At 51.7% G+C, this 41896-nt stretch carries 40 protein-coding genes, 2 tRNA genes, 1 pseudogene, 1 riboswitch and 1 other annotated feature; of the genes and pseudogenes, 29 read left to right on the top strand and 14 right to left on the bottom strand.

The window, feature by feature from the left end; all coding sequences use genetic code 11:
* Window positions 1-113: pseudogene (locus tag NDI52_RS27215) on the bottom strand (photosystem II D2 protein (photosystem q(a) protein)); the annotation flags it as partial.
* 503 nt (window positions 114-616) lie between these two features.
* On the opposite strand from NDI52_RS27215, the gene NDI52_RS27220 reads away from it, so the two are divergent.
* The 6 genes from NDI52_RS27220 to NDI52_RS27245 all read left to right on the top strand — a co-directional run bounded on the left by NDI52_RS27220 (window position 617) and on the right by NDI52_RS27245 (window position 4800).
* Window positions 617-892 (top strand): hypothetical protein, encoded by a 276-nt coding sequence (locus NDI52_RS27220; RefSeq protein ID WP_190770443.1) that lies wholly within the window; start codon window positions 617-619, stop codon window positions 890-892.
* A gap of 10 nt (window positions 893-902) precedes the next feature.
* The gene (locus tag NDI52_RS27225) at window positions 903-1580 is read left to right on the top strand and encodes an ABC transporter ATP-binding protein (protein ID WP_190770479.1); all 678 of its coding nucleotides are present in this window, start codon (window positions 903-905) and stop codon (window positions 1578-1580) included.
* A gap of 274 nt (window positions 1581-1854) precedes the next feature.
* On the top strand, window positions 1855-2424 hold the full coding sequence (locus NDI52_RS27230) for an NYN domain-containing protein (protein ID WP_190770444.1): 570 nt from the start codon (window positions 1855-1857) through the stop codon (window positions 2422-2424).
* Between the two features lie 231 nt (window positions 2425-2655).
* A tRNA-Asn gene (locus tag NDI52_RS27235) sits at window positions 2656-2727 on the top strand.
* A gap of 88 nt (window positions 2728-2815) precedes the next feature.
* Window positions 2816-2887, top strand: a tRNA-Asn gene (locus NDI52_RS27240).
* Window positions 2888-3069: 182 nt separating this feature from the next.
* The gene (locus NDI52_RS27245; protein ID WP_190770445.1) at window positions 3070-4800 is read left to right on the top strand and encodes a glycosyltransferase; all 1731 of its coding nucleotides are present in this window, start codon (window positions 3070-3072) and stop codon (window positions 4798-4800) included.
* A gap of 215 nt (window positions 4801-5015) precedes the next feature.
* Here the strand turns inward: NDI52_RS27245 and NDI52_RS27250 are convergent, their stop codons facing one another.
* The 3 genes from NDI52_RS27250 to NDI52_RS27260 form a co-directional block, all read right to left on the bottom strand.
* Window positions 5016-5402, bottom strand: a complete 387-nt coding sequence (locus NDI52_RS27250) for a VOC family protein (protein ID WP_190770446.1) — start codon at window positions 5400-5402, stop codon at window positions 5016-5018.
* Window positions 5403-5992: 590 nt separating this feature from the next.
* Window positions 5993-6823, bottom strand: a complete 831-nt coding sequence (locus tag NDI52_RS27255) for a CAP domain-containing protein (protein ID WP_190770447.1) — start codon at window positions 6821-6823, stop codon at window positions 5993-5995.
* 545 nt (window positions 6824-7368) lie between these two features.
* Complete coding sequence (locus NDI52_RS27260; protein ID WP_190770448.1) at window positions 7369-9303, bottom strand: Calx-beta domain-containing protein; 1935 nt, start codon at window positions 9301-9303, stop codon at window positions 7369-7371.
* A gap of 491 nt (window positions 9304-9794) precedes the next feature.
* Between NDI52_RS27260 and NDI52_RS27265 the strand changes: the two genes are divergently transcribed.
* The 19 genes from NDI52_RS27265 (at window position 9795) to NDI52_RS27355 (ending at window position 27288) form a co-directional block, all read left to right on the top strand.
* Window positions 9795-10646, top strand: a complete 852-nt coding sequence (locus tag NDI52_RS27265; protein WP_190770449.1) for an Npun_R2479 family HD domain-containing metalloprotein — start codon at window positions 9795-9797, stop codon at window positions 10644-10646.
* A 211-nt stretch (window positions 10647-10857) separates the two neighbouring features.
* Window positions 10858-11565, top strand: a complete 708-nt coding sequence (deoC, locus tag NDI52_RS27270; protein ID WP_190770450.1) for a deoxyribose-phosphate aldolase — start codon at window positions 10858-10860, stop codon at window positions 11563-11565.
* 34 nt (window positions 11566-11599) lie between these two features.
* Entirely contained in the window at window positions 11600-12643 is a 1044-nt protein-coding gene (recO, locus tag NDI52_RS27275) for a DNA repair protein RecO (RefSeq protein WP_190770451.1), read from the top strand.
* Window positions 12640-14220 (top strand): MFS transporter, encoded by a 1581-nt coding sequence (locus NDI52_RS27280; protein WP_190770452.1) that lies wholly within the window; start codon window positions 12640-12642, stop codon window positions 14218-14220. The genes recO and NDI52_RS27280 overlap by 4 nt, the downstream gene beginning before the upstream one ends.
* 367 nt (window positions 14221-14587) lie before the next feature.
* Window positions 14588-15751, top strand: coding sequence for a glycosyltransferase family 4 protein (locus NDI52_RS27285; protein ID WP_190770453.1), 1164 nt, complete (start codon window positions 14588-14590; stop codon window positions 15749-15751).
* 549 nt (window positions 15752-16300) lie between these two features.
* On the top strand, window positions 16301-16477 hold the full coding sequence (gene secE / locus NDI52_RS27290; RefSeq protein WP_242035657.1) for a preprotein translocase subunit SecE: 177 nt from the start codon (window positions 16301-16303) through the stop codon (window positions 16475-16477).
* A gap of 3 nt (window positions 16478-16480) precedes the next feature.
* A complete protein-coding gene (gene nusG, locus NDI52_RS27295) occupies window positions 16481-17131 on the top strand; it encodes a transcription termination/antitermination protein NusG (protein WP_190770455.1) in 651 nt (216 codons plus the stop codon).
* Window positions 17132-17138: 7 nt separating this feature from the next.
* Complete coding sequence (rplK, locus tag NDI52_RS27300; protein WP_190770456.1) at window positions 17139-17564, top strand: 50S ribosomal protein L11; 426 nt, start codon at window positions 17139-17141, stop codon at window positions 17562-17564.
* Between the two features lie 76 nt (window positions 17565-17640).
* A complete protein-coding gene (gene rplA / locus NDI52_RS27305; RefSeq protein WP_190770457.1) occupies window positions 17641-18357 on the top strand; it encodes a 50S ribosomal protein L1 in 717 nt (238 codons plus the stop codon).
* 63 nt (window positions 18358-18420) lie between these two features.
* Window positions 18421-18570 (top strand) — a sequence feature (ribosomal protein L10 leader region).
* A 44-nt stretch (window positions 18571-18614) separates the two neighbouring features.
* Window positions 18615-19157 (top strand): 50S ribosomal protein L10, encoded by a 543-nt coding sequence (gene rplJ / locus NDI52_RS27310; protein ID WP_190770458.1) that lies wholly within the window; start codon window positions 18615-18617, stop codon window positions 19155-19157.
* An 87-nt stretch (window positions 19158-19244) separates the two neighbouring features.
* Complete coding sequence (rplL, locus tag NDI52_RS27315) at window positions 19245-19637, top strand: 50S ribosomal protein L7/L12 (RefSeq protein ID WP_190770459.1); 393 nt, start codon at window positions 19245-19247, stop codon at window positions 19635-19637.
* A 484-nt stretch (window positions 19638-20121) separates the two neighbouring features.
* Window positions 20122-20260, top strand: a riboswitch (guanidine-I (ykkC/yxkD leader).
* A gap of 111 nt (window positions 20261-20371) precedes the next feature.
* A complete protein-coding gene (locus NDI52_RS27320) occupies window positions 20372-21562 on the top strand; it encodes an agmatinase family protein (RefSeq protein ID WP_190770480.1) in 1191 nt (396 codons plus the stop codon).
* 66 nt (window positions 21563-21628) lie between these two features.
* Window positions 21629-22003 carry a hydrogenase maturation nickel metallochaperone HypA gene (gene hypA, locus NDI52_RS27325; protein WP_348256590.1) on the top strand — a complete coding sequence of 125 codons (375 nt, stop codon included), beginning with the start codon at window positions 21629-21631 and terminating at the stop codon, window positions 22001-22003.
* Window positions 22004-22046: 43 nt separating this feature from the next.
* Window positions 22047-22814 (top strand): hydrogenase nickel incorporation protein HypB, encoded by a 768-nt coding sequence (gene hypB, locus NDI52_RS27330; protein WP_190770461.1) that lies wholly within the window; start codon window positions 22047-22049, stop codon window positions 22812-22814.
* 83 nt (window positions 22815-22897) lie between these two features.
* Window positions 22898-23926: an ABC transporter substrate-binding protein gene (locus tag NDI52_RS27335; protein ID WP_190770462.1), complete on the top strand. Its 1029-nt coding sequence runs from the start codon at window positions 22898-22900 to the stop codon at window positions 23924-23926.
* Between the two features lie 162 nt (window positions 23927-24088).
* Complete coding sequence (locus NDI52_RS27340; protein ID WP_347280013.1) at window positions 24089-24886, top strand: ABC transporter permease; 798 nt, start codon at window positions 24089-24091, stop codon at window positions 24884-24886.
* Between the two features lie 117 nt (window positions 24887-25003).
* A complete protein-coding gene (locus tag NDI52_RS27345) occupies window positions 25004-25777 on the top strand; it encodes an ABC transporter ATP-binding protein (RefSeq protein WP_190770464.1) in 774 nt (257 codons plus the stop codon).
* A 131-nt stretch (window positions 25778-25908) separates the two neighbouring features.
* Window positions 25909-26715 (top strand): HAD family hydrolase, encoded by an 807-nt coding sequence (locus NDI52_RS27350; protein WP_190770465.1) that lies wholly within the window; start codon window positions 25909-25911, stop codon window positions 26713-26715.
* A gap of 210 nt (window positions 26716-26925) precedes the next feature.
* Window positions 26926-27288 carry a VOC family protein gene (locus NDI52_RS27355; RefSeq protein WP_190770466.1) on the top strand — a complete coding sequence of 121 codons (363 nt, stop codon included), beginning with the start codon at window positions 26926-26928 and terminating at the stop codon, window positions 27286-27288.
* Between the two features lie 127 nt (window positions 27289-27415).
* On the opposite strand, the gene nth is transcribed toward NDI52_RS27355, so the two are convergent.
* From nth to puuE, 3 genes are all read right to left on the bottom strand, one after another.
* Entirely contained in the window at window positions 27416-28114 is a 699-nt protein-coding gene (gene nth, locus NDI52_RS27360) for an endonuclease III (protein ID WP_190770467.1), read from the bottom strand.
* Between the two features lie 162 nt (window positions 28115-28276).
* Complete coding sequence (rseP, locus tag NDI52_RS27365; protein WP_190770468.1) at window positions 28277-29365, bottom strand: RIP metalloprotease RseP; 1089 nt, start codon at window positions 29363-29365, stop codon at window positions 28277-28279.
* Window positions 29366-29555: 190 nt separating this feature from the next.
* The gene (gene puuE / locus NDI52_RS27370) at window positions 29556-30479 is read right to left on the bottom strand and encodes an allantoinase PuuE (RefSeq protein WP_190770469.1); all 924 of its coding nucleotides are present in this window, start codon (window positions 30477-30479) and stop codon (window positions 29556-29558) included.
* A 683-nt stretch (window positions 30480-31162) separates the two neighbouring features.
* Between puuE and NDI52_RS27375 the strand changes: the two genes are divergently transcribed.
* A complete protein-coding gene (locus NDI52_RS27375; protein ID WP_190770470.1) occupies window positions 31163-31906 on the top strand; it encodes a DUF4231 domain-containing protein in 744 nt (247 codons plus the stop codon).
* 186 nt (window positions 31907-32092) lie between these two features.
* Window positions 32093-32845: a hypothetical protein gene (locus NDI52_RS27380; RefSeq protein WP_190770471.1), complete on the top strand. Its 753-nt coding sequence runs from the start codon at window positions 32093-32095 to the stop codon at window positions 32843-32845.
* A 143-nt stretch (window positions 32846-32988) separates the two neighbouring features.
* Here the strand turns inward: NDI52_RS27380 and NDI52_RS27385 are convergent, their stop codons facing one another.
* From NDI52_RS27385 to nuoH, 5 genes are all read right to left on the bottom strand, one after another.
* Window positions 32989-33909, bottom strand: a complete 921-nt coding sequence (locus NDI52_RS27385) for an NAD(+) kinase (RefSeq protein ID WP_190770472.1) — start codon at window positions 33907-33909, stop codon at window positions 32989-32991.
* A gap of 123 nt (window positions 33910-34032) precedes the next feature.
* Window positions 34033-34338 carry an NADH-quinone oxidoreductase subunit NuoK gene (gene nuoK / locus NDI52_RS27390; RefSeq protein ID WP_190770481.1) on the bottom strand — a complete coding sequence of 102 codons (306 nt, stop codon included), beginning with the start codon at window positions 34336-34338 and terminating at the stop codon, window positions 34033-34035.
* 73 nt (window positions 34339-34411) lie between these two features.
* On the bottom strand, window positions 34412-35002 hold the full coding sequence (locus NDI52_RS27395) for an NADH-quinone oxidoreductase subunit J (protein ID WP_190770473.1): 591 nt from the start codon (window positions 35000-35002) through the stop codon (window positions 34412-34414).
* A gap of 52 nt (window positions 35003-35054) precedes the next feature.
* Window positions 35055-35669, bottom strand: coding sequence for an NAD(P)H-quinone oxidoreductase subunit I (gene ndhI / locus NDI52_RS27400; protein WP_190770482.1), 615 nt, complete (start codon window positions 35667-35669; stop codon window positions 35055-35057).
* 57 nt (window positions 35670-35726) lie between these two features.
* The gene (gene nuoH / locus NDI52_RS27405) at window positions 35727-36845 is read right to left on the bottom strand and encodes an NADH-quinone oxidoreductase subunit NuoH (RefSeq protein ID WP_190770474.1); all 1119 of its coding nucleotides are present in this window, start codon (window positions 36843-36845) and stop codon (window positions 35727-35729) included.
* 313 nt (window positions 36846-37158) lie between these two features.
* On the opposite strand from nuoH, the gene NDI52_RS27410 reads away from it, so the two are divergent.
* A complete protein-coding gene (locus NDI52_RS27410; protein ID WP_190770475.1) occupies window positions 37159-37818 on the top strand; it encodes a sigma-70 family RNA polymerase sigma factor in 660 nt (219 codons plus the stop codon).
* A gap of 131 nt (window positions 37819-37949) precedes the next feature.
* On the opposite strand, the gene NDI52_RS27415 is transcribed toward NDI52_RS27410, so the two are convergent.
* Window positions 37950-39230: a HetZ-related protein gene (locus NDI52_RS27415; RefSeq protein WP_190770476.1), complete on the bottom strand. Its 1281-nt coding sequence runs from the start codon at window positions 39228-39230 to the stop codon at window positions 37950-37952.
* 300 nt (window positions 39231-39530) lie between these two features.
* Entirely contained in the window at window positions 39531-40184 is a 654-nt protein-coding gene (locus NDI52_RS27420; RefSeq protein ID WP_190770477.1) for an L-threonylcarbamoyladenylate synthase, read from the bottom strand.
* A 170-nt stretch (window positions 40185-40354) separates the two neighbouring features.
* On the opposite strand from NDI52_RS27420, the gene larC reads away from it, so the two are divergent.
* Entirely contained in the window at window positions 40355-41800 is a 1446-nt protein-coding gene (gene larC, locus NDI52_RS27425; RefSeq protein WP_190770478.1) for a nickel pincer cofactor biosynthesis protein LarC, read from the top strand.
* Window positions 41801-41896: the final 96 nt, after the last annotated feature.

Genomic DNA, 41896 nt, shown 5'->3' on the forward strand with positions numbered 1-41896 from the left:
AACAGCAGGATGCCAGACCAGCCGACGAAGACGAATCGGTCACGCTTGAGCCAGTCATCGAGGACGTCAAACCATCCCCGCTGCTCCTGCGCCCGTCCCATTGCTATGGTCATCGCGCAAATCTCCGAATTAAAAAAGTAGGTAATGGATAAGTTCGCTTCTTACAGAGCGTCGTCCTGCAAATGCAGAAGATAACGAAACCTGTAAGGAGTGTTTACTTTTCTTTACTGTTTTATCATTATACCGATCTCCCACAGGAAAGCTATATCTTAAGGAAGATCGATGAAATATTTGCTGGGTAAGCACTACAGGCTCTTTTGCCGATCTCTTCAAGAGGTTTTTCTTAACGAAATTCTCCTTCTTATGTGAGCTAACAAGTTGAGTTCGCCACATCCTAATGAGTATTTATGCGCAGCAAAAACCACTTCAAGAGACGGACAGTTTATTGAAATATCGATAGTTTTTTCCGCAAACTACAAGTATGACGGTCTGAACTTCTAAGAATCTGATAGAACTCTTCATAAAAGAAGAGAACTCAAGATTTCCCCCCGGTCTTCGAAACATTTGAGATACTGGGATCTGGATTCACGTTTTGCAGGGCTAGGTAATTAAACTCATGTTCATGATTGATGTCGTGCTGAAAAACACCCCTTCCATCCTGTCGGTGCAGCGGAAGGCTGCCGAAGATGCAGAAGCGGTTTACAAACAAATCACGGAGGCGATCGCCAACGGCAATCCTAAAGTTCTAGAACTCACCTGTGAAAAAGAAGCCAGCAAGCGGATCACAATGGTTGTAAGCGAAGTGATTGCAGTGCAAGTTTCTGACAAGGCCGGTGCCGGTAGCACCTCGGGCCGTGCCCCTGGCTTCTTTGCACTAACGGCGGGTGAGTAGTTCGTCCCCTATGACCGATTTGGCGATCGCAACCCACGACCTTTCCTTTAGCTGGTCGGATGATGCGCCCATTTTGCAATCTTGCACATTGTCTGTGCCCAAGGGCGAATTCTGGATGCTCCTGGGCACTAATGGCAGTGGAAAATCTACGCTGTTGAAATTATTGGGGGGGTTGCTCAAACCCCAGAGTGGAACTCTAGAAATTCAAAAACCCTTTGGGTTTGTCTTTCAGAATCCTGATCATCAACTAGTGATGCCCACCGTGGCAACGGATGTGGCCTTTAGCCTGGGCAGCGATGGTCTATCCACCCTGGAAGTACGGCATCGCGTGGAAGAATCCCTCGCAGCCGTCAACTTGCGGCACCTCCAGCAGCGCCCTATCTACGCTTTGAGTGGAGGGCAAAAGCAGCGCGTGGCCATTGCGGGAGCGATCGCCCGTCACTGCGAAGTCTTGCTGCTAGATGAGCCCACCGCCCTGCTCGACCCTGAAAGCCAGATCGACCTGGTGAAACAGGTACAGCGCATTGTCAGGGAACGGGGCATCACTGCTCTGTGGGTCACCCACCGATTGCAGGAGCTCGATTACTGTGATGGAGCGTTCTTACTGGACCAAGGCCGCGTCGTCGACCAAGGCGACCCCATCCGTCTTGAACAACGCATGATGGAGCTGCAGGGAAGCTTTCTGTAGTATCTGCTTGCTGTACTGCGAGATGCCCTCCATGAGGACATCTCGCAGTACAGCAAGCTTTTTCATATTCAGGAGAAGGTGCGAATTTCCTACTGAAGCCACGTCGTTAGTGCATTCGGCCAGCGTGGCTGCTCCGTTGCTGTACTGAATGCACCTGCACATCGCCAGGTATGAGAAACATCTATAGATTACAAGATGAAATATTTACATATTGCAATAAAGAAAGGGATGATGAGGTAGGTTTCGCTTCACTTAACCACACATACCTCTTCCAATGCCGCGCAAAAAGCCGCCAGCCATGTTGCTGGTCGACGGTTACAACATGATTGGGGCCTGGGCAGATCTCACCGATGTGCGCGATCGCCATGGCCTTGAAGAAGCGCGCCGCCAACTCATCGAAATTCTGATTAGTTTTAGTGCCTCCCGCGACTACACCACAGAGGTCGTTTTTGATGCCCACTATCAGATGACTCAGGGCAACCGTGAGGTCTTAAACTCCTATTTCTCCGTCTATTACACCGATTACCGCCAAACCGCCGATAGCTATATTGAGTTGATCTGCTGTCGGCTGCGATCGGCGATCCAAGCATCGCACCAACAGATTATTGTCGCCACCTCCGACCGCGCCCACCAGCAAACCGTTCAGGGCTACGGAGCTAACTGGATGTCGGCCCAACAATTGCAGACTGAAGTGGCTCTGGCCGAACGCCAATTTCGCAAACGCCACTCCCACAATCAAAAATCCTCGGGTCGCTTCCTGATGAATGGTCTCGACCCAGCGGCTCAGAAACGGTTGGTGGAGTTGCGTATGAATATAGAACGGAAAGCACCTCCCAGTCCTTGAGGGCACAATCATTTTTTGCAACAAAATCAAACCTCCTATTTTTACTCTATCAAAGCGAAAAAATAGGGGGTTTGATTTTGAACCAGCGCAAGACGACAGTAAAGCCAAGCTGTTTCTAGAAAGCTCTTACAGCAAGGCTTTTCAGATTTTCCAAAAAAATCTTTAAAAAAGAGGGCTGTAAGGGTTGTCAAGAACAACCGTTTATCGATAATATAAATTTCGCACTGGCGTTCCTCCGTAGCTCAGTGGTAGAGCGGTCGGCTGTTAACCGATTGGTCGCTGGTTCGAATCCAGCCGGGGGAGTTGAAATAAAAAAGAGGGCGGAAGCTTCCCCCTCTTTTTTATGACCAAGGCCATGCGTTTGTCGGTAATATAAAGTTTGAACGGGCATTCCTCCGTAGCTCAGTGGTAGAGCGGTCGGCTGTTAACCGATTGGTCGCTGGTTCGAATCCAGCCGGGGGAGTTGAAATAAAAAAGCGATGACAATGTCACCGCTTTTTTATTGTGCGTACTCTATGTGACAGGCTACGTAGCGTCCTGTTTCCCCGCAAACAAATTCCAATTTCCCAAACGATATGATCAGGAAATTGTTGGGTTCGTGGCCCCTGCTGTAGAAAGCGTGGCATCCCAGAAGCGAGGTAAGCTTTGAAAGCGTGGAACGAAACCACTCAAAATATTGCATTACTGGGTCTCTGGATTGCCCTGGGCCTCGGGCTACGCTTACTCAACCTGACGAGCAAGCCTGTCTGGACGGATGAATTTGCCACTATCGTCTTCAGTTTGGGTAACAGCTTTCGCACGGTGCCTCTAGACCAGGTTATCCCCATGGCGGATCTCCTCGCACCATTACAGCCAGACCCCACCGCAACCGCTCAAGATACGATTCGCCATCTGCTGACAGAGAGCAACCATCCACCGCTCTACTTTGTGCTGACCCATCAATGGTTGGAGTTATTTCCTTCTGTACAGGGGCTAGTGTCCGTGTGGGGTGTGCGATCGCTCTCCGCGATCTTCGGCACCCTTTGTATTCCTGCCTTTTTTGGCTTAGCGTGGCTTGCTTTTGGTTCACTCCGCGTAGCCCACTTGGCCGCGGTTCTGGGAGCCGTCTCACCGTTTGGCATCTATCTGGCTCAGGAGGCTCGTCACTATACCCTGGCAGGATTATGGGTAACAGCCTCGTTGGCATGCCTGGTAGCCGTTAGCCGCCAGCTGGCACACCAAAATCCACCGTCCTGGTGGGTATGTCTCGCCTGGATTGTCGTCAATGCTCTAGGGTTTGCCACACACTACTTCATGGCCTTCACGCTAGTGGCTGAGGGGCTAGTGCTGCTGGCCCTGGCGATCGCCCGATACCGCCAGGATGATCACCTCCCCCTAAAGCTCTGGAACCGTGTTGCCGTGGCTATGCTTGGCACCCTTGCCACGATGCTAGTCTGGGTTCCCGTCGTCCAAAACGTTCAGAATAGTGCCCTCACCGATTGGATTACCCCAGAGTCTCAGGGATGGTTGGATGGGTTGGCACCTCCAGGACGGATCATCGCCAGCCTCGGCGCCATGTTCTACTTGCTTCCAGTAGAAGCCCGAGAGCTTTGGGTCGCCATTCTTTCAGGAGTGGGGCTGTTGGCTTTGGTGAGTTGGTCATTCCCAAAATTTTACCGGGGGCTGCGTCGAGGGTTAAGGCAACCTGAATGGCGACTCCCTCTGATTATCCTGGGCGGAATGGTTGTGGGGGCGATCGCGATCTTCCTGGCCTCGGCCTATCTCCTCAACCTCGACCTGACCCTGGGTTTCCGCTACACCTTTGTCTACTACCCCGCCGTCATTGTGTTAGCGGCTGCTGCCCTGGCCAGCCTGGAATATCGTTCAACCTTACGACCTGCTGAGGGATTGCGTCGCTGGCAGCAGGCAAAGGCTGGGTTTATCACAACAGTTTTGGCCTGGGGTTTAGTGGGTTCTCTCCTCGTCGTCAACGACTTAGGCTTCCGCAAAACCCACCAGCCTGATGTTGTGGTGCGGTGGATGAAGGACGAGCCCGCCGATTCTACTCTTCTGGCCATGGCCCATCGCACTCATAGCCAAACCGGGCGGATGATGGGCGTTGCCCTGGAATGGCGAAAGCAAATACCCGATGTCCCTGAACCAGAAATTTTGCTGGCGTCCCACACGGCTGATAATCCCAATCAGGCTATCCTGACGCTGCAAGAAACCTTACAAACCCATGTACGCCCCTTTGACCTGTGGCTAGTTAATTTTGCCCCCGTCTCCGATCAACAATTGCGGGATGTTTTGAAGGACGAGCAGTGTGCCGTTGACACGAAGCGCCGCCGAACCGAGGGATATAGCTTCCGTCGTTATAACTGCCAACCTCGCACTTAAATCAACTTCAGTTTGAGGCAAAGACAAATTCGAGAAGGGCATCATGCATTACCCTTCTCGAATTTGTTCACTTTCAGCTGATACCAACTACAGTTCGTAACCTCAGTTCGGGATAAGCTGCAGTGCTCATTTTGGCGTGCGCAAAGCGCACACCAAAATGAGCATTTTCAAGTGCCGCGCGTTGCGCGGCACTTGAAAATGCCCTTAACCTGAACTCAGGTTTCGTAGAGTTCCAGGGGGAGATTATCAGGATCTTTGAAGAAGGTGAACCGTTTTCCTGTCAGTTCATCAAGGCGGATGGGTTCTACTTCAACGCCTTGAGAAGTCAGGTCGGCGATCGCTTCGTCTAAACTTTCAACGGCAAATGCCAGGTGACGTAAACCACAGGCTTCCGGATACTGAGGACGCGCCGGGGGATCCGGGAAGGAAAACAGTTCAATTTGTGCCTGATCATTAACGCGCAAATCAAGTTTGTAGGATTGGCGCTCAGCTCGGTAGGTTTCCTGAATGATAGGAAATCCTAAGACCTTTCCATAAAAGTGTTTAGAGCGTTCATAATCCGAGCAAATAATAGCAATGTGATGAATTCCAGCAGGTTTCATAACGATGGGTTCGGTAACGTCCAGAGTTGCAGTAAGCCGTGAATCAACTGGAAAGATGAGCTCAATACTTACTCAGATCAACGATGCAATGACACTTCAAGCCATGCTTTCAACCAACTGCCTGAGCTTATGCATCGCAGATATTGACATCTCGATGATCTAAACATGTCTCAGTATCAATACCTTCACCATTTTTCCAGCAATTCTCAGTATGGGCATCAAAGCTAAGAGTTCGCGCCCGTAGGGCGTGAACTCTTAGCTTTGATGCCCGAAAACCGCGCGCCAAAGGTGCGCGGTTTTCGGGTCTGATTTCAAAACGAGAATTGCTACTATTTTTCTCAAGGCCTTGATTTTGTGTGTGCGTCGCGTATACAAAATCAAGGCCTTGAGAAAAATGGCGAGAATGTTGAGTATTGATGGGAGTTGTATCATCCCCCAAGTGCAAAATTGTTCCAGGCTTGAGCGTCTTCCTCCACTCAATAGCTTCTGATGTCCTCACTAACCGGACCAAGGCTATACACATAAAGCAGGGGGAGGATAGGCTTGCTCCCATCCTCCCCTTGTACAAGCCGCGAGCTCTCGGTTAGCCGTTAGCGCTCACTGCCCTCAATGAAATCGCTGGCATAGGTCATGCTGCACATCGTTCCATAAACAGTGTGCTCACCACAGGAAATGCCGGTATAGCGGTAATTTTGCCGCAGAATTGCCTGACGATGGCCTCGGTTAGAAACTCCATCATCGACGATCCATTGCATGACATGCCAGCGGGCTACATTAATGGGGCTATAGCTGAGATTTTCTCCAGCCTGGCTTCCTGGCGCGGCTTCCCAGGAACCGTAACGATTCAGTCGATCAAAAGGGGTGCTGCCATCACTGCCGTAGTGGCCATCGGCTCCGAGCGACCCCAAATCCCTGACATGGTCCCGAGCAGCATGAGACATCCCTGGGGATGGAGTTAACACAGGCAGGGGAGCCGTATCGCGGAGGGCGGCGATCGCTTCGTCCACGGCCGCCACGCCTTCTACCGTCTCGATAGGTGGCAAACCAGGCAACCGCAGCAAGTTGCCATCAAAGTATGACCTCAAGTTTTCCAGTTCATCGGCGTAACGGGAGGGTTCAGCTCGAAGACGATTAGTTTCCGCTACGATCTCGCGTTCCACTGTTGAGAGGTAATTAACCGTAGATACGGCCGTAAAGTACTCAGTAGTTGCCAGCGGAGGAATGCGCGTTGGGAGCGCTGGTTCCATAGAGGAACCTTGAGAGACCTGTTGCACGGCACGAGTCGTAGGCGTAACCAGAACAAGATTGGCAAACTTTGGCTCCGTTGGGGCAGCCTCAGCATTAGCCGTTATACCAACAGACGCAAGAACTCCCATCCCTGCTAGCAGCAGAGCGGACGCCCAGGATTTGGAATATGACATATCGGAATAGGGGAGAGCCTTACCGATTAGGTTGGTGAGCGGCTCAAATGAGGGCGATCGCCAACCCAATCGGAAGGAATTTTCTGTTTAGTCAATTGGGCAAACTCTCATAGGAGAAGGCACAAAAACCACCAGGCCTATGAAAGTTCGTTGACTGTATGAAAATTGTATGGCGAATCAGGGAGAGGCTAAATCCCTAAAACCTTGAAATTGCAAGACTTTGCAAAGACTTCTTACTTAGAAAAAGAATTCATGTTTCCACGGGTTGAACCGGACTTTTTCTCCCGATGGTTGAGTTCGTTGGTCATATTTAAAGCGTGTGAATGGGATGTGGTGAAAGGGGCACTTCGTGCCTCTTTCACCACATCCCATCCATACATCTATAGCCATGTGCAAGTGCGTTAAGTACAACAACGGTGGTGTGGGGCACTTCGTGCCCCACACCACCGTACTTAATCAACGTTCTAGACGTGTGGTTGTTGTGAGAGGGTGTCCAGCATCTCTTTCACAACAACCAACCACCTATTTGCAACATGCTCAGTTAGTCAAACAAAGTAGCGGGCCACGGCAAGCGCTCCCAGGGTTGAGTCACCCGACTGAAAGCGCATGCCTGTCACCTCAACCACAAAGTCCCCCGAGGCAGCAAAGGTTGCCTGAGTGTTATTGACTGCCAAAAACTGCCGTCCCTGCCAGGCAAAGAATACGCCCTCACTTGCCCGTAGCCCCTGGATTCCACCCTGGCGCGCATTCTTATCCCGATAAGCAGCCTGAGCAGCAGCAGCCAAAGTTGCCGTTCGTTGCAGGCCTGCGTTAAAAAGGCCAACCGGACGGTTACTTGTCGCAGGATTGCCGTCATAGTCGAGACGAATGCGATCGCCCCCTGCCGCATTGAAATCCATAATTCGATCCATCGGGGCCAAGCGGGAGTTAGCCAAGGCTAATGCCTGACCAGCTCCCTGGTATTCAAATACATCGCGCCCTGTGCCCCCAGAAAGGCGATCGCCCCCTGTGCCCCCATTCAGCGTATCGTTACCTGCCGCACCCGAAAGTGTGTCGTTACTTGCAAAACCCAGCAGTAAATCGGCTCCTGTCGTCCCAACTAAGGTATTTGCCGCCGCATTTCCTCGAAAGATTGAATAGGGATCATTATCAGTCAGCGTCACCGTTGCCGAATTGACGGAGCCAATCGTATAGCCACTGTCAGCAACCAACGATAGCTGTACCGTTTCCGTAGCCTCAGCCAGGCTGTCATCCACTGCAGTAATCGGCAGATCCGCGTAAGTCGCTCCGGCAGCCATCACAATGGCTCCGCTCAGGCTGGTATAGTCTGCGGTCGGGGTTGCTTGCCCGGTTCCTGCCGCAATGGAATAGTAGAGGGTTAGAGCCGTGCTGGTATCCCCTGTGCGGGTAAAACGGAAGCGACCGGGATTACTGCCAGCTTCAGAGGCAGTAGCATCAATCGCTTGAAGCGTAACGACCGGCAGAGCGGGTGGACCATCATTATCTAACAGTGTGATAGTTGCCTGGGTTGAGGACGCCAAATCATAGTTCGTCCCGTCCACCAGGGTGAGAATAAGCGTTTCATCCCCTTCTACGAGGCTGTCATCCAAAGCTGTAATGTCAAGGATCGTGCTGGTTGCGTTAGGGGCGATCGCCACCGTTCCCGTCAACATTGGCCCATAATCTTCACCGGATGCCGATCCACTGATCAGATACTGCACAACTAATTCTTGACTGAGATCGCTGCCAGTGCGGCTGATTTGGAACTGGCCTGGGGAGCCGCTGCCTTCGGTGAGAGTAGAGGTGAGGGGGGCGATCGCCACAATCGGCGTCAAAGAGGGCCGCGTAGCCGTGACGCGAATATCATCAATTCCAATCCACTCATCACTCCCACTCGCATTGGCCGTCATGATGCGAATTTGAAGCCGCTCCTTGTTTTCAGCAGCACCAGGAAGCGCCACACTAACGTTGGTGACAAGAGTAGCCGTATCAGGGCCACCACTGGCATCGGCCACGTACCCTGCTGGTAAGTTCATAAACTCGCCTGCATCCCCAATGCGGTACTGCAAAGCGACGGGCTGAATCGAGTTGTTAGGAGAACTGTCTAAATCTCGTAGGCGGTATGAAAGCTGAATGTTGGTGACACCCGTTGTATCAAGGTAGAGAACAATATGCGGAGCATCCGCTGTGCCCGAACCATTTAGAGCAACGGTAGGATCATCAACCAATTCAAATTCTGCGACCCCACCTACTGTCAGGAATCCAGGAGCAATCTCGTTGGCATTGACATCTATGGGGGTACCACTGCCATCTAAAAGAATCAGTTGCGGGCTAGCCCCAATACTGCCAGTCAAGCCATCGCCTCGAAACCCTTGAATGCTGGGAACACCACTCCAGTTATCAGCCTCCACAATTTGCCCTGTGTTGCTCCAATCTTGGAAAAAGTCAGCCGTTGCAATACGAAAATAGTCAGCCGTCATGGTGGGCGTTCCCAGGTGAATGAATCGGTAATGAATACGTAAGTTGAGTTGTTTTCTTCCAGTTCTTTCCGAAAACAGCCGCGATTCTACGCATCCCGTCTCATTCTTGGCCTGACAGAATTTGTTCCCATCAGGGAAAGTTAGGGATTTACAGGAAATTTATGGGAGCTCAGGTGTTTTTGAAGGGAACACTGTGAGTAGATTTTCTGAATGCATTAATTTTTCCTTCGAACGCACAGAGGTTTCCCGCCCAAATCAAGGCGTAGACTCACGTTCACTGCTTCCAGGGAAATCGTGTCACCCCTCTCAATCCAGTCTTTAAGGGCTTATGCTAAAAGAGGTTTCCTGAGTAGGTTAAGGTGTGATAGCAATCACTCCATATCCCAGGGGTTTCGTCACCGATCCAGAATGAAAACTAAGCTACGTTAACCCTAGAGAATCTTCCGCTATTCTTTAGCAAACCCTTCAATAACATTAGGCTGGGTTTCCAGATGTTTAACGCTACAGAACTCCTGATTTCCGACTTCGTGACCAAGCTCAAGGAGGGATACCGCCATACCTATGGGGGCTTAAAGTCTGACTATGAGGACATTATTGGTTGGGTTGGCGCAATGGCGCTAGAAAACATCGCCAACAGTGATGCCCTCTACCATAACGTCGAGCACACCATTCTCGTTACCCTCGTTGGTCAGGAAATCTTACGGGGTAAGCATATCCGAGAAGGGGGGGTGTCCTGCGAAGACTGGCTCCACTTTATCGTTTCCCTGGTTTGCCATGATATTGGTTACGTCAAGGGCGTTTGTCGTGAAGACCGGGATGGTTATTACGCTACAGGCCAGAGCGAGCACAGAGTAAGCCTGCCAGCAGGGGCCTCTGATGCCAGCCTGACTCCCTATCACGTCGATCGCGCCAAGCTGTTTGTAGACGAGCGGTTTGGTAGCAACCGTCTGATCGACGCTGACATCGTGAAAAAGAATATTGAGTTGACTCGCTTCCCTGTCCCGAGCGATGAGGATCACCAGGACACAATGAATTATCCTGGGCTAGTGCGGGCCGCCGACCTCATCGGTCAGCTCAGTGACCCCCGCTACCTCAAGAAGATTGGCGCACTCTACTACGAATTCGAAGAAACTGGAGTGAACCAGCATTTGGGGTACAGCCACCCCGGTGACCTGCGGAAAAACTACCCCACCTTCTACTGGAAAGGAGTTTTCCCCTATGTGAAGGATGGTCTCCGGTACCTCGCACTAACTCAGCAGGGACAGCAGATCATTGCCAACCTGTACTCCAACGTTTTTGTCGTCGAGCATGATGATGTCGCCCTGCCTATGGTGCAGGTCTAATCTCGCCCCTTGACCCCCAAAGCTAGAAACCGCATTTATCGACAGCACTGTCGGTAAATGCGGTTTCTAGCTTTGGGACCTTGTCCTATTGGTGGAGGCGCAAAACATCTGATTAATATAGCTTTTCAATCTGCTTTCAGGTTGTCAATTCGGAAGCCCTTGTGGAAGCATGGAAAGAGTGACTCCCTTGCCCTCCGGATAGAAGCAACCCATGGCTAAACCGTATGTCGATCTCGATCTGGCAGGCTTGATCGATCATTCCTTTCTCCTCCAAACCGCTACACCGGAGCAAATCGCCAAAATTTGTGAGGAAGCCGATCGCTTTCGGTTTGCGGCTGTCTGCGTCTTACCGACTTATGTGCGTCAGGCTGTAGATTTGCTCAAAAATAAATCTCCAAACGTCTGTACCGTTATTGGCTTTCCCACGGGGGCCAATACCTCAGCCGTAAAGCTCTACGAAGCCCAGGAAGCGGCTGAGAGCGGTGCAACCGAGCTAGATGTCGTACTAAACCTGGGTTTGTTAAAAACGGGGCAATCCGAAGCTGTTTACAAAGAATTGGCCGAAATTAAAGCCGAAACCGGACAGGTGATGAAAGTCATCCTTGAAACTGGTCTGCTGACGGATGCAGAAAAGAAGCTGGCAGCGGAAATTAGTATGGATGCCGGAGCTGATTTCGTCAAAACCAGCACAGGTTGGCTTGGTGGCGCAACAGTAGCCGATGTGCGTTTGCTAAAAGAAGTGACGCGCGATCGCATCGGCATCAAAGCTTCCGGAGGTATCCGTACGGTGGAGCAGGCCCTCGACCTGGTCATGGCAGGCGCCACCCGGTTGGGAACCTCTCAGGGAGTACAACTGATCAACCAATTGGAAGGGCTCGATCTAAGCCAAGTGGAGGAGGAGACGCTGCAAGAATACTAGTCAGCTCTCAACTCCCCATTTACGGAGCAGGTACATGCCAGGAACCTATAAGGCAACAGGAATCAATTTGAAGGGAGTACCGATGGGGGAGAGCGATCGCCTCCTGACCATACTCACCCGTGAGTACGGCCTGCTCCGAGCCGTCGCGCCCGGTTCTCGCAAACATGAGTCAGGGTTACGCGGGCGTAGTGGGTTGTTTGTGGTCAACGATCTCTTCCTGGCGAAGGGGCGAGGGCTCGACAAAATTATTCAGGCCGACAGTTTGGAATCCTTTCCAAAACTAAGCCTGGACCTACGGAAGCTAACTGCTGCTCAATATTTAGCAGAACTTGCCCTCTATCAGGCTCTCAGTGAGCAACCCCAGCACGACTTATTCGACACTCTGCAGGCTAGTTTGAGCCAGCTTGAACAAGCGGATGGTGAAGACATTCTTCCGTTGCTCGTGCAAGGTATTATGCAGATGATACGGTTAGCCGGGGTCGCCCCTGAGGTCGAACTCTGCTCAGTGACGCGCAAGCCCATTGCGGAAGGCAACACTCAGGCTCGCTGGCAGGCTGGGTTTCACCCCGCCGCAGGGGGTTTGGTGCAACTTTCAGTGTTTGACAAAATCACTCACCGGGAACGATACGCTCCCACAGGAGATGATCCGGCTTTCCCTGATGTTGTGCCATTCGCTAACAATAGAAACAGCACCCGTGAGGGAGAAGCAGGAAGTACGTCCCCGGAACCAAAACCAAGTGCCTTTCAAACCCAGTCTGCTCCCACCCCTGAACGTCGTGATGTTCAAGAAGGAACCCTCGTGCGACAGTCTCGAGGCTCCTACCGCTCTCGGGCTCCTGTTGCCGGAACCCGTCTGACCGCTAATGAGTTGGCCTTACTTCGTCAACTTGGGCGATCGCCCCAAACCGGGTCAGAGGAGCCCTTTGTGGCTTCCGCCTACCCGTCTGAAACATGGCTTGCTATGGAGCGAGCTCTGCGCTACTACGCGCAGTACCACCTTGAACGCACCATTCAATCAGCCAGCCTGATGGACTCGTGCTTTGCTCCGTTACCGTCTACGGTTTTGCCCCACGCATGATGCAACGGTTTAACTCTGATTTAGACATCTCCTACAAAGCGTCCAAAATGGGCGAGGAAGAGGTTTGCGAACTCGCAAATCTAGACGATAACGGGGTCAGCGCACGTTCTGCTGCGCCACCCCAATCGGATCATCACTTGGATGGGACCGAAGAGGACGTTAGTGGCTCCGATACTCAGTCCACAGAAACTGGGTCACAAAATGGGCACACGGCCGCTTCCAACCCAGAATCCCCTACAACTAGCCAACCGGTTGGAATATCGCCCCCTACTGAAGCAGAAGCTGAGGTTGCCATTGAACGGGGTTTCTGGCCTGTACTCCGGAATACAAACTTCCTGTCGCTCTGGAGTGGACAAGTTTTTTCTCAGTTAGCCGACAAAGTCTACCTGGTGCTGATGATTATGATCATCACCACTCAGATTCAGAGCACAGGGCAAACGGTGAGTGGGTGGGTGTCCTCTATCATGGTGGCGTTCACCATTCCAGCGGTGCTCTTTGGCTCAGTCGCCGGGGTTTTTGTCGATTACTGGCCTAAAAAAGGGGTTCTGGTTCTGACCAATCTGCTGCGTGGGGTGCTGGTACTCCTACTTCCGCTGTTGCTGGGCGTTGCTGGGGTAGGGTCGATCGCCGGAGTTCCCATAGATTTTGGCGTCCTGCTGGCAGTCACATTCCTGGTTTCAACCCTGACTCAGTTCTTCTCCCCCGCAGAACAGGCCATTATTCCTCTACTGGTCGAGCGACGTCATCTCCTCTCTGCCAATTCCCTCTACACCACAACAATGATGGCCTCGGTGATCATTGGCTTTGCTGTCGGTGAACCGTTGCTGGGTCTGGCCGATCGCGTCATCGCCCCGTCTATTGGTGCTGGCAACTTAGGGAAAGAGTTGCTGGTAGGTGGCAGCTATGTCATCGCCGCTGTACTGCTGTTGTTGATTCGGCCCCATGAGCCGAGCGATCGCCCGCACCGAGAGCAACCTCCTGTCTGGCAAGAAATCCGTGATGGTGTGCGCTATCTCAACAGCCAGCCTCGCGTTCGGGCAGCCTTACTACAACTGGTGATGCTCTTCTCCATCTTCGCAGCCTTAGCGGTACTGGCCGTTCGGATGGCTGAGGTCATGCCAACACTGGCCTCCTCTCAATTTGGCTTCCTGCTAGCTGCCGGTGGCATCGGTATGGGTCTTGGGGCACTGTTGGTCGGGCATATTGGGCACGATTTCTCCCGAGAACGGCTCAGCTTCTATGGCGCCATTGGCTTGGGTGCTTCTCTAGCAGTCCTCTCCTTGTTTACCCAGCAACTTGTTCCAGCTTTGTTAACCCTGGTCTGCTTAGGTGCCAGTGCTGCCGCCGTTGGTGTCCCCCTACAAACAACCATTCAGGAACAAACCCCTGAAGATATGCGAGGAAAGGTGTTTGGCTTGCAAAACAATGCCGTCAATATTGCCCTGAGCTTACCTTTAGCCCTGGCAGGCATAGCTGAAACCTTCTTGGGACTGCGGGTTGTGTTTCTGGCCCTGGCAGGATTGGCGATCGCCAGCGGCCTATTCACCTTTAGCCTCTCTCGCAAGAGCTCACCCTAAGCAACCTGAGTCCGGGTTAAGGGCTTTTTCGAGGGGCGTGCGAAGTGCACCCCTCGAAAAAGCCCTTTTTGGTGTGCGCTTTGGGCATACCAAAAAGGTCACTTGGGCTTATCCCCACCCAAGGTTAAGTAAACAAACGTGTGTAAGGCTATACGTATTTTGGATAGGTGGGCGATCGCACTAGGACGCTTGTTGAAGACCTTGATTTTGCATGGATACAGCGTGCGAAAAATCAAGGTTTTCCAAAAACTGTCCCGTCCGTTGGTATCAAAAACGATTAAACAATGATTAACTTGTAACAAGATAAGCATTTTGCTTTGTATCGAACGATAAAAGCTCCCTTCAGATCGTTGATCCGTATCAGTTAATGCATATAGCCTGGCTCGGAAAAAAGTCGCCCTTTTGCGGCAATGTTACCTACAGTCGTGAAGTTACAAATGCTCTGTTAGGGCGAGGCCACCGGGTCAGTTTTTTTCACTTCGCCCAGGAAAGCCCTGGTAACACCCCGGCCCATGAGGGTGAAGAGGTTTCCCTCCCCTGCCTATTTCACTCGCAGATTTATACCATTCCATCACCCCGCTCCAGCAAAATTCTGACCCAAGCATTGGAACGGCTCAAGCCCGATGTAGTTCACGCCTCATTGACACTCTCCCCACTCGACTTTGTCCTTCCAGAAATCTGCGAGGAGCTGGGCATACCACTCATTGCGACCTTCCATCCACCTTTCGACCATCGGGTTCGCAATCTCACCTCAGGTACCCAGCACCTCACCTATCAGGTTTATGCTCCTTGTCTGGCCAACTACCAGAGAGTCATTGTCTTTTCCAATCTGCAAAAGGAGCTGCTGATCCGTCTAGGGGTTCCTGCTGACGTAGTTGCGGTCATTCCCAACGGGGTGGATGCCGATAAGTATTGTGCTGGCTTCTCCACCATCAAATCTGACCTGAAGGCCGATCGCCTCTTCCTCTATCAGGGAAGGGTTGCTCCCGAGAAGAACGTCGAATCTCTGCTCAAGGCCTGGAAGCGAGCCAAAATGAAGCCGGGTAGTAAGTTGGCGATCGTCGGCAGCGGCCCCCTGGCTGCAACACTTATGCCCTTCTACGGTCCAGAACAAGGAGTTCACTGGTTGGGGTTCGTTGCAGAAGAACAACGGCGCATTGAATTGTTGAGAGGGGCTGACGTCTTCATCTTGCCCTCATTAGTAGAAGGGCTTTCGCTCTCCCTGTTAGAAGCTATGTCCTGTGGCGTCGCTTGCTTAGCCACTGATGCCGGGGCAGACGGTGAAGTGCTCGAAAATGGGGCCGGAGTTGTACTCGGTACCCAACGGGTCTCTACGCAGCTCCAAACTCTATTACCTCTCTTCCAAGATCACCCCGAACTGTCAGCCATGCTGGGATTGAAAGCGCGACAGCGCGTATTAGAACGCTACACGCTCAGCCGAAACATTACTCACCTGGAGAGCTTGTACCACGAGGTTTTAGACGAGCAGCGCTCAAAGCCTGCTTTGCTCCCTTCAATTATCTCTCAGTAAGATCTCTCGTTGTCACTAGTAGGCTACTGCGGCCTAAGTTCGCGACTTATGTTTTTGTGTGGGGTGCTTCGCACTCCACACAAAAACATAAGTGATGGATTTCCGCCTCAGCGTACTAGTAGCCCATCACATCTTACCTGGCACCCTTGGCACCTTGTGAAGTGCTAGATTGCTGCCTCCACAAGGAGCAGCAGTTTAGTAAAACTGAGGTTTTCTAGGGTTCAATCGAAGCTGCCCTATAAACGTTACAGGGTGTTATGATGGGAAAGCGCCATTTTTGCCCGTATATTACGTGGAATTTTTAGAGTTAGATCTCTAACACTGATAAATTTCACAGGGGCTGTCCGAATCTTCTTCACGCCAATTGCTCCCAGGAGCATCATGGCATAAGTGATTGAGCAGCTTCAGGCTATGCCTGAACGAGTTGGCGTCTTGGTACCCTCCGACACCCAGATTTAAGGGGGCTTTAAGGTCGTGGCTGAAAAAGAAGAAACCAAGACAAAAGAGACAAAAGCAGCTAGCACAAAAGCATCAGAAGAAGGCTCTGGGCTGAACGCCTCAGAGTTTATGGCAGGTGCTCGGGAAGAGTTAGGCAAAATTGTCTGGCCATCCCGGCAGCAGCTAATCAGTGAATCAGTTGCCGTTTTGCTGATGGTTATTGTCTCTGCCACCCTGATTTACCTGGTCGATAACCTGTTTTCATGGGCCTCCCATCAGGTGTTTTAACCTATGTATGTGTCAGACGACTCCGACAACGAGAATGTGTTAACCCAGCCGAGCGGCGAGTTAACTGAGAGCGACATTGCCGCTCTCCACAAGTCCGCTCGTTGGTATGCTGTGCAGGTCGCTTCGGGCTGTGAGAACCGGGTCAAGCTCAACCTGGAACAACGGATCAAGACACTTGATGTGTCTGACCGCATCATCCAGATTGAGATCCCCCAAACTCCTATCCTGAAACCTCAAAAGGGCAACAAGCCGAAGGAAGGCGCTGAGAAGGTGTTCCCCGGCTATGTGCTGGTGCGTATGGTGATGGACGATGATGCTTGGCAAATCGTCAAAAATACACCCAACGTCATCAACTTTGTAGGTGCAGAACAGAAGCGTCGCTATGGCCGGGGGCGCGGGCACGTAAAGCCCATGCCGCTGTCAAACGCGGAAGTTGAGCGCATCTTCAAGCGGACACAGGAACAGAAGTCGGTCGTGAAAATCGACATGGCGGCTGGGGACAAAATCATGGTGTTGTCCGGTCCGTTTAAAGACTTCGAAGGTGAGGTCATTGAGGTCAGCCCTGAGCGCAGCAAGCTGAAAGCTCTGCTGTCAATCTTTGGCCGCGACACGCCGGTGGAGTTGGAATTCAATCAAGTTCAAAAGCAGAGCTAGTTCATCAATGGCAAAAAAAGTTGTAGCGGTTATCAAATTGGCTCTTGATGCCGGCAAGGCCAACCCTGCTCCACCCGTGGGTCCCGCCCTGGGTCAGCACGGGGTGAACATCATGGCGTTTTGCAAAGAATACAATGCAAAAACGTCTGATCAGCCTGGCATGGTTATTCCTGTTGAAATTTCGGTCTATGAAGATCGCAGCTTCACGTTTGTTCTGAAGACACCTCCCGCTTCCGTTTTGATTCGGAAAGCTGCTGGAGTTGATCGGGGTTCTGGTGAACCGAACAAGAAGAAAGTGGGTTCGATCAGCGAAGCTCAGTTGCGTGAAATCGCTGAGAAGAAGCTGCCTGACCTGAACGCTAATGATGTCGATGCGGCGATGAAAATCGTGGAAGGTACAGCCCGTAACATGGGTATTACCGTTAAGCGATAAGATTCCGCTCAATTTAGAATTTGTCAACCATGTTGGGGGAGAAGAAATTCTTCGCTAACACCCCGAAGGAGTAAAAATGGTAAAACGTTTGTCACGACGCTTGCAGGCGTTGGTAGAGAAAGTTGAGGATCGGGCTTACGAGCCGTTGGAAGCGCTGAATCTGGTTAAGGAAACAGCGACGGCTAAGTTCCCCGAATCTGTCGAAGCTCATATTCGCTTAGGTATCGACCCCAAGTACACCGACCAGCAGTTGCGTACTACGGTTGTGCTGCCCAAGGGCACTGGCCAGGATAAGCGCGTTGCGGTTATCGCCCGAGGCGAAAAAGTAACCGAAGCGAACAACAATGGTGCGGATCGTGCCGGTTCTGAAGAACTGATCGATGAAATCCAGAAGGGTATGCTGGACTTCGACGTTCTGATCGCGACCCCGGACATGATGCCCCAGGTTGCGAAGTTAGGTCGTCTCCTCGGCCCCCGGGGCTTGATGCCGTCCCCCAAAGGTGGTACGGTAACTTTTGATCTGGGTCAGGCGATCGCCGAATTCAAAGCGGGTAAACTAGAATTCCGTGCGGATCGTACTGGTATTGTCCACGTTATGTTTGGCAAAGCAACCTTCCCCACCGAAGATTTGCTGGCTAACCTGAAGGCGCTGCAAGAGACCATCGACCGGAACCGTCCCACTGGCGCAAAAGGTCGTTACTGGCGATCCATCTTCGTTTCCGCTACCATGGGGCCATCCATCGAAGTGGACGTCAACGCTCTGCGTGACCTGAAGGCAGATGCTGCCGCCTAATTTGTAAGTTTTCGAAGTTCGTTTTCGGTTCGACTAATTGGAGATTGCCTCTGACAAACCGTTAACAACTGAATCCACCAGCCAGAGACAGCAGGAGCGTCTCGCTTAAAATTTCCTGCCGAGGTTGAAGTTTTATTTGGGAATACCCATCCGCTGGGTATTCCCAAGTGTGAACTGAAACCCGGCCAATTGCCGGGTTTTTTGCTGGTTGGATGAATCAAGTTTCCACATTACCCAACATAAGGAGGTGAGAACGAATGGGTAGAACATTGGAAAACAAGAAGGAGCTCGTGGCGGAGCTGAAAGCAGAACTGAGCCAGGCTCAAATGGCGGTTGTGATTGACTATAAAGGTCTTTCTGTAGGAGAAATTACCGATCTCCGTCGCCGTTTGCGTCCTGCGGGTGCATCCTGCCACGTTGCGAAGAATACCCTGATGCGGAAGGCCGTTGCAGGGGACGACAGCTGGGAAGTCATTACGACCCATTGCAAGGATTCTTCTGCCTTTCTGTTCTTGAAGGACGATATCGGCGGAGCCATTAAGGCATATCAGGATTTCCAAAAAGCCACCAAGAAGACTGAAATCAAGGGTGGCGCAATGGAAGGCCGGGCGCTGAGCGAAGCCGACGTAAAGGCGATCGGTGACCTGCCTTCTAAAGAGCAACTCATGGGCCAGATTGCCGGTGCCATCAATGCCGTTACCACCAAGGTGGCTGTCGGTATCAAAGAAGTACCGTCCGGCCTGGGTCGTGCCCTTCAGGCATACGCCGACAAAGACAAAGAAGGCGGCGAAGCAGCCTAATTGGCACTGCGATAGGTTTCAGGCTTAGCCCTGGAAAACGTTCGACACACTGTTCGAGACATCAAACACATCTTAGGAGTTACCCTAATGTCTGCTGCAACCGATGAAATTTTGGAAAAGTTGAAGTCCCTCACTCTGCTGGAAGCCGCTGATCTGGTGAAGCAGATTGAAGAGGCTTTCGGCGTAAGCGCTGCGGCTCCCGTTGGCGGCATGATGATGATGGCCCCTGGTGCTGGCGCTGCCCCCGCTGAAGAAGTTGAAGAGAAGACCGAATTCGACGTGGTTCTGGAAGAAGTTCCCGCCGATAAGAAGATCGCAGTTCTGAAGATCGTTCGTGAACTGACCGGTCTGGGTCTGAAGGAAGCGAAGGAAGTTGTTGAATCGACTCCTAAGGCTGTCATGGAAGCCGTTGCGAAGGACGCTGCTGAAGAAGCTAAGAAGAAAATCGAAGAAGCTGGCGGTAAGGTTGCCGTTAAGTAAGCTGCTGCGTTTTGCATAAGAAAAACACCCCTTCCCGTTGGGAAGGGGTGTTTTTCTTATGCATTTTTAATGTGTGAGGTTTGCTCCACATACCTCACACATTAAAAATGCATAAGTCTTCTCTAGATTCTTGATGAGTTGCAAAAACCTGGCTTGGAGGCGCGTCGCCCTCCAAACCTCCCGTCTGGAGGACGGGCGTCCCTCCCCCAGACCCCCTAGACAAGGAGGTTTGCAGGTGATGTGTTAAGCCGCTTCGCATCTGTGGGGTTTGGAGCAGGTTTGGGTAGTGTCGTTACACAAGGGCATGAATCGTCTTAGCGTTAGAGCTAACCCTGCACTGGGTCAAGGGTTTGGCGATCGCCCTTACTGCACCAGTCTAAAATGTATCGTCCAGCACAGTTCGCTTCTGCGTTCCCTGGTTCTATAGTCTCAACCTAAGTTTCTGCATAGAAACAACACGGGTTTATAACCAGAACTATGAATAGGGAGATGCTTCTAGGGTTCCGATTCAATTCCTGAGTATTGAATGGCTGGTCCGAGAGAAGCAGGCTGATCAGTAATACTGCCGATCGATTGCAGTATTACAGCGCTCAGCTACACGGCGGGATAAAAGCCCGGGAGATCTGCAAACGTTGCTTGCAGTGTCTCCTGGGCTTTGTTTTGGTGCCTGCCTGACCGATTACGGGTTATTGCGATGCGATCGCCCGACTGACTATCTACCCCTCGTACCTGCCATGACAGATCCGTCTTTGTTTCAAAGCCCAGATGCTAACGCTCAACAATTCGAAGCTCAGCGGGCGCTGGAGCTAGAGTCGCGCCTTCCCCTCACCGGCTGGCAACAGGAGGTGAACAAGGGACTGGAGTATGGGTTGGAAGCGGCGGAGAGTATTCGCGATCGCACCATTCCCACCTTCTCCCGTGGCGAACTGCCTCACTATGCAGGTATCAACACCTTCATGAAAGCTCCCTACCTGGAGGATGTGCGGAGGGTAGGGGAGTATGATGTGGCGATCGTTGGCGTACCCCACGACTCTGGTACCACCTACCGTCCCGGCACCCGCTTCGGTCCCCAGGGTATTCGCCGCATCTCCGCACTCTACACGCCCTATAACTTCGAGATGGGTGTTGACCTGCGGGAGCAAATCACTCTCTGCGATGTGGGCGATATCTTCACCATTCCCGCCAACAACGAGAAATCCTTTGATCAAATTTCCAAAGGGATTGCTCACATTTTTAGTTCCGGCGCGTTCCCCATCATCTTAGGTGGCGACCACTCCATCGGATTTCCAACTGTGCGTGGTGTCTGCCGTCATCTGGGCGATAAAAAAGTGGGCATCATTCACTTCGATCGCCACGTTGACACGCAGGAAACCGACCTGGATGAGCGGATGCACACCTGCCCCTGGTTCCACGCCACCAATATGGCGAATGCTCCGGCAAAGAACCTGGTGCAGTTGGGTATCGGTGGCTGGCAAGTGCCTCGTCCCGGCGTGAAGGTATGCCGTGAGCGCTCTACCAACATTCTGACCGTTACAGACATTACTGAAATCGGCATTGATGCAGCGGCAGAATTTGCCTTAGAGCGGGCGCTAGATGGAACCGACTGCGTATATATCAGTTTCGACATTGACTGCATCGACGCAGGGTTCGTCCCGGGTACGGGTTGGCCAGAACCCGGTGGCCTGCTGCCTCGGGAAGCGCTGGGACTACTGGGCAAAATCATCCAGCGTGCCCCGGTTTGTGGACTGGAAATCGTGGAAGTGTCACCCCCCTATGACATCAGCGACATGACCTCACTCATGGCGACTCGGGTGATTTGCGATGCTATGGCCCACTTGGTACTGTCTGGGCAACTGCCTCGTAAGGAGAAGCCCTCCTATATCCACGAAGAATGCAACATGAACGTGGATCAAGCCTGGACATAAGTTCGCCGTTATAGGGGCGTTCCGTGAAACGTCCCTACCTGCTCACCCTCACCCCTTTTTCCGGCTATGCATGAAACCGATATGACCAAAGCCCTGATTCTCACCCTCAAGGATTGGTGGGAAGGAGAGGGGTGCCCGGCGATCGCCCGCGTCCACTTAGTTGTCGGCAAGTTCACCTGCGTCGAACCCGTTAGCCTGCAATTCGCCTTCGAGGTTCAAACCCGCAACACCTTCCTCGACGGCGTAGAGCTTGTAATTCGGGAAACGCCACTCATTGCCTTCTGCCACACCTGCCAGGGCGAATACAGCCCTGAAATCGGTATTCAATACGCCTGTCCTACCTGCAAATCTCCCATGGAAGACATTCGCTCAGGCCGCGAGTTGAAGATCGATCGCGTGGAAGGTGCCATACCTGCTCAGGCCGATCATTCTTGCGCTTAAAACTATTGCTGCACACTCCACATCCTTACTCCTCAAACCTGCCATGCATCAAACTTTTGACGCCGCCCTTGGGATTAACTTGCTCCACGCTAATCAGGAAGGTGCTGATCACAATCGTGCCCATTTCGATGAATGGGAGATTACCTGCTTCAACATCATGAGCAGCCCCGGCGCAGGCAAAACAGCTTTGTTAGAGCGCACCTTGAGTACCCTTGCTGCCGAGTTGAAGATTGCCGTTATTGAAGGCGATATGACCACCGAGTTGGATGCCGATCGCCTTCGTCAATACGGTGTCCCCGTCATTGCTATTAACACCGGGCGTTCTTGCCATTTGGATTCGAAGATGGTGGCGGGAGGACTGCATCGTCTCGCGCACGAGTACACCCCTAGCGAGTTTGATTTAGTGCTGGTGGAAAACGTGGGTAATTTGGTGTGTCCTGCTGAATTTGAGGTGGGAGAACACGCGAAGGTAGCACTTCTAAGCATTACTGAAGGCGAAGATAAGCCGCTGAAGTATCCAGTCATGTTTCAGGAAGCACACTGCTTGCTGATCACAAAAATGGATTTAGCTCCCCACCTGGATGTGGATGTGGAACAGATTGTGGCGAATGTACGCCAGATGAATCCGCACTGCACCATCATTCCTGTATCAGCCAAGACAGGTGAAGGCTTAACAGAGTGGTTTGATTGGGTGCGTCAGCAGGTCGTTTTAGGAGGCACTTACCGAGCCAACCGCATCTCTCATAGCCACAACCACGATCAGGATCATGATGCTGCTTCCGAATTAGCACTGGCAGACCACACTCACTAACGGGCAGCAATCCTTTGATCAGACAAGAGGCTTAAGCACCTGGCCCCCAATTTTTGATTATTTAACTCTGGAACCAACCCACCATGAAACTGCGTAGATTACTCTCGTTCGCGTTTGTTTTCCTGTTTGGTTTGTTTGTTGCCGTCAGTTGTACTCCCAACTCAGGCAGTTCCGGCTCAACCTCATCTGAAGCATCGGCTAGTGGCCCCGTTGCTATTGGCTTTAGTGCCTGGCCCGGCTGGTTCCCCTGGCAGGTTGCTGAAGAGGAAGGGATTTTTGAGCAGAACAAAGTGAACGTGAATCTCACCTGGTTTGATGGCTATCTCGATTCCATCAACGCATTATCAGCCGGGCAGCTAGATGGCAACAGTCAAACCCTCAACGACACGCTGAGCATTGTAGCCGCTGGTGCGGACGTAGTCATTGTATTAACTAATGACAACTCTACCGGCAACGACCAGATTATTGCCCGCGAAGGCATTAACTCGATCGAAGATCTGCGCGGTAAAAAAGTCGCGGCAGAAGAAGGGACAGTGGATCACTTCCTATTACTGCTGGGATTGCAAAAAGCTGGGATGACTCAAGCGGATATTGACTTTCAACCACTGGAAACAGGAGCTGCTGCTGCTGCCTTCGTGGCTGGCCAGCTAGATGCCGTGGGAGTTTTCGCGCCCTTCACAACTCAGGCATTAGAACGCCCTGGCAGTAAAGTACTGTTCACCTCCAAAGACTTTCCAGGTGCTATTTCTGACCATCTGGTTGTGCAGCGCAAATTGGTCGAAGAACAGCCTGACACGGTGCAAGCTCTCGTCAACAGTTGGTTCGCCACTCTGGATCACATCAAACAGAATGGGGACAAAGCGATCGACATCATGAGCAAGCGGGCCGGAGTCAGCGTTGATGATTACAAAGAGTACGACGCCGGTACCACGATTTTCTCAGCCGAGGACAACTTGAAAGCGCTGGAGCCTGGTAGTGATATGACTTCCCTACCCTACGCGGCGGAGCAAATTTCTAAGTTTCTTCAGGAAGCTGGGTTGCTTAAGCAGGCTCCCGACCTCACTCAGCTCTTTGACGATCGCTTCGTAAAAGCTTATAAGGCACAGACTTAGGACCCTGAGCACTACGAGAATCGAGACAAGAGATGTGCAGTTTCTCGTAGTGCTTCCTCGCTCCTAGCCATCCTTCCAATCTCTTCTCTCTGCTCTATGACCACCTCACCGGATTCAGTCTCATCCATTTCGGCTGCCAAGTCGGATGGGCGATCGCCTGACATGCTCCCTCCTACGGTCTTCTGGCGCATTGCTGAAGCCATTCCTGCTCGATTGACCCTAATTTTAGTTGTCCTATCTATCACGGTTCCTTTGGTATTGTGGGCGGTGATTTCAGGGTTTCTCAGCAATGGGCAAGATGTATCACTCTTTCTGCCGACCCCGGCTCAGGTATGGACAGCGTTTGTGCGACTCTGGAGTGATGGTACGCTACCGAAGGACATTGGCTTCAGTCTGTTTCGGGTGCTGTGCGGATTCTTGCTAGCCGCCGCTATTTCAATCCCGTTAGGAACACTGATGGGAACGTTTGCGAGTGTGCGATCGCTCCTCGAACCCATCATCGGCATCGTTCGCTACATGCCCGCTCCAGCCTTCATTCCCCTGCTCATTCTCTACTTTGGTCTGGGGGAAGTTCCCAAAATTCTCCTCATCTTCATTGGCACGCTGTTTTTTAACACGCTGATGGTGATGGACTCTGTGAAGTTCGTGCCAAAGGAGTTGATTGAAACCACCTATACCCTTGGGGGTAAGCGATCTCAGGTGTTCTTTCAGGTGATATTTCCTTACATCTACCCCAGTATTCTCGATGCCGGCCGGGTCAATATGGCGGCTTCGTGGAACCTGGTGATTGTAGCGGAATTGGTGGCGGCGACTGAGGGTTTGGGTAAGCGCATCAGCATTGCTCAACGGTTTCTCCACACCGACGAAATTTTTGCTGGGTTGATTGTGATTGGGTTAATTGGGCTGACGATCGACCTGTTGTTCCGCTGGTTATTGCGGTCAACCTGTCGTTGGCGATAACTCCGAACAGGACAGGTTTTGCCCCGAATCCCTGGTTCTTCCATGAACCTTGTTACTAAACCGGCCCTTACAAAATTTTGGAAACAGACGATTTTCTTTTCATTGCAGGACACGACTATGCACCTTGAAGTCAACCACGTCTCGAAGCATTTCTCGTCTCGCAACAGCCGTTTGGTGGCATTAGATGACATCAGCCTGCATGTGGAAGGGGGAGAGTTCGTTTGCGCCGTTGGGGCTTCAGGTTCGGGGAAATCCACGTTACTGCGAATCATTGCTGGTTTGGAGCAGCCGACAATGGGTGAGGTGCGGGTGGATGGATTGAAGGTTATTGGCCCCGGTGCCGATCGCGGCATGGTGTTCCAGAACTACAGTTTGTATCCCTGGATGACTGTGGCGGATAACGTTGGATTTGGTCTGAAGCTGCGCCATCTACCTGTGGCTGAACAACGGGAACGGGTGCGCTATTACCTGGATGTGGTGGGGCTCACTAAGTTTGCGAAGTCTCTGCCCAAGGAGCTGTCGGGAGGGATGAAACAGCGGGTGGCGATCGCCCGTGCTCTAGCTTCCCAGCCCAAAATTCTCCTCATGGATGAACCGTTCGGTGCGCTGGATGTGCAGACGAAGGAAACCATGCAGCAGTTCTTGCTAGAGGTTTGGCAACAAACCAACACCTCGATTCTGATGATCACCCACGATGTGGAAGAGGCTGTGTTTCTAGCTCAGCGTATTTATGTGTTGACGGCTCATCCGGGTACAGTGCAGCAAGAGATCGTGATTGATCTGCCAGGCGATCGCAATTATCACATCAAACGCCAGAGCCGATTCCGCGACTATGCCGAAACCATCCGCGATCTGTTGCGGGGAGAGCCTGCTGCCTCAATTCCAGCCTGATATCTCTAGAATTTTGTTCAGAAACTTTCCGAAGAACCAGAGATCCTTCGGAAAGTTTTTGAACAAAATTCTAGAGAACCAAAGGAGCCATTCGGCTAGGCTAAACTGACGGCATTGCACGATGAGCCATCATGATTCAATCCGTTAAAACAGAACCGACACTTCTTGCCCTCGATTTCGATGGGGTGCTGTGCGACGGTATGGCCGAATATTTTGTGACGGCCTGGCGCGCCTACTGTCAAATCTGGACCCCTGCCGACCAAACCCTCCCCGAGCATCTGCGGGGAGCCTTTGCTCGATTGCGGCCCCTGGTAGAAACGGGATGGGAAATGCCATTAGCATTGCGAGCACTGCTTAATGGTATCTCCGAAGCAGAAGCTTTGGCTGATTGGAATGGCATCGTCCAACGACTTCTAGAGAAAGAAGGTCTGACAGCCGCAGAGCTAGGAGCCGCCGTCGATGGCACCCGAGACGAGTGGATTTCCACAGATGTGGAAGGTTGGCTTCGACTTCAGAAGTTTTACCCGGGGGTGTGCGATCGCCTCAGGCAGACGATGAGCAATGGCCTTCCTGTATTTATTGTCAGTACGAAGGAGGGCCGATTTATTCGGCAACTCTTAGGTCAGGGTGGAGTTGATTTTCCTGAGGATCACGTGATTGGGAAGGAAATCCGTCAACCAAAATCCCAGACATTGCGCGACCTGCGCCAGCGCTTTGCGGACTCTGGGCCGGTACGAATCTGGTTTGTAGAAGATCGGGCGCAGACTCTACACAAGATTAAAGGGGATTCAGATTTAGAAGATGTGGAGCTATTTTTAGCGAATTGGGGATATAACACATCGGGCGATCGCCAGACGGCTCGCCAAGATCCCCGCATTCATCTCATTTCCCTCAACCAGTTTGTTCAACCCTTTCCCCAATGGCTCCCCAGAGATTAACTCGAATAGGTTCTTAACGTCAGTTCGGGATAAGCCGAACCGCCCATTATTGCGTGCACGATGCGCACGCAATAATGGGCTTTTTCGAGTGCCGCGCGAAGCGCAGCACTCGAAAAAGCCCTTAACCCGAACTGAGGTGTTCTTAGAACAGGTTATTTCATGTCTCTAGAATGAAAGAGAGACGTTTGTTGTGGCAGGGAACGAGAACCTATGTTGAAGCGTTTAGGGCACGTAGCCATTTGTGTGCAGGATTTAGACAAAGCAGCTGAGTTTTACCAGAACCTGGGGATGGAGTTGGTGTGGAAAGACCCCGATTGGGCTTACCTGAAAGCTGGAGATGATGGTTTGGCATTGCTCAGCCCTCACTATTCCCAGTCGGGTCCACACTTTGGTTTTATCTTCAACGATCGCGGCGAAGTCGATCGCGCTTATGAAAAGCTAAAGGCTGAAGGAGTTCACGTCACTCAAATTCACGAACATCGTGATGGAACGGCTTCGTTCTATGGTCGTGACCCTGATGGTAACTGGTTTGAATATCTCTACGAACCCGCCCCAGTAGCTGCTGCGGTCTAATCAACCTTTAGAAATTCCCATATTTGGGGAAGTGATGGCAAAGCCACCATTCCCACCATTAGGCGGGTCTTTAGCTGCGTTGGTGATTCTGGTTGAAGGGTTGATGCTGAGCATCAACCCTTCAACCTTAGTGTTCTGTTTCGTATTGGGGGACTGTGGCCGCTGCCACTTTTACTAAATCAACAGAAGGGCAGAGGTCTGCAAGAGCACAGCGATCGCACGCTGGATTCCGCGCATTGCACACAGCTCGCCCATGATAGATCACTCGAATGGACCAGTTCTCCCAATCCGGTTGCGGGATGAGCTTCATCAAATCTCGCTCAATCTTGACTGGGTCACTCTCCTTGGTTAAACCAAAGCGATTGGTCAGCCGTTTCACATGGGTATCTACCGTAACCCCGGCATTAATCCCAAAGGCATGAGCTAGCACCACGTTCGCCGTTTTTCGGGCAACTCCGGGCAGCGTCAGCAGATCTTCCATCCGCTGAGGCACCTCACCGCCGTACTCGGTCACAATCCGGCGACAGGCTCCCTGAATATTTTTAGCCTTATTGCGGTAGAAACCCGTGGATTTGACCAGCATCTCTAACTCAGCAGGATCAGCAGACGCCAGGGCAGGAGCATCGGGAAAGCAACTAAATAGAGCTGGCGTTACCATGTTGACACGCTCATCAGTGCATTGAGCCGACAGAATGGTTGCCACCAGGAGCTGCACAGGAGTTTGATAATCCAGTGAGCAGGTTGCATCAGGATACAGGCGTTTGAGGCGCAACAGAATCTCCAGCGCCCGCTGCTTCTTAGACGCCCGTCGACGAGTGGTAGTCATAGGGGGCGATCGCCTCGCTGATTGAAAAGTGAACGAATCAAATCCTGAGCATTAGTATTCCTTTAAAACTTTTTGACGGGTCAAAGACCCGTCAAAAAATTCTTAAATTTAATGTTCAAGTGTCCGATACCCAACACGTGAACATTGACAGAACACTAGCCCTTACTGAAATAGCTTTTGTACCACACCCAATTGTGTTGTATCGCGCACGATCAGGAAAATACCTAAGCCCAGTAGCAGTACCAATCCAGTCTGCATAACGTTTTCCTGAAAACGGCTTGGCAGTGGCTTACCCCGCACAGCCTCAATCAGCAGAAACGCCAGTTGACCACCATCTAGAGCCGGGAGAGGCAGGATATTAATGATAGCCAGGTTGATACTGATAATGGCTGTAAAAGGGAACAGGCTGGCCAGGTTGTTCGCTGCCATCGCGGCTCCCTGCTCAACAATCTTGACAGGGCCAGCCACCTGATCGGCCACGGCAGCGAAGTTGGTAATCAGGGTAAAGAAGCCTCGTGCCGTCATGATCACAGCGATCTGAAACTGACGAGCACTTTCACTGAGAACTTCAAACAGGCTATGGGGACGACGGAAATCGATGGAGCCATTAGGCCGCAATTCAGTGCCAATAATGCCATCACCTTTGTCGTTGGAACGGGGAGTCACTTGCAGGTCGAATTGGCGATCGTCCCGTTGCACTCTGAGGCTAAGCGATTTGTTCGGGCTGTCTAGGATAATCTCTCTAAATTGACTATTTGCCTCTTGCCCTTCTCCTAGAACAAGATCATCCACCGCCAGAATTAAGTCACCATCTTTCAAGCCTGCCTGAGCAGCGGGTACATCGGTAGATGTCACTCGAGAAATTAATACCCCCGGTTCAAAGTGCGGTTGTTGAACACCCACAACCCCTACTTGCGTTGCAAACACCAAATAGGCGAAAAGTAAGTTGGCAATCACCCCCGCACTGATAACGATCGCCCGATCAATCACAGGGCGGTTCTTCAGCAAGTTGGGATCATTATCAGGAATGGTGCTATCGGGGTCTTCATCGGGAAAGCCCACAAAGCCACCCAGGGGAAAGGCGCGGATCGCATACTCGGTTTCAGGCCCCTGGTACTTCCAGAGGATTGGCCCAAAGCCAATGGAAAAGCGGTTAACATGAATTCCCTGAAGCCGAGCGGCCAGGAAGTGCCCTAGCTCATGAACCACAATTAACAAGGCAAGAACTGCGATCGCCGCAAAAACCGACATAGATTTCCCAACCTGAAGAGCAACAACCTAAATCGCACACATCTATTGATCATTTTAGAGGTTTCATCAAAGCATGGCCTGGATTTCCCTGGAAATCCTATCTTGGACAGACCTCGCGTAGTTTTGTTAACCTGAGTCCGGTTTAAGGGCCTTTTGGCGTGCGCAAAGCACACGCCAAAAGGCTGAACCTTTATTGCGGTGGATGGTGGGCGTGCCAGTGTCGTGCAATATCGACCCGCCGACATACCCAAACGCGATCGTGTTGCTGCACATAATCGAGAAACCGAGCCAGAGCAGCTGTACGAGCGGGCCGACCCACTAAACGGCAGTGCAGGCCAATGCTCAGCATTTTGGGAGCATCTTGCCCTTCGGCGTACAACGTGTCAAAGGCGTCGCGTAGATAAGCAAAAAATTGGTCCCCTGAATTAAATCCAGCATAGGTGGCAAATCGCATGTCATTCGTATCCAGGGTGTAAGGGATGACCAGATGAGGTCGCCCATAGTCATACACCCAGTAGGGCAAATCATCGGCATAGCTGTCAGCGTCATACAGGAAACCACCCTCCTCAACCACAAGTCGCCGCGTGTTGGGACTGATCCGCCCCTGATAAAAACCCAACGGTCGACTTCCGGTGACTTGGGTATGCAGCTCAATAGCTTTGCGAATGTGCTCCCGTTCGGTTTCTTCACCAATGTATTGATAGTCAATCCAGCGATAGCCGTGGCTGGCAATCTCCCAGTCTGCTTCATTCATGGCCGCTACTGCCTCAGGATTGCGGGCCATCGCCATCGCTACTCCATACACCGTGACCGGCAACCCTCGCCCTGTAAAGAGTCGATGTAAGCGCCAGAAACCAGCCCGGCTGCCATACTCATACATGGATTCCATGTTCATATTGCGAACACCAAGCAGAGATTGAGCCCCTACACTTTCTGATAGGAAAGTTTCGGAGCCGGGATCTCCATGCAGAATGCAGTTTTCACTCCCCTCCTCGTAGTTGATGACAAACTGCACCGCAATACGGGCTTCATCGGGCCATTGAGGATGGGGAGCATAGCGACCATAACCAATTAAGTCGCGCGGATAATCGGAAGCGTAATACTCAGCAGACATAAGCCTCTTAAAGGTCGATACAGGAAAAATCAGGTTGGTATTTCAGATCTGTGTTCCTCACTGGGCGAAACTGTTCCCAATTTCACCTAGTGAAATAAGTCAGAAACAAGTGTGTTTCTTCGGGGATGGCTTGCTATGGATGGGATACCCCGGTCCACCACAATAACCAACCACAAATCTGAAACCAACGAGAGTTATTGGAGCACACTTAGTCAAAGGAAACGTGTGGGCGATCGCCTCCACACCTACTCCCACTTCAGAAGCTGTCTAAAAAGCTACAGCATTTCCTAATCTAATGAGGTGAGGAAGAGGGTTATGGGTTTCATGTTGAATAATGAACAACAACTTCTCGTACTGTTTTTATATACAGAATGGGAGGTGGGATGTGTACGCGTCACACCTCCCGTCCTGTGCAGTTCTAATGGTTTGGTTCCACGAAGTAAAAGCTAAGCAAAATTACGACTTATAGCCAAATTGTTCTGAATCTTGCAGAATTGTCAACGCTAAGATTACAAACCGAAAACGATATTTGCAAAGGCATAAAACACTTTGTAATCTAAGAATCAGTTATTTCTTTAAGATACTTTTGTCTAAACGTAGCAAATTTCGGCAATGTCACGATCTGCAATTAGAAATTTGGCAACTTTCTAGCGTCATCTACATCTACCCCCTGAAAACCTTCTATGCAAAAGCAGGATCCTTATCGCGAACAACTCAAAGCCGAATTTGACACACTGTTCAATTCATTGGGCCTCAAAGAAAACCAGAACCAGTACCTACGTGGGCGTTGGATGGATCAGGTGCTCTGGATGGAGGGGCGTGCCTCAAAAGCTCGGGATTGGTACTACCGACTGCGTCTAACCACTATCATTGGTGGTGTCATTATTCCAATCCTGGTTAGTCTTAATCTGCCTGAAACTCAGCGCAATTTATCCAACGTCATTCGCTACATCACGATTGGGTTAGGAGGCATCGTTGCCATTAGTTCAACGGTCGAGGAGTTTTTCCATTACGGCGAGCGGTGGCGACACTACCGACGTAGTGTTGAGTCATTGAAAGCTCAAGGGTGGCAGTTTTCGCAACTGACGGGTTCCTATTCCAGTTTTGCAACTCATGCCGATGCGTTCACGGCTTTTACCCTACAAGTTGAAGACATCATTCAACGGGATGTAGAGGTTTACGCCACTCAGGTTATCAATGAACAACAGGTCAAAAAGGAAGAACAAAATACTGGCACACCGAACTACACCAACCCCGTTTCTGTTGAATACTCCGCTCCCGCCCAACTTCCATCTGCTGGATATACAGCCTCTAGCGACCTTGGAACATCCACAGACTATGGAACTTCTCCCCATTCTGCCAATACTGGAACTCCAGAAGACTACGTGACAGAAACCAATCCGGAAAGCTATACCAATCCGGCCTAATGCTCTTTATGACCGTTGTTAGTGTTAGAGCCATAGCCCTTCTGGGCATGCTGGAATTAATTTACTGGGTGCCAAGGAACCATAGGCCAGCGTCTTTTCATCGATCGGGGTTCCTTACAGATGTGACCGTTCAAGGATGATTCATCCTTGCTTACCTTAATCCCGAAGCCGTTGAGACCGCCTTCCATGAAACAGGTTGATGAGCTGGCCTTTCCAAATGGACACCAGGCCAAAACAATTCGCATTCATCGTAATTCTGATGTTTTGACCTCCTTGAAGCAGCTTGGCTTGCATCCACCCTCCTCAACGTTGGTGCTGGTTGGCGGAGCCAGCGGTATTTCACCGGAGGCGATGGAGCAGTTGCGATCGCTTTTCTGCAACACCCTCGCGCCCCTAGCGGAGCGGCTAGGGTTAACCGTTGTGGATGGGGGCACTGATTCTGGTGTAATGCAGCTCATGGGCCATGCCCGTCAACATATTCAGGGCAGCTTTCCACTGTTGGGCGTCGTGGCCCATGCAATGGTAGCCTTTCCAGACCAACCTGCCCCTCCTGACGGGGCTCCACTAGAACCGCATCACACCCACTTCATGATGGTACCGGGTGCGCTTTGGGGCGACGAGGCCCCCTGGATTGCAAAAGTTGCAACGGTTCTCTCGGGGGCACGTCCCTCGCTGACGGTCTTGGTCAATGGTGGCATGATCGCCTGGCAGGATGTGGATAACAGCTTGCGCGAAAACCGCCCTGTCCTGGTAATGAGCGGCAGTGGACGCACCGCTGATGTCTTGGCAGCAGCTTTGGCAGGCGATCGCAGCAACGACCGCGCCAACCGCCTAGTCGAATCGGGCCTAATGGAAGCGATCGACCTGGCGGCCCCACCTGAAAACCTCCAGCAAGTTTTTGAGGCTCATCTCAATCCAGCCATGCCGATCAGCCAGTAATACTCAGCACTTACGCATTGTTGTGGGTGAGGTTCTCCGCACCCACAACAATGCACTACAGGTAGCGGGCTTGCGTAAGTCCTGATACTCAAAACGAAGTTTGCTGCCCTAGAGGGCAGCAAACTTCGTTTTGGGTCTATCTATCAATTGCGGTGATTGTTGCTGTAGCGCACTAGAGTTCCGGCCCACAGCAGCTTCTCACGCAGGGTTTGGTAGTAGGAGTAGTTTTCACGCAAAATGATAAACTGCGCCTGACATTCTGCCTGACGAATGTCAACTCGTTGCCCCGGCCAGATAGAGGTCGCCATCACCCCATCCATCCATAGTTTGGTGGTCATGTCATGATCGGCTAGAGGCCAGATACTAACGACAGAGCCCGGGGGCAGAACAATCGGACGACTGGAGAGGCTGAGAGGGCAAATAGGCGTGACAGCGATCGCCGCCATTCCTGGATGCATAATTGGCCCATTCGCCGCCACCGTGTAAGAGGTTGAGCCCGTTGGAGTCGCCACAATCAGCCCATCCCCCTGGTACTGATCGACCACCTCGCCATCGATCTCCATTTCCAGAATAGAGGTGACCATGCGATCAGCCGAGGCAGGTTTAACTGCCATTTCATTAAGAGCGAGGAAGCGATCGCTCATAGGCTCCATATTGGAACGGCTGCCTTCGTAGGTACGGGCCTGCAACATCATGCGCCGCTGTACTGCAAAGCGATCGCTCAGAAGACGGTCCCAAACCTTTTCCGTATTCTGAAACAGTTCCAGGGATTCGGTTAGAAAACCAAGGTGGCCGCCAACATTGACCGCCAGAATAGGAATCCCCTCCTCTGATAAGTGGCGAGCTGCTGACAGCACCGTACCGTCACCGCCCAGCACGATCGCCAGATCAATCGGATGCGTCACTGACGCTAAAAACACGGGATAGGGGTTATCTTTAGCTCCACTCGGCCCAACTAGAACCCGCACGCCCCTCGCTTCCAGCTCACGGGCACATCGCTCGGCCCACTGCTGACTATTGGGATCTCCGGATTTGTGGGCAATAATGACCTGTTGTAATTGCACCAGTTAATCAGTAAGGCGTCTAGAACATTTCCAGTGTAAGCCCAATATAAGAATTGGCTCAGCGCTAAGCACTGAGCCAATTCTTATATCAGTCAATTATCAATCAATCCGATTGAAGTCAGATTACCACTTCAAAAGGTTGAACTGTTCCATATCCACCGTATCGCGGTTGCGGTAGATAGACAGTACGATCGCCAAACCTACAGCCGCTTCTGCCGCTGCAATGGTAATCACAAACACCGTGAATACCTGACCTTTAATGGCAGACGGATCCAAGAAGTTGGAGAACGCCATCAGGTTGAGGTTGACTGCATTAAGCAGCAGTTCAATCGACATCAATACTCGAATCGCGTTACGGCTCGTCACCAAGCCATAGATTCCAATACAGAAAAGAGCGGCTGCCAGCAGAAGGAAGTATTGAAGTTGCAACATAGGGGGTTTTCTTCAGTCCTATTCGAGCAAAAGATGACTTTTCTTGAGGGCACGTAGCACCCCAAAAAGCTTAAGGGCGATTCGTAGTCGTTAGTTCGCGAGGACGCTCAGGCAGTGTCAAATTAGCACGCTCATCAATCTCACCCGGCAGGAACTCACGGCGAGCCAGAACGATCGCCCCAATCAGCGCCATCAGCAGCAACACCGACGCCAACTCAAAGGGCAGCAGGAAGTCACTGAAGAAGTGCTTACCAATCTCAACCAGAGCTGCATCCCCAGCGATGGGGGCCGAAGAGAGTGCCCAGGGAGTAGCCAGAACCGTTGTTGCCAACAAGGCAAACAAGCCAAAGCAAACAGCTGCCGTCGCGGCCTGACCGACCCAAGCATTACGCACAGGCTGGAAAGGCTGACGCTTATTTACAAGCATGATCCCGAACAGGATCAGTACGTTAACCGCACCGACGTAGATCAAAATCTGCGCCGCTGCGACGAACCCGGCATTCAACAAGATGTACAAGCCGGAAATACTAATGAAGACGGCTCCCAATAGAAACGCCGAATAAACAATGTTATTCAGGAGCACAACGCCCAGGGATGTAACCAGCATCATCAATGCCAGCACCCCAAACGATACAACTTGAACGCCCTCTGCTAAATTCATAGCTTCGCTACCTTTGCTGGTGTTCTCGAACTCGTTTTACAGATTCACAGAATTACTCAGCCTTCGCAGGCGGAGCTGTTGGAGTTTTGGATTCCAAACCTTCGAGGATCTCCTCAGGCAGTTGCCCAGCCCGGCGAGAACCCTTCGGCAGGTTGTGGGGTTCCGTAACACCCTTGGGCAGGTAGGCTAGCTCCCGCAGAGGCGTCACCATCGGGTCTTGCGTCACCTTGTAGGGAAGGCGTCCCAGGGCCACGTTGTCATAGTTAAGTTCGTGGCGATCGTAGGTGCAAAGCTCGTACTCTTCCGTCATGGAGAGACAGTTGGTGGGGCAGTACTCCACGCAGTTTCCGCAGAAAATACAGACCCCGAAGTCGATGCTGTAGTGGTTCAGCTTCTTCTTCTTGGTTTCTTTGTTGAATTCCCAGTCCACTACGGGCAGGTTAATGGGGCATACGCGGACGCACACTTCGCAGGCAATGCACTTGTCAAATTCGAAGTGAATCCGGCCCCGAAAACGCTCAGAAGGAATTAGTTTTTCGTAGGGATATTGCACCGTAATAGGACGGCGAGACATGTGGTCGAAGGTAACCGAAAGACCTTGACCAATGTACTTCGCAGCCTGCACCGCCTCTTTGGTGTAATCCCCAACCTGTTTGAGAAACTTCAGCATGGTTCTTCCTTAGGTATTGCAGAGCATGTCGGAACGGCAGATGAATGTATTGGCTTAGCCACCAAAGGCCATAGGAAATGCGAGTTTCAACCCAGCGGTAACCAGCAGGTTTACCAGAGAAATGGGCAGCAAGAACTTCCAACCCAAATCAAGCAGTTGGTCGATTCGCACCCGGGGTACCGTCCAGCGGAGCAAAATCGCCAGGAACAGCAGCAGGTAAGCCTTGAAGAGGGTCATCACAATTCCCAGGCTAGCAGAGATGATCTGGAACCAGGGTTCTGTTTCGCTGACATTCAACACACCGGCGACCCAGCTCACGGGAATGGGAGACTCCCAACCACCCAGGTAAAGAACAGCAAACAGCAGAGCCGACAGCACCAGGTTGGCATAGGAGCCTGCATAGAAGAGCATGAACTTCACAGCGCCATACTCTGTCTGATAACCCGCTACCAATTCTTCTTCCGCTTCGGGCAAGTCAAAGGGCATCCGTTCGCACTCGGCCAGAGCTGCAATCCAGAAAATGATGAAGCCGACCGGCTGACGCCAGATGTTCCAGCCCAGGATGCCGTAGCCCGCCTGCTGGTCAACGATGTCAATGGTGCTCAGGGAGTTGGACATCATCACCACCGCCAGGATGGAGAGTGCCAGAGGAATTTCATAGCTGATGGACTGAGCGGCGGCCCGCAGCCCCCCCAGCAGCGAATATTTGTTATTGGAGGCATAACCTGCCATCAGCAGCCCAATGGGAGCAATGCTGGAGAGAGAAACCCACAGGAAGATCCCGACGCCCAGGTCTGAAATCAACATGTTTTGCCCAAACGGCACAATGATGTAGGACAAAAACACAGGGACGAATACCAGCATGGGTGCGATCGCATACAACCAGGGATCCGTCTTGGCAGGAAAAACGTCCTCTTTTGTCAACAGCTTGAGTACGTCTGCGGCGGGCACCAACATACCCTGAGGGCCCATAAACTCGGGGCCAATCCGCTGTTGGGCTGCCGCCGAGATTTTCCGTTCTAACCAGGTGCTGACTAGGGCCAGAACCGTGACAGCACCCACGATTAAGACCATGGGCAGTGGAATCCAGACGAGCTTGGCTGCTCCGTGAGGCAGGCCCAGTTGCTCCAGAATCTGGACAAAGCTTGCTTGTAAATCAATCCCTGGGTTCATAGGTAGTTAGACCGAGCGTTAGGATCAGGGCTAAGAATTCTTACCCAACAGTATACCGACTGAAGGTGAGGCAAAATTAACGTGGATCGCCCGTCAGTTATGATAAATTCCTGGCATCAGGATAAGTCTGCCTAAAGGTTGAGTATTGATTTCGCAGTCAATCATAGAGTTATATCTATAAATTCATGTCATTTCATGACAATTAGGTCTTAAAAGCCAACACTTTTAAGAATAAGGAACAAAAGATGGGAAACTTTTAATTTCTCAGTAATATTGGGTGCTATAGCGTCGCGTCGATTTTTGGCCAAAATCTGTGCAAGTTCCTTCCATTCCAGAAGCGAATCATCCGCTGATTCGGTCGCTTTCTCACTATAGCGATCAGGAGCTGCTGACGTTATTTCAGCGACACCCCGACTCCGGACAATATTTCACAGCAATATTTTGTCGTTATAGCCCACTGGTGTATACGCTTGTGCGGCATTCGGCGCGATCGCCCGTCCAAGCCGACTACCTCTTCGCCCAAACCTGGCGGCACATCTTTTATGAACTGGGCGATCTGGATCTGAACGCCCTCCCCGGTGAAAATTCAACCCTTCAATCCTGGCTGATCAACATTACAGCCGTCTGCATCAACCGGGCCGACCTCCCTCCCGTTGAATCGATCCACTATTCATTACAGGCTGCTCCACCTCCTCTCTGGTGTTATGTGGAGCGCTCTCTCAGCCAGCTTGTGCCCATTCAGCGCCTCATCGTGCTCATGGCCCAGACCTTTCACTGGAGCGAAACCCGCATCGCTGCTTATTTACAGGCCGAAGGAGAATACATCTCTCCGGCAGAGGTCAAGCTACAACTCCGCGCCGCTTATCGTCAATTAGAAGAATTCGTCCCCGAAGACATCCAGGAAATCTATATGGATGGTCGCGGGTTTGATCGGCCCATGAGCCCAGTTCCTAAACCTGGTTTGGACGTTTAAGGTAGGTATAGCGCTGGGCGCTCAGAACCAGACAGTTTATTTTTGAAAAGCCGCACGGCGTGCGATCGCCTAAGTCAATAAACAATAAAAAAGAGGGGAGCCTTGCTCCTCCTCTCTTTTTGAGGCGTCAGTCAGCCCTCCTGGTTGCGGAATTGCCAGGCCAGTTCCAGCACCTTGACCCAACGCTTGTGAACTTGCTTGGGGGTGCAGCGAAGGGTTTTGGCGATCGCCTGATCGGCAGCATTGGTGCTCTTAAGCTGAACCAGTTGGCGTTGTTCCGGTTGCAGGGTTTCCAGGAAAGCAGCCCACTTTTGGGGAGGCATCCCCAGATTTTGATCGAGGTCAGCGCCCAGCCATTGGTGAACCAGTTGCCAGCGCTGGGAGCGCGCGAACTTCTCCACGTGGTACTTAAATCGCTGTTGCAGGTAATCGCGCTGACGAGGCGAGAGGTTTAGAATATCGTCAATTTCAGGAGCCGACAGATCTTGCAGCTTGAGCACTAGATAGTTAACGCAGTCTTGCTGATCCTGAGATTGAAGGTATTGAATGAGTTCACCGATGACGCGATCGCGCAACACAGAATCGGAAGGATCCACAGCATCAGCCACCATCTGTTCCCGCACCTGCTGCACGACAGGGGAACGGCTATGGGCTTCGGCTTCTTCGCCCTTGCCCGATTCCACCGCCAGTTCAATGTCAACAGAAGCTTCTTCCGGTTGGCGTTTAGCAAAGCCTTGAGCCCGCAGCACAATCAACTGCTGGTTACGTCGTCCCGGCAAGTTGATCCGGCGCTTGGCGTACTGCTCCGAGAACGCCATATATTCGGATAGCTCTAAACGAGAACGGGGAGAATAGTCTTCAGGCAGGTTATTTTCTTTACGAAACGCTTTTAATACTTCAATGTAAAACCCTTGCAGGAAATCTTCAATTAATCCATAGCGGCCCTGGAAACCCAGTTGCGCACGGCTGCGAGAAATATGGCGATAAACAATAGCACTCAGATGGCTATGCAACTCGACACGGCCCCGTCGAGAACCTAGCTTGTAGTAAGCCAGAATTTTCTGAAGCCGATGTTGAGCCAGGGTCATCTTCCAGGTGCTAATCTGGCCAGAGCTTTGAATGCGATCGCTCTTCTCACAAATACGCTCTACTTCGACTGCGATGCGTCGCACAATCGCCTGGGCACCAGCAGATGGGGCAACTGACAGCGTCTTCTGCAAATCTTCAAGCAGCGCTTCCATGAGCGCTTCGTCAGGTTCGCTGACAGAAGTAGAATTGTCGAGGTCATCCACAGACACAATCTCAGCGGACGCATCATCTGGGGTTAGCCCATCACTCGTAGGCTGAGTATCTTGCGATGGTGTGTCAGCGGATTCAGCAAAATCAGAAAAGTTCGCGGGTTCGACGTTCATGGCGGAAGTTGGTGGTGATGCACAGAATTGAGTCGTGCGGCGCTAGACATTTGGAACTGAAAGTTCGCTTCGCCTCTCTGCCACAAACTTGTCTACATCTCAATTCTGAGGGACTACGGGCAGACCTGGACAGAGGTATGGCACTTTTTGAGGTGGTTGACTGGCACACCGATTAGACGGGATGTGATAAGTCTGCATTAAATCGCTACATTTCTTTCAACTGAAGGCTTCAAGGGCACTTTTAGGAGCTTGAGTTGACTGTGACACCCTGTGACAGTTCAGAACTTTGGTCAACATGATTCATCCAACCTCCAAAGCTAGAGGCAGATCATCTACCGCCTCCCAGCCCAGCCCTTGGCGGAGTACCACAGGCTCCTCCCCTGTCAAGTCGAGTACAGTGGACACCTCGTGACGTAACACTGAATCCTCATCGTCAATCACGATATCGACCAAAGGACCCAGAAAATCGAATAACTCTGGCTTACTGACATCACGATGATCCATATCAGCAGGAACAGGAGCGGATGATGAGATCACAGGGTTTCCCAAAGATTGAAGCAATGCCTGACAAATGGCATGATCAGGCACCCGAATCCCCGTTGTCTTCCGCTTGGGGCTCATAACTAGCCGAGGAACCAGCTTCGTTGCAGGCAATAGAAAGGTGTAAGGCCCGGGCACCAAACGACGAACCAACCGATAGGATGAATCTGCCACATAGGTATAGCTGGCAATGTTGGACAGCGAGGGGCAGAGAAACGTTAGGGGCTTCTCGTTAGAGAGCCGTTTAATTTGCCGCACCCGTTCGATTGCTGCCTTTGAGTTCAGGTCACAGCCAATGGCATAGACCGTATCAGTGGGATACAGCATAACCGCTCCCCGTTGGAGAGCTTCTCGAATCTGCTCAACCTTCCGCGTTTGCGGTGTTTCTGGATGGAGGGTATAAATTGTTGCCATAGTTTAAAGATGACAGAAATCACCCGATTTCTGCTGTTAAGTTTCATCTGCCTCACAGAAGCTTCAGGCACAATCAGATTGAACACATTCCACTTCACACCGGCTTTCAGTAGCAGGTCGCATTGAACTCCGAATCACGCTGACCCTATTTATCTACACCCCTAAGCCCAATGACGAAGATCGCTTATATTGAGTGCCCAACCGGCATTGCTGGAGATATGTGTCTGGGAGCCCTGGTGCACGCAGGCGTGCCCTTAAACTACCTGAGCGACCAATTGAAGCGCCTGGGCATTGGGGATGAGTTTCACTTGTGGTCTGAAATCGTGATGCGTAATGGCCAGGCCGCGACAAAGGTGCATGTAGATTTGCTGCGGGGAGACGGGGATGAATATGCCACCTTTGCCGCCTCTGATCCTCGTACGGTTCACCATGAGCATGGCCAGGGAAGTGAGCATTCCCACAACAATCCCGTCGGGTCTTCTGTCAAAAATCGCCGACTGCCTGACATTGAGCAAATAATCCAGGAAGCTGGGTTGCCTCCTCGGGCAGAAGCCTGGAGCCTGGCCGTATTCCGGCGCTTAGCCGAAGCGGAAGCCGCCGTTCATGGCACAACCATGGAACATGTCCATTTCCATGAGGTAGGAGCCACTGATGCCATTGTAGACATTGTGGGCACCTGCTTGGGGCTGGATTGGCTCAACGTCGATGCTGTCTACTGCTCAGCTTTACCTATCGGTGGTGGAACTATCCGCGCTGCTCACGGACGATTACCGGTACCTGCGCCTGCCGTCCTGAAGCTTTGGGAGCAACGACAAGTGCCTATCTATAGCAACGGCATCGAGCGTGAAATGGTCACACCCACAGGTGCAGCGCTGGTCACCACTCTGGCTCATGAGTTTGGCGCACCACCTCCCATGCGTTTAACTAAAGTGGGTCTGGGAGCTGGATCACGCAACTTCTCGTTACCCAACATTCTGCGGCTGTGGCTTGGCGATACCAGAGTAGACAGCGGGCAACCCGAGAGAACTACCATCGGAGTAACACAACCGCATGCTCACTCTGCTAGCCATACGCATAGCCACGAGCATTCTCCTCATGCCTCCGATGACTCCGAGCAGGCTCATGATTACTCCCATGAGCATGACCCAACCAGTACTGAAACGGTAACGGTTCTCGAAACTCAAGTGGATGACGTTAGCCCACAAGCGATCGCCTTCACCCAAGAAGCCCTCCTCGCCGCAGGGGCTTTAGATGTCTTTACCCAGGCAGTTACGATGAAAAAGTCACGGATGGGCACCTTGATCACCGTAATTTGTCGACCAGAACAGGCCGAGGTTTGTGAAACCCTTCTATTCCGGGAAACTACAACTCTGGGTATCCGTCAAAGCCAGCAACAACGCCACATCCTGCAACGTCATTTTGAGCATGTAGATACCCCGTATGGCAGTATTCGCATCAAGCTAGCTCGCCCTGCCACAAACGCACCGATCTCCAATGCACAACCTGAGTATGAGGACTGTGCCAAAGCAGCTCGCCAACAGAATGTGCCGTGGCGTGAAGTACACCGCATTGCCTTACAAGCCTGGCATGAACAAGCTAATACCAAACAAATATGAAGCTGCGCCAAACTAGAAGAGTCCTCTTTGAGGTGATGGGCGATGACAGGACGTCCTTTTCAAGTCACGGTGACGGAGAGCCTGGAGCAGTTAGAG

It is taken from the genome of Leptolyngbya sp. PL-A3, from assembly GCF_039962325.1.
In the GTDB taxonomy this organism is placed as follows: domain Bacteria; phylum Cyanobacteriota; class Cyanobacteriia; order Elainellales; family Elainellaceae; genus Vacuolonema.

Excerpts from the sequence above, each read along its gene's own strand:
- NDI52_RS27220 (WP_190770443.1), top strand. The coding sequence starts at position 617 with ATGTTCATGATTGATGTCGTGCTGAAAAACACCCCTTCCATCCTGTCG.
- NDI52_RS27225 (WP_190770479.1), top strand. The coding sequence starts at position 903 with ATGACCGATTTGGCGATCGCAACCCACGACCTTTCCTTTAGCTGGTCG.
- NDI52_RS27230 (WP_190770444.1), top strand. The coding sequence starts at position 1,855 with ATGCCGCGCAAAAAGCCGCCAGCCATGTTGCTGGTCGACGGTTACAAC.
- NDI52_RS27250 (WP_190770446.1), bottom strand. The coding sequence starts at position 5,402 with ATGAAACCTGCTGGAATTCATCACATTGCTATTATTTGCTCGGATTAT.
- NDI52_RS27255 (WP_190770447.1), bottom strand. The coding sequence starts at position 6,823 with ATGTCATATTCCAAATCCTGGGCGTCCGCTCTGCTGCTAGCAGGGATG.
- NDI52_RS27260 (WP_190770448.1), bottom strand. The coding sequence starts at position 9,303 with ATGACGGCTGACTATTTTCGTATTGCAACGGCTGACTTTTTCCAAGAT.
- NDI52_RS27265 (WP_190770449.1), top strand. The coding sequence starts at position 9,795 with ATGTTTAACGCTACAGAACTCCTGATTTCCGACTTCGTGACCAAGCTC.
- deoC (WP_190770450.1), top strand. The coding sequence starts at position 10,858 with ATGGCTAAACCGTATGTCGATCTCGATCTGGCAGGCTTGATCGATCAT.
- recO (WP_190770451.1), top strand. The coding sequence starts at position 11,600 with ATGCCAGGAACCTATAAGGCAACAGGAATCAATTTGAAGGGAGTACCG.
- NDI52_RS27280 (WP_190770452.1), top strand. The coding sequence starts at position 12,640 with ATGATGCAACGGTTTAACTCTGATTTAGACATCTCCTACAAAGCGTCC.
- NDI52_RS27285 (WP_190770453.1), top strand. The coding sequence starts at position 14,588 with ATGCATATAGCCTGGCTCGGAAAAAAGTCGCCCTTTTGCGGCAATGTT.
- nusG (WP_190770455.1), top strand. The coding sequence starts at position 16,481 with ATGTATGTGTCAGACGACTCCGACAACGAGAATGTGTTAACCCAGCCG.
- rplK (WP_190770456.1), top strand. The coding sequence starts at position 17,139 with ATGGCAAAAAAAGTTGTAGCGGTTATCAAATTGGCTCTTGATGCCGGC.
- rplA (WP_190770457.1), top strand. The coding sequence starts at position 17,641 with ATGGTAAAACGTTTGTCACGACGCTTGCAGGCGTTGGTAGAGAAAGTT.
- rplJ (WP_190770458.1), top strand. The coding sequence starts at position 18,615 with ATGGGTAGAACATTGGAAAACAAGAAGGAGCTCGTGGCGGAGCTGAAA.
- rplL (WP_190770459.1), top strand. The coding sequence starts at position 19,245 with ATGTCTGCTGCAACCGATGAAATTTTGGAAAAGTTGAAGTCCCTCACT.
- NDI52_RS27320 (WP_190770480.1), top strand. The coding sequence starts at position 20,372 with ATGACAGATCCGTCTTTGTTTCAAAGCCCAGATGCTAACGCTCAACAA.
- hypA (WP_348256590.1), top strand. The coding sequence starts at position 21,629 with ATGCATGAAACCGATATGACCAAAGCCCTGATTCTCACCCTCAAGGAT.
- hypB (WP_190770461.1), top strand. The coding sequence starts at position 22,047 with ATGCATCAAACTTTTGACGCCGCCCTTGGGATTAACTTGCTCCACGCT.
- NDI52_RS27335 (WP_190770462.1), top strand. The coding sequence starts at position 22,898 with ATGAAACTGCGTAGATTACTCTCGTTCGCGTTTGTTTTCCTGTTTGGT.
- NDI52_RS27340 (WP_347280013.1), top strand. The coding sequence starts at position 24,089 with ATGCTCCCTCCTACGGTCTTCTGGCGCATTGCTGAAGCCATTCCTGCT.
- NDI52_RS27345 (WP_190770464.1), top strand. The coding sequence starts at position 25,004 with ATGCACCTTGAAGTCAACCACGTCTCGAAGCATTTCTCGTCTCGCAAC.
- NDI52_RS27350 (WP_190770465.1), top strand. The coding sequence starts at position 25,909 with ATGATTCAATCCGTTAAAACAGAACCGACACTTCTTGCCCTCGATTTC.
- NDI52_RS27355 (WP_190770466.1), top strand. The coding sequence starts at position 26,926 with ATGTTGAAGCGTTTAGGGCACGTAGCCATTTGTGTGCAGGATTTAGAC.
- nth (WP_190770467.1), bottom strand. The coding sequence starts at position 28,114 with ATGACTACCACTCGTCGACGGGCGTCTAAGAAGCAGCGGGCGCTGGAG.
- rseP (WP_190770468.1), bottom strand. The coding sequence starts at position 29,365 with ATGTCGGTTTTTGCGGCGATCGCAGTTCTTGCCTTGTTAATTGTGGTT.
- puuE (WP_190770469.1), bottom strand. The coding sequence starts at position 30,479 with ATGTCTGCTGAGTATTACGCTTCCGATTATCCGCGCGACTTAATTGGT.
- NDI52_RS27375 (WP_190770470.1), top strand. The coding sequence starts at position 31,163 with ATGCAAAAGCAGGATCCTTATCGCGAACAACTCAAAGCCGAATTTGAC.
- NDI52_RS27380 (WP_190770471.1), top strand. The coding sequence starts at position 32,093 with ATGAAACAGGTTGATGAGCTGGCCTTTCCAAATGGACACCAGGCCAAA.
- NDI52_RS27395 (WP_190770473.1), bottom strand. The coding sequence starts at position 35,002 with ATGAATTTAGCAGAGGGCGTTCAAGTTGTATCGTTTGGGGTGCTGGCA.
- nuoH (WP_190770474.1), bottom strand. The coding sequence starts at position 36,845 with ATGAACCCAGGGATTGATTTACAAGCAAGCTTTGTCCAGATTCTGGAG.
- NDI52_RS27415 (WP_190770476.1), bottom strand. The coding sequence starts at position 39,230 with ATGAACGTCGAACCCGCGAACTTTTCTGATTTTGCTGAATCCGCTGAC.
- NDI52_RS27420 (WP_190770477.1), bottom strand. The coding sequence starts at position 40,184 with ATGGCAACAATTTATACCCTCCATCCAGAAACACCGCAAACGCGGAAG.
- larC (WP_190770478.1), top strand. The coding sequence starts at position 40,355 with ATGACGAAGATCGCTTATATTGAGTGCCCAACCGGCATTGCTGGAGAT.